Origin of the sequence: Fluviicola sp., assembly GCF_039596355.1 — a bacterium.
Classification (GTDB): domain Bacteria; phylum Bacteroidota; class Bacteroidia; order Flavobacteriales_D; family Crocinitomicaceae; genus Fluviicola.
Window position 1 is genome coordinate 1 of sequence record NZ_JBCNJW010000007.1, and the last position, 57,671, is coordinate 57,671.

Genomic DNA, 57,671 nt, shown 5'->3' on the forward strand with positions numbered 1-57,671 from the left:
ACAAAAAGTACTTGTATGATTCATAATTTCAGTTCCTGCTAGCAGGAACTCTTTGTCTTTCCCACAAATGCGCAAATATCTGATGCGCTTACCAGTCGCATCTTTACGCTGTAAACAATAACATTCATCATTTATACTATTAGAAGCGAGTGCAGCCTGTCCCGATTTCTTTCGGGAGTAGCCGAGCTAAAAATTTGCGCATTTGCGGTAGAAATGAAGCGTGGGTTCATAGTGTGATGAATTCCCTAACTTTTTTGTATCCAAACCTACCTGACTTAAGTACATAATTCCCCTTACCAGACGCCACTTGAGCGAGTGCGGTAGCCGAATAGTTAATCTGTGTATCTGTGGAAAGCATAAAGATTGCTTGCTAGCAGGCACTCTAATTATAAATCACTTGAGTATATTTTGGCATTCCTTGTTTTAATTCGCCGGCTTCAATTCATTTTCCACCAGGCGGTATTTGCTTTTCACAATGGGTCTCGGAAAGGCGTTAAAGTGCCACCATTCCGTAGGAATATTTGAAAACGATTGACTTTTTAAGGCTCTTCTGAGCAGTTTTCGATTATCGATCTGCTGCTGCGTGATTTCTCCCGTTGCCAAAAATTCCGATTCCAGTGAAGGGTAAGCAATTTTGCGGATGTCGTCATACCCTGCTCCCATGTCGAGTGGTTTTCGCTTTGCATCACAGATCGTCAGATCGACTGCTGCTCCGTAATTGTGCACGCTTCCGTTTCGCGGGTTACTCACAAATTTACCGCGTTCCAATACCGGGATCGTATCCAGTGCATTCCACATTTCCCACTGTACGCTCAAAGGTCTCACTCCATCATACACCAATAAATGGTAATTTGCATTTCTGCCCGTGAGGTATTCCTGCGATTTTGCCAGTCTGCGCGCTACGTCGATCTGAACGTATACTTTATCCAGCGTATCATAAAGCACGCGGTGCATGAAATTGTCTTTGCTTGCATATTTCAATTCCCACCAGATGTTTTTATTGAAATGATCCACGCATACCAGGGTGTCTCCTTTGTTAATCAGGTAGTTTTTTAACGGAGTCTCGCTTTTTGGTGTTTTTTTCTCTTCGGAATGAAACGCTTTCTGAAGTTCTGCTTCCTTGTGATCCGGTTGTTCCTGCCGGGAAGATTCACCGCAGGCACTAAGTAGTAAAAGGAGTGTAAAGACACTTAATGTAATTTTCATTTTGTAAAAATTGTCAATTAGATGCATATATCAACATTTCCTGTACTTTTGTTGTCCCCAAATATAAAAATAAGAAATGCCAAAAATTGCTCAGAAAGCCATTGACATGCCGGCTTCGCCGATTCGTAAATTGGTTCCTTATGCAGAAAAAGCTAAGAAAGCCGGAAAAACCGTTTATCACCTGAATATTGGTCAACCGGATATTGAAACACCTCAGGTTGCATTGGATGCGATCCGCAACTTTGATCATAAAGTCATCGAATACAGCCATTCTGCAGGTTTTGAATCCTACAGAACAAAATTAGCTGAAACATACCGCAAAGGCGGACTTCCTGTAAATACAGAAGACATCATCATCACAACCGGTGGTTCCGAAGCATTGATTTTCGGTTTCATGACAACGTGTAATCCGGGTGACGAAGTGATTATTCCGGAGCCGTTTTATGCCAACTACAATGGATTTGCCGTAACGGCAGGTTTAACAGTTGTTCCGGTAACGGCAACGATTGAAAGTGGTTTTGCACTGCCCCCTGTTTCGGAGATCGAAGCGAAAATCACTCCTAAAACGAAAGCAATTGTGATCTGTAACCCGGGTAACCCGACAGGTTATTTATACAGCCAGGCTGAGTTGGAGCAATTACGCGATATTGTAAAAAAGCACGACCTGTTCCTGTTTGCAGATGAAGTTTACCGCGAATTCTGTTACGACGGAGCGCAACCTTTCTCTGTTCTGAACCTGGAAGGCATTGAAAACAACGTGATCATGATTGATTCGGTTTCCAAGCGCTATTCCATGTGTGGAGCGCGCATCGGTGCGTTGGTTTCCAAAAACCAGGAAGTGATGAATGCCGCACTGAAATTCGGTCAGGCACGCCTTTCCCCTCCTACTGTGGATCAGGTAGCTTCTGAAGCAGCATTGAACACTCCGCAATCGTATTTCGACAACGTGGTTGCGGAATACGTAGAGCGCAGAAACATTATGGTCGACGGATTGAACAGCATCCCGGGAGTATTCTGCCCGAAACCGAGCGGAGCTTTCTACTGTGTGGCGAAATTCCCGGTTGACAATGCGGAGAAATTCTGCCAGTGGTTGCTGGAAGAATTTGAATACGAAGGACAAACTGTGATGATGGCACCTGCAAACGGGTTCTATTCCACACCGGGAGCCGGCTTACAGGAAGCACGTATCGCTTACGTTTTGAACAAAGAATCATTGAAAAAAGCGGTGATCTGCCTCGAAAAGGCCTTAGAAATCTATCCCGGAACACTACGATAAATGGAACTACTCATAATCCTCTTTCTAATCATTTTGAATGGAATCTTCTCGATGGCAGAGATCGCTACGGTATCAGCCAGGAAGTCCAAATTAGATACAGCTGCCAAAAGGGGCGACAAAAGCGCAAAACTGGTAATCGAAACGCTGAATTCTCCGAATAAGTTTCTTTCGACCGTACAAATCGGAATTACCCTGATCGGAATCCTGACGGGTATCTTCTCCGGAGAAAAAATGACGCAGGACATCCAGAATTTTTACCTGAGTTTTGCGGCACTGAAACCGTATGCTCATTTCCTGGCTGTTACTTCAGTGGTGGTGATCATTACCTTCTTCTCCCTCGTTTTGGGAGAGCTGGTTCCGAAACGAATCGGTTTGACGAACCCGGAAGCGATTGCCAAAACCATGGCTCGTCCGATGCTGATTATTTCCAAAATTACCGCACCGTTCGTCTGGTTACTGACTGTTACTTCCGACGTATTGATCAAAATTCTGCGCATCAAGCAGTCTTCTGACGGAAAAGTAACGGAAGAAGAAATCAAGGCGATCATCCAGGAAGGAACGGAAGGCGGAGAAGTGCAGGAAATCGAACAGGATATCGTGGAGCGCGTATTCCATCTGGGAGACCGTAACATCAGTTCCCTGATGACGCACCGCAACGATGTGATCTTTATCGACATCAATGATTCACGCGAAGAAGTGCGCGAACAGGTTGAAAAAGAAATGCACTCCGTTTACCCCGTTTTCGACGACGAACGTGAACACGTATTGGGTGTGGTTCTGTTGAAAGACTTATTCCGCACGATCAACAACCAGGATTTCAACCTGAGAGATTTGATGTTGAAACCTCAGTTCTTAATGGAAAATATTTCCGCTTACGAAGCGCTGGTTCACTTCAAGGACAGCAAAACGCATTACGGAATCATTACCGACGAATTCGGTCAGGTGCAGGGAATCATTACTCTGAATGACCTGCTTCAGGCTTTGGTCGGTGACTTCAACGATTTCTACGCAGAAGAGTTTGAGTTCATTCAGCGCGAAGACGGTTCCTGGCTGATTGACGGGCAGTACCCGATCGCAGAGTTTTTCCGCCAGTTTGGTTTGGAAGACAATTCTTCGGAGTTGAATTTTACCACCATCGGAGGATTGGTTCTGAATGAATCACGCAGTGTTCCGGTGACCGGTCAAAAAATTCACTGGCTGAACTTTGAAATCGAAGTAGTGGATATGGACGGTGCACGCATCGACAAGCTGATCATCCGCGAAATTCCGATTGAGGACTAAGCATCACCTTCACTTTAGGTGACCGCTAAAAAATAATCGAACAATCACTGTTACTTTTATACAACCGCGCATTTCACTGGTGTGTAAAAGGGAAAATATACACAAAACAATGTTGTAGGAATACAACTGAGCTCCCGGCGGCAACCGGGAGTTTGCTTTTTTAGGAGCAGGCTGAGCGAAGTCGAAGCCTGCATTGAACCATTTTGAGAGATAGGTGTATCACTTCTCAAAACAATCACAATGAAACCCATTTTTACATGTATTTGTACGGCTTTTGTTCTTTCAGCTCATGCCCAGACACCTTTGATCGCTCACAAAAGTCATTCCGGAAGCAGTGCTTCTTTCCTGATCGCCGCTAACAGCAATTTCGGACAAATCCGCATCGATTTTGATCAGCAGTTCAAAGGCCCCGTCACCCAGCAAAATTTTAAGCCGCTCAATGACAGCGTGATGATTCATGAAATTACCGACCTGAACCAGCAGGTAGTCAAAACAACCTTTCTTCCCAACAAGAATCGTTACTCCCCTGTCGTGTTCCGCATGAAATATGAGGATTCCATCAGCAAAGCCGAACAACAGCGAAACAATCCCCAGATTCCCCCCAAGCAACCGGAGCAACTTCAGAATGAACAACCCGCACAGCAGCAAAATCAACCCCAACAGCCTATTGACCAGCAGCCAATACCCGCAAAAAAGAAAAAGAAATCGTACCTGTTATTCCTGTTCGGAATTACCGGCGGCGGGATGCTACTCACCAAATTGTTTTCACGAAAGAATATTTCTCAACCATCCATTGCATAAGCTTATGAAACAAGTCATTCTATTAACTATTCTGTCATTCAGCGGGCTTTCGCAGGCACAAACAGCGATCATTGCCCATAAAAGTCACTCAGGAACAAGCGCTACATTTGTCATTGATCCTTCCGGCAATTTCGGAGAGCCTCCTCCACGACTGGTTCAGGTTATCCGTCTTAACGACACTGCAAGTATCACCGTTTATGACTATTACGGATTAAGGTATGATTTTGATACTGTTTACCGGGATCCCTATTATTCGAACTACCAGTTGAATATTGATTCTATGAACAGTAACCCGTACTTTAAAGTGGAGTACATCAATTTCAAACATTCTCCGGATTCCCTGAAACCGAAAATTCCGGTGAAAGTCCATATCGGTGAACCAGCTGTGAAAGATCAGAAAGTAATTCAGGAACAACCTGCACAGGAAAACACTTCCAAAAAGAAAAAGAAATCGTACTTGTTGTTCCTGTTCGGAATTACCGGCGGCGGCATGCTGCTGACCAAATTGTTTTCACGAAAAAACACTTCACATCCATCTATTGCATAAAATTATGAAACAACTTTTGCTATTATTTGTCTTATCGCTCAGTTCGCTTTCACAGGCACAAACAGCGATCATTGCGCATAAAAGTCATTCGGGCTCCGCTTCAGATTTCTTCACCGATCCGTCAAGTAATTTCGGCATCCCTGTCAAACGGCTGGTTCAGGTCATCCGACTCAATGACAGCACCAGCATCCAGGTGTATGATGACCGAACCGGTTATTTTCATTATGACACGGTCTATCGTCATCCGGTTTATTCCAATTACAACCTGAATATCGATTCTGTTAAGAAAAGACCATACAGCAATACCGAAATTGAATACATCAACTTCAAACATTCCCCGAAATCTGCCAAGCCGATCGCACCCGGTTACAACCCGAAAAAACTCGATCAAAAACACCTGGATCAGACAAAAACCGATTCGCAACAGGAAGTGACTCCTAAAAAGAAGAAAAAGTCGTATTTGCTGTTCCTGTTCGGAATCACCGGCGGCGGCATGCTGCTTTTCGGCGCCATTAACCGTTTGTTTACTCCTCAAATGGTCTCATGAGCGAACGGTTGAAGATCTCTTTCATTGGAATTGCGTGCTGGTGGATGCTCCTGCTTCCATTTGATTACACACTGTTCAACTGGTTTTTTCATTCTGTTCAGCAACCGTTTTTCGGGATGTTGAAATCGCTGGATGAAACACTGATTTTTGAAACAGACACCTATGGAACCTATCTTCTTCTTTCCCTGAGTCTCATTTTGGGACTACTCTCCCATTTTGCAGTCAAATGGATTTGCCGGAAACTGCAAATCACTCCACATGATCTGCTTAAAACCGTACTTGCGGGCATTTTGTTTCTCTTTTTATTCAAATACGGGTGGGATAAACTGGTGAAATTGCAGTTTTATATGCCCGAACCCAATATTTTATACACACCATTCGGAAAATTGTCGAAAGACATCGCTTACTGGTCGCTCACGGGAAGTTCGTATGCCTACACCGTTGCTTTGGGGATCATTGAGATTCTGACGGCGCTGCTGTTACTCTTCAAGCGCACCCAGTTTCTGGCTTCCTTGCTTTCGATCAGTGTTTTTGCACAAATCGTGCTGATCAATTTCTCCTTCGACATTTCCGTCAAATTGCTTTCGGCATCCCTGCTCATCTTCAGCCTCGTATACACTTCCTGCTTTCCCGAAAACTGGAAAGGAATCCTGGGACTGAAAAATAACCCTTCATTTACTAAAAACACCCTCAACCACCGAATTGTTAAAGGATCATTTGTTTTGGCAATGGTTCTGGAAAGCACATTGCCCAGCTTCAGGTATGGAAATTTCAATGATGATCAATTTCCCCGCCTGGAGCACCACGGGGCATACGAGGTGCTGCATTCTTCCACCATCCGCAGAATGTTCATTCACCGCGACAGCTACCTCATCTTCGAAAGCAGACAGGGAGAATTTGCCGATTTCAAACTGGATACCGGTGATACCAGCCAATACCGGGTTCCCGGAAAAGCAATCAGCTGTATCTGGTCCGCAAACAGGAACTTACTCATTATCAATCAGGACACCTTTCAAATCCGGAAGATTGCATACCGAAACCTGCCGATCCTGCAGGAAAGCGTGCATCCGTTTGCCGATGAATTCCACTGATTCCGTTTGATCGGAAAGTTTTATGAAAAGAAACGGACAAGCATATTATTTTTTGCTTACTTTTGTCTTGTTTAAAATTAATCTAAATAATGAAGCTCATTTTGGCCGACAGTAACGAGATTATACGCATTGGTTTGCGTACGCTGTTGTCTACGGAGCGCAACATCCAGATTGTGGGTGAAGCGAGAAACAACGAAGAGCTGATTGCATTGAACAAAGCGTTTGATGCAAACATCATTTTGGTTGATTACACCGCCAGAGGGTTTTCCATTGATGTCATTCCTCAAATCCTGCAGAAAAAGCCGGATTTGAGCGTAGTCGCTATTACCCCGGAGCAATCGGCTCAAACCCTGGTGAATGCACTTCGTTCGGGTGTGAAAAGCTACATCAAAAAAGATTGCGACAGCCAGGAAATCATTGATTCGATTCGTGAAACCTGGAGAGGAAATAAATTCTTCTGCGGACAAATCCTTGAAACAATCCGTGATGCGGCAATCGATGTGAACGACATTGATTTCGATTCGTTCAGCTGTGAACCGATTACCTTAAGTGAACGTGAAACGGAAATCATTACCATGATTGCTGAAGGCCTGACCAACGTGATGATCGCAGATTCCCTCTGCCTGAGTAATCACACCATCAATACTCACCGCAAAAACATCATGGCGAAACTGGGGGTGAAGAACACAGCCGGAATTGTGATCTACGCAGTAAAAACCAATCTCGTTTCTCCCAACAAATTCCTCTTTGCAGCAGATTCCAATTCGTGAATCATTTTTTTCTTTCATTTTTTGAACCTAATTTTAATCTGATTGTATGACAGATAAAAAGGGCTATATGCGTTATTTCACACTTCTTGTTTTGATGCTTTCCTATACACTGACCAGTATGGCTCAGTCGCAGGAAAATACCTTACTCAAAAACACGAATACCAACAATCAGCAAACACCTGGCGTTATTTCTACAGATTCTGTCAGATCAATGCCTGCTTTGGAAGAAATCCAGATTCAATCCAAAAGCAACAAAAGATATAAAGAGACCAGCAACAGTCCTCAGGTTAGTAGTGAAAAGATCAGTAAGGACGCGGATTTAAAGACAAACACCCAACAACTCCAAAGCGCCAAATACCAGTTCGAGACCAATTATTCCAATTCCAGACATCAATTATACCGCAGAAGTCCAAGTGCATTGGAATTTTCCAATATGCACCAAAGTGCACAGATCTATTCCAATATGCTTCCGGGAAGTTTCGAGCAGCATTTTTACAATTACCTGATCAGTAAATACGATCCGAAGCAGTTTCCGGAACTGGAAAAAGCTGCTGCTATTCATCCGAATCAAACAGAGGTACAGCAGGAACTGGCCGTTTATGGCGTTGCGACAGGTAATACTGCCTTGACAGACAGTGTTGCCCTTCAAATGATCAACCAGAATAAAATCACAGAGGGCGTTTTGAGTTATTCGGCCGATTTGGTGAATTCTATTCCGCTAAACAGTACGCTCCTGCTGCATGGCTATACGGAACTGATTCCGGCGTGCTACACCATAAGTGTGCAAAACCGCTCAGACATCCAGCTGATTTCTGTTGACCTGATGCAGAGTCCGGCGTACCAGGCAAGCCTGAGTTCAAAAGGATTCATTTTACCCGGAACAACGTATATCGACACCGCATTTGTGCAGGAATTCTGTTCCCTGAACGCGACGAAAAACATTTATTTATCCATGTCGTTCCCAAAGGAATATTTCCAGGGAATGACCCGGGATTTGAGTCCCGTAGGGTTGACTTTTGCATTCAACTCCACCATGCAAGACCGCAACGGATGGAACATGAACCTCGTTCAGAATGTCTGGAACAAGGATCAACTCGGAATAGCAAGAGATGCTCAGTCGGATGCGCTTTCGGCCAATTATCTCCCCACCCTGATCAGTGTGGAAGAATTGTACCGGGAATACAACCGGAGTGAAAACGCCAACGAGATCAGTCATCTCATTATGAGTGTCGCCATACGGGCCAAAAAAACAGGTCAACTTTCTAAAATTAAGCGTTGATGCGGGTAATCAGGAAGGAATATGACCACATGACCGATGAGCAATTGGTCATTGCAATGGCAGGCGGCGACCAGCGGGCTTTCGATAAACTTTACGGACGCTACGCTTCGGCGCTGCTGTCCTATTTTATGCGCATGCTTTGGAGAGACCGGGAAAAATCGGAGGATTTCGTGCATGATTTCTTTACGAAGCTCATTCACCGGCCGGAACTCTTCGATACAACACGTTCATTTAAAACGTGGATGTATTCCGTGGCCAGCAACATGTGCAAAAACGAATACAAAAAGCAGGAAATCCGTAAAAACACCAGCAACGGACTCGATCATACCTATGCAGTAAGCGATGCTACCAAAAATACGGAAAGCGAAGTGCACCACACCTTATTTAAAGAAGCTTACAACTATCAGGTTACACAATTAGAAGACAAACACCGGGAGGTATTTGAAATGCGCCATTTCGACGGATTATCCATCAAGGAAATAGCCGAAGCACTCGAGATCAGTGAGGGAACCATTAAGTCGCGGCTTTTCTACGCAACGAAATACCTCGCACAAGGATTAAAAGAATACCAACCGGAACATACAAAATGATATGAATACGTTCGACGAAATTATACAGACAAAAGCCTACGGAGATTTATCTCCCGCAGAGTTGGAAGTGGTCGGGGAATTGATTTCCTCCGAACAGGAATACAACGAAATGAAGGCTTTTTACACAGGGATCAGTCACTTATCGATCTCTGCAAGAGAAGAAATTGCCCCTTCCGTGAAATCCAGCCTGAATGCCGTTTTCCAGGCAAAGCATCCGGGAATTCAACAGAACTGGAGCGCCCCCGCCCATGAAGCGGAAGAAAAGAAAGTTGTTCCGCTTTACAACCGCGGCTGGTTCCGCGCTGCCGCAGTATTGGTTGTTTCTTCCGGAATTGCTACCATTTGGTTTATCGGTTCGGAAAATCAACTATCCGAAAAGAAAGAACCTGTTCAATTGGCCAAACTGGAACAAGACACCGTGGAATCAGAAGTAACTCAAAAAGCAAAAGACAGCAGTGTTTCCATCCAAACGGAACAGTCATCCCCGGTTGTGAACGGAAGCGTTTCAGCCAACGCATCTTCTTCCGCTACTTACCAGGTTCAGGCAAATGCTACACAGGGATCCACTGCAACTTATTCCTGGACGGAGTCGCTTGCCGATAGGTCTACTGAAACACACGATCAGATTACACCAGCGGCTTCCGGAACATATTACTCTTATACTCTGAGTGCAGCGAATTCGAAATCAACGACTGTTATGAGTAACGGACTCCTTTCAACAAAACCGGAGAAAGCGAAAAAAGCAGAATCCATAGGCAATAAAGGCTTCAGCGGTTCTTTTGGTGAAACGGCATTGGTGAAACAGGAAAAAGAAAATCAGACCTCTTTGTCAAAAGCGGGACTGGATGCAGACTTAAATCCTTTGGGAACCGGCTACCTGTCTTCGAACTTCGGAAGAAAAGCAGAACAGGCTGAAATGCCTAAAATCTCCACGAATGATTTGCTGAGCCTGATTGAACCGAGTTTTTGATAAGTTAAAATGGAAAAGTGATAAGGATATTGAGAGACAAGAGTCATGACCAATCCTGACTCCAAAAGTCTGGTCTCTTGTCTCAATTTTAATGACTCAATGCTAACTTTTCAATTCCTGCTGCTGAAGCGTTTCCAGTGCGGCAATTAATTCTCCCAGGCGGTTGGTTTTCCCTTTTTGCCGGATATTCAGAGCCGTAACGGTATAGAATCGGTGTATTTCTCCTAAAAAGTGAATCTGCAGCTGCATCCATTCTTCTTCAGACAAATCTTTCCCGAAGGCAATCATTTCTTCCCTCAGTTTGGAAGCAACGACATAATAATCTGCTCTTCCCAGATAATCGTGGTCTGCATCGCACAAAATTTCCTGGAGTAAACCTACCGGTTCAATATCCGGAGCAGTTGCCAGGATCATTCCGCGGATTTCGCGGATCTGGTTCTCATCGAATCCGTATTTCGGAAGCATTTGTTCCATGAGCCGCACGGCATGTAGTTCATTGTGGTCATACGTATAAATGAATCCGGTATCGTGAAACAAGGCCGCAGTGCGGAGCAGAAGCATTTCTTCTTCGTTCAGCCCTTCCAGTCTTCCGAGACGAATCGCCGCTTTTTCCACGTTGAGCGTATGCCCCAAATCGTGGTAGATAACTTCATCCGGCAGCATGGATTTTAACTTATTGAGGATGTCGCTCCGCATGTGTTCAAAGTCGACTGTGGCAATCTCGCACAATACGCGCAATTCCACTGATGGCACTTTCCCGTTGCGGTAAAGACTGTATTCCGATTTGAGAGATTCCAGTTCAAATGTTTCCATCGTTCCTCCCCGCTTCTTAATCGGCACATTCCCCAAATCTTTCATTTCAAAATATTTGGCGCTTTCGTCGTGAATGGCTTGTGTCACCGTAATTTGATCGATTCCACTAAACTGCTGTGCGCGGGCTGCGATATTTACCGTATCTCCCCAAACGTCGAATGAGTATCTTTTCGACCCGATGATCCCGGCAACCAATGGTCCGGCATGCATCCCGATCCGGATTTCCCAGTAATCTTTTTTCAAGGCGCGCGCCAGTTCTTTTTCATTACGGATAAAATTGCGCATCTCCAAAGCTGCCATGCAGGCACGAAGAATCGGTTCAGCATTGTCTTCGTTCACGCCGGCAATTGCCATATAAGCATCCCCGATGGTTTTGATCTTTTCCAGTTTGTAGCGGTCTACAATTTCATCGAATGCCGTAAAGTAATACTCCAGTCTTTTGACCAGCTTGATCGGTTTGATGGATTTTGACTTCATGGAGAAGTCCACAAAATCCGTAAACAGCACCACTCCTTTGTCGACCCGTTTCGGGGAAAACTTGCCGTACTGGTTCAAATCGTCCAGTACATTTTCCGGAAGAATGTTTCCAAGCAGCTGTGCAATCCGCAGGTCTTTATAATAAAGTGATTTGTAAACGTCCAGTTTTGCCTGGATCAACAGCGGGTTGAACGGCTTGGTAATAAAATCGACCGCACCCGAATTGAATCCTTTCAATAATTTGGATCCCGTGCGGGTATTTTCGGTAATAATAATCGAGTAATGTGTTTTGGAGGCATGTGCCTGCAGCAGTTCCTTAAAATCATCCATCGACGAGAAATGCGGACTGTCTACATTCACCAGTACAATTCCGGCTTCTCTGCGGTTCAGGATTTTATGCGCTTCACCGATCGAATCACAAAACAGCAGGATATTTCCTCCTCCGCCTAAGATTTCCCTGAGCGCCAAACGGTCAGATTCATTTTCATCAATAATCAGAATATTAATTAAGCGCTCCACACAAATCTTTTAAGGATGTTTTCAAAATTGAAAATAAACATAATCTTTCAACAAACGATTTTTTTAGCGGAGTTCCTTTGTACAGAAAACACGTCTTGTTTCGTTATCCCGGATCATTTTTAACATTTCCTGCTCGAAAAAATACACAAACGGTAAAGTAAGCGTAGAATAAAAAAGTACTTTTACGCAAGTATATTTACTCAAATTAAAAACTATGAAAAAAATTTTACTTTCTCTGGGAGTAGCATTCTCCGCTCTTTCAGTATCCGCACAAACGGTTGTGAATCCTGGATTCGAATCAACCATGGCTCCTATTTCCGGATTCCAGTATGTCTATGCAACTACCGGATGGACAGGTATTAACTTCGGGCCTGAGACAGCTTCTCCGTACCAGGGCTCTCAAGCTGCAAAATTGGTAACAACAAACGATCCGGCATTGAACACTGCTTTGAGCTGGGGAGATGATGTGATCCCGGGAATTATCCAACAACGTGTAAACGGTCCTGTTGCAAACCCTGCAGATTTGGTAGTTTCCATGGCTGTGAAATTCACTAAAATGGGTACTGATACAGCTTATATCGAAGTAGGTATTATGGATACGATGGCTGCAGGATCAAGTGATGACGTACTGTTGTATGCTGCTGCTCTTGAAATTTCAAGTTCAGTTAGTAACTGGACTCCGGCAAATTTCCAAATGACAAACCTTGGTGCAACAGGAACTCCGAACAGATTCTACATTCTGGCAGTATCTTCAACAACAGGATACTTTGATACAAACACGCCAACTGCAGGAACTACTTTGTGGATCGACGCTGTAAAAACAGGTTCTTTAGGATTGAATGATGCGGAATTGTCTTCTGCTATTTCGGTTTATCCAAACCCAGCTACAACGGTATTGAATATCCAATCTCAGGAAGCTATTTCAGCTGTTAGCATCTTGACAACAGACGGAAAAGTAGTTGCTACAGGAGATTCTTCCAGCATCAATGTTGAAGCGTTGAATGCAGGAATGTATATCTACCGCATTACAACTATTTCCGGAAAAATGGAAACAGGAAACTTCGTGAAGAACTAATATTCGGAACGACATATTGAAAAGCTCCCGGTCAAAATTGACCGGGAGCTTTTTTAGTTTATACGGGCCCCGGTAATACCTGTGTACCAGTTAAAATAGCAGGCCTGACGATTGATAAATCAAGACAAATTAAATGGTCATTTTCAAACATATAAACATCTTGGTTTTCAAAAAAAATATACCTCTTTTTATTATTCGTTAACAAAAACGAATATATTTACATCACTAAAACATTAATAAACTTATTATAGTATGAATAAATCTTTACTAAAAGAGAAGTTGAAATCTTACTCTGCTCTGGCTACTGCGGTATTTGGAACTGCTGCTGCTGCAGATGCTCAAGTCATTTATACGGATGTTAACCCGGATGAAGTATTGACAATTACTAACGGAACCATCAATGATTACGTTGTTGACTTCAACAACGATGGAAACGAAGATATGGCAATTGCTACTTACGGTTACTTATACAGCTACGGAGGTACTGATTACCAAATCAACTACGTATTCTCTTTTGTAGCTCAAAATGCTACTGCAGCAGTAGTTGGTACGATGCAGACAATTGGTACTCAGCAAGCTCCTATCACAACAAATCTAACAGCTGGAACAGTTATCGGTCCTTCATCTGCATGGTTGGATACAACAGCTGCAGGAGGAACCATGTACTTCTCTGCAGGATACGGTTTCGGTCAATCATTTGTTGGAACAGGTAACACAGGACAAGATATCTATTACGGTGCGCGTTTCCTGATCGGAACAAACACACACTACGGATGGGTACGTGTAAACATTCCTACTGATGCTTCTCAAGCAACTATCAAAGATTATGCTTACAACGCAACTCCTAACGGACCGATCAACGCTGGTCAGACAGCTGGAATCACTACAATTGATGCTGCATCATGGAGTGCATACGGAAACGGTTCTTCTATCAAGATCAAGTCTTCTATCGAAGGAAACGTTGAAGTAATTGATTTGACTGGAAAAACAATCACTTCAGGAGCAATCAAAAACGGTGAATTAACAATGAACGTTGCTAACGCAAATACAGGATTGTATATCGTTAGAATTACGAACGGATCATTAACAGATACTAAGAAAATTGTTCTGAACTAAGAATAACATTCCTATCTTAGAGCCTCCATTTGTTCATTCATTTGGAGGCTTTTTTTTAATATTTTCGCACATGAATTCTGAAGAAGAAAAAAAAATCATTGAGATTGCGCTTTCCAAAAACGGTTCTCTGGCACAACTCGCTTTGGGTGCAATTGCACTGAAACCCTGGAGAGAAAACCGTGATCCGATTCAACTATCAGAAGCATTAAACAAAACAACACCCACAAAAAATGCCCCAAAAAAGTAATCCCCAGGTTTTTGTTTTAGGCTGGGATGCAGCGGATTGGAAATTTATCAATCCACTGCTGGACAGCGGAAAAATGCCGGCTCTTCAACGTGTGATTGAAGCCGGAGTTATGGGCAATATTGCAACGATTGATCCACCGCTTTCTCCTATTTTATGGACTTCCATTGCTACCGGAAAGTACGGCGATGAACACGGTGTTCTCAATTTTGTGGAGCCGGCAGCGGAAACAGGTAAACGCATTCCGATTTCGGTTCTCTCCAGAAAAGTAAGAGCCATCTGGAATATCTTAACCCACGAAGGGTATAAAACGCATTTGATTGGTTGGTGGCCGAGTTATCCGGCTGAACCGATCAACGGGATCAATGTTTCCAATCACTTTGCAGATGTCAATTCTCAAAATAGCTTCCCGGATTGGGAATTGTCGGAAGATCACGTACATCCGAAAGAACAAATCGATGAATTGAAGGAGCTCCGTATCCACCCGATTGAATTGACCTGGAACCACATTGCTCCGTTCGTACCGACTGCGACCCGTGAGCATGTAGAAGATCCGAAAAATCACGAATTATTCAACGCGATCATTATGATGCTGGCACGTTGTTCCAGTTTTCACAATGTAGCCACACATATTTTAGCGACACAGGAATGGAATTTTATCGGGTTGTACCTCGATACGATCGATAAAGCTTCCCATTACTTCATGAAGTTTCATCCGCCGCAACAAAAGCATATTTCCGATTACGACTACGAATTGTTCAAGGACGTCATGACCGGTTTTTATGTCTACCACGACATGATGCTGGATCGTTTACTTGATCTGATGGACGAAAATGCGCACCTGATGATCTTGAGCGACCACGGTTTTTACTCCGACCACCGAAGATTGGAAACCTTGCCCAAAGATTCGATGGCGCCTGCTTTTGAGCATTCTAAATTCGGAATGTTCTGCCTCAAAGGTCCCGGAGTGAAACAGGACGAGCGCATTTACGGGGCTTCCCTGATCGATATTACTCCCACCCTGCTTCATTTGTTCGGATTGCCACCGGCAGAAGATATGCCGGGAAATATTCTGAGCCAGTCTTTCACCGATTTCAAAGAACCGGAACGCATCAAAACCTGGGAAATTCAGGATGATCAGAACTGGGGAGAGCTGGACGAATCCGTTAAAGTAGATGTTTGGGCCGCTCAGGAAGCCTTACAGCAGCTGATTGCTTTGGGATATATTGAGAGCATGGAAGAATCCGATGAGCGTCTCCTCGACCAGATTCAGACCGAAAATGCATTCCACAGCGCCCAAATTAAAATTTCCACCGGAAGACCTTTGGAAGCAATTCCAATATTGGAAGAAATCCATGCTGTAAAACCTGAAAACACCAAAGTGTTGAGTGCTTTACTAAGTACTCATCTGGCTCTTGCAAATCCTGTCGAAGCCCGGAAGTACCTGAAACTGATGCGTCAGAAATTCGGGACGGAAAACACGCCTCAACTGGATTTCCTGGAAGGCCGCGTACTGATCCAGGAAGTACAGCCAGCCAAAGCACTGGTACTTCTTAAGAAAGCGGCAAGCCACGAGGTTGCAAACTCCGGGTTCTACCAAACGTTGGGACGTGTATTCCTGGTTTGTAAGGACTGGAAAGAAGCACAAAAAGTGTTTACCAAAGCCATCAAACTGGATTCTGAAAATGCCGCTGCCTACCACGGATTATGCGTTGCATTCATGAGGCAGCAAAAATTTGACAAAGCCATTGAAGCTGGTTTGAATGCTGTGGGAATCAAACACATGTTCCCGACCGCTCATTACCACCTGGGAGAAGCGCTGTTCAATGCAGAACTATATGAACATGCTGCGAATGCCTTTGAAATGGCACTTACGCAAGAACCCGGATTTGGTTTGGCACGGAAATACCTGATCCAAATCTATTCGGAGAAAATGATCAATGAGGAACGGAAAACGCTCCACCAACAAATACTGGATAAAAATATGAGACCGCAAATGACGATCGTGTCCGGGCTACCGCGTTCCGGAACATCTATGATGATGCAGATGCTGAAAGCCGGAGGTGCAGATCTCCTGATGGATGACATCCGTCAGAATGACGACAATAATCCGAAAGGATACATGGAATACGAACCGGTTAAAAAGCTTCTGACGGATAATTCCTGGCTGAAAGATCAGAACGGGAAAACCATCAAGATCATTTTACAACTTTTGACTGCGTTGGATATGACCTGTGATTACAAGATCGTGATGATGGATCGCGACCTGGAAGAAATTCTCAAATCACAGTCAAAAATGCTCGGAAAACAGGCTGATACACTGAACCTGAAGTTGATGACTACTTTTGAACAGCAGAAGGAAAAAATCAACGGCTGGCTGGTCGGAAAACCAAATATCCAGGTATTGCATGTAAAATATACCGATGTGATTGAAAATCCGGCACACGAAGCAAATCGCATCAACCTGTTCCTTTCAGAAACACTGGACGAACAAAAAATGATCCAGGCAGTTGACGAACAGCTTTACCGAAACAAAAAAGAAGAAAAGACTATTTAATCGTTCTTTCAATAAAATCAACGAAACGCTGTGTGGATTCATGCAGCGTTTCTTTATTGGTCTCAATCGTCAGGTGACATACTGCCGGGGCCTCAAACGGATCATTCACGCCTGTCAGGTTATAAATTTTGTCCTTGTGTCCGTCCGGAAGTAATGCTTTATGATACAATCCTTTGGTATCGCGCTGCGTCAAGGTATCCAAATCACATTTCACATACACCGTATACAATTCCGGGTATTTCTCCAAGAGTTCGTTGCGGATCGCATCATAGGGGTTGATGGCACAAATAATGGCTACAATTCCCTGACGGCTGAATTTATCGGCCACAAAGGCAAGTCTTCGGATATTGTCATTCCGGTCTTCTTTCGTATACCCCAATTCTTTGAACACGTTTTGACGGTAATCATCTGCATCCAGCACTTCAACCTTAATCCCTCTTTCGGCTAAACGCTCTTTGGTAGAAACGGAAAGTGAAGTCTTTCCCGCACCGGACATTCCTGTTAACTGAATGATCATAAATAATTCGTGTTTGTCGCGAATTTAATTAATTTCGCATACTATATAATACCTTATGAACGCTGAACTGGAAGTTTTAATTCGATTCAACACAAACTATAATCAAGAAGATCCGCATTCCAAAGAATGGCGTGTTATCGTTAACGGTGTAGAAAAACTATGTAATACTGTTGATATTGAATGCTCTAGCAAAACGAGCAAAAATTTCATTGAAGGTGTCGGGTTCAAATGGCACATTCAGTGTAATGCCAGCGAATTAATTTTCGAAAAAGACGGGCATTACGACGATGAAACACATTTCAGTAAAATTACGATCTGTTAATTCAGCTGTGAGATCACTTCGTCGATCGGCAGATCACTTTTTTTCAGTTGTAACAGCTTTGCAATTACCGCATCAATAATCGAATCCGGGCAGGAAGCTCCTGAGGTAATTCCTATTTTACTTCCGGACAACCAGTTTTCAATCTGTTCCGTTTCGTGCGTATGAATATTGAAACTGCGAATCAGGTCGCTACTCAACATTTCAGATTCGTCTTTGATAAAATAAGTAGGACAACTTTGCTCCAGTAACTCTACCAGGTGAGTCGTGTTCGAGCTGTTATATCCACCCACTACAATCGCAAAATCGAGTTGTTCTTTCATCAATGCTTCCGTAGCACTTTGATTGTCGTTCGTTGCGTAGCAAAGCGTATCACGCGTGTCGGCAAAGGTTTTGTCTTTCCCGGAAGTAACAGCAAACCTTTCGGTCGTTTGCTTTAAAAATTCGGCAATTTCCTGTGTTTCGGTTGCCAGCATGGTCGTTTGGTTAATCACCCCGATCTTACTCAGGTGTATTTCCGGATCAAATCCAGGAGTGTGTTTCCCTTTGAAGTAAGCATAGAATTCCTCTTTGGAAGCTTCACCGGTAATGCATTTCGCCAAAAAAGCGGCTTCTTCCATGTTTTTAATGATCACCGCCTCCGAATTGGCTGCCGTATGGGAAAATGTAGCACGGGTTTCTTCGTGGTTGTATTTCCCGTGAATCACCAGCGTATGGTTTTCCGTTCCGAGTTTCTCCGCACGGTTCCAGACTTTTTCCACGAAAGGACAGGTCGTATTGTATTTCTCCGTAGAAACACCCCGTTCGTTCAGGATCGTTTCGATTTCAAGCGTTGTTCCGAAAGCCGGGATAATCACCACGTCATTCTCCGTCAATTCATCCCAGGAAATCAATTGTTTTCCGGAAGTGTCCTGGATAAAACGGATTCCATGCTGGGTAAGGTCTTCATTCACTGTGGGGTTGTGAATCATCTGGCTTAGCAGGAAAATGCGCTTACCCTTGTTTTCTTCCACTGCTCTGTATGCAATCTCGATCGCATTTTCCACTCCGTAGCAAAAACCGAAATGCCGTGCAATGTAGAGCTGAAGATTCCCGAAGTCCAGCATTGTAGGCGAAAAGTCCTTCTTACGCGGATCCTGGGCTTTGCGGAACGCTTTTACTTTTGAAATGATCGGCGATCGAAAGAGGGATGGAATTTCAAATTGCTTCATGGTAGTGCAAAGTTACTGAAAGTTGGTGGATTTTTAATTTCCCGGTAAATCAGTTTGAAATACTTACCCGGGTAGCTGGTGGATATTCGTGCACTTATCCACTTTACCCGTTTTCAGGGCTCAATCCGCCCTTCTTTACAACAAAAAATCCCGGCAAAAAACTTCGCCGGGATTCCAATGTATTTCTGGTTATGCTTAACGTGTAAACAACATTTCTCTGAATTTCGGCAATGGCCACAACTCATCATCTACCAACAATTCCAGTTTGTCTGCGTGGTAGCGGATCTCATCAAAATGTACTTTTACCTTGTCGCAGTATGCAACCGCTTTCTCTTCGGCATGTTCGATTTTGTTTGCATCCTTACGCGCCTGCAACATGATATCGTTGTTTGATTTCATCTTGTTCAGGTGATTGGAAATTTTAGTCAGCAACTCAATTTGTGAAGCCGCAGCCGCTTTTCCTTCTTTCTCACCCAGTGCATTCATCATTCCCTGGATGTTAGACAACAAACGGTTCTGGTATTCAACCACTGCAGGAATGATGTGCGTCTGAACCAGATCTCCCATCAAACGCGCTTCGATCTGAATTTTCAGGATATAGCTCTCGAACTCGATTTCCTGACGTGCTTCCAGCTCTCGCGGTGTCAATACGTTCATTTCATCGAACAATTCGATGAATTTCTTGTCTGCCCATGCTTTCAATGCACGCGGTGTGTCTTTGAAGTTGTTCAGTCCGCGTTTTTCAGCTTCTTTCACCCACTCATCACCGTATCCGTTTCCTTCGAAGCGGATTTTTTTCGAATCCTTGATCAGGATCTGCAATTCTTTCAGAATTGCCTCGTCTTTGGATTCACCTTTCTCAATGCGAGCGTCCACGCTCACTTTGAACAACTGCAATTGTTTTGCCATAATGGTATTCAAAACAATCATTGCAGAAGCACAGTTTGCAGAAGAACCTACTGCGCGGAATTCGAATTTATTCCCGGTAAATGCAAAGGGAGAAGTTCTGTTACGGTCTGTATTGTCCAGCATAATCTGCGGAATCTTCCCGATATTCAGTTTCAATTCTGTTTTATCCTGCGGTGTCATTTTTCCAGCTTTCACACTTTGTTCCAGTTCATCCAATGCTTCAGATAACTGGGAACCGATGAATGTTGAAATAATTGCCGGAGGAGCTTCGTTTGCCCCCAAACGGTGGTCATTGCTTGCAGAAGCGATACATGCACGCAGCAAATCTGCATTATCGTGAATGGCTTTAATCGTGTTAACGAAGAAAGTAAGGAACTGCAGGTTTGATTTCGGGTTTTTCCCCGGAGCCAGCAGGTTCACACCTGTGTTTGTTCCCAAAGACCAGTTGTTGTGTTTTCCGGAACCGTTTACTCCTGCAAATGGTTTCTCGTGCAACAATACGCGGAAATCGTGCTTGCGGGCTGTTTTCTCCAGCAAGTCCATCAACAACAGGTTGTGGTCGTTTGCCAGGTTACACTCTTCGAAGATCGGAGCACACTCAAATTGGTTTGGCGCTACCTCGTTGTGACGGGTTGTTACCGGGATTCCCAACAGGATTGCTTCGTTTTCGAATTCACGCATAAACGCTGTTACACGCTCCGGAATAGAACCGAAGTAGTGGTCATCCAGCTGCTGTCCTTTTGCAGGAGCATGACCAAACAACGCGCGTCCCGTCATCATCAAATCCGGACGGCAGTTAAACAAGGCCTGGTCTACCAGGAAATATTCCTGCTCCCAACCCAGGGTAGCATTTACTTTTGTAACGTTTTTATCAAAATATTGGCAAACTTCCGTAGCGGCATGATCAATTGCATGCAATGCTTTCAGCAAAGGCATTTTGTAATCCAGCGATTCTCCTGTGTAGGAAATAAAGATCGTAGGAATACACAAAGTTTTCCCGATTACAAATGCAGGAGACGAAGGATCCCATGCTGTATATCCGCGTGCTTCAAAAGTATTGCGGATTCCACCATTCGGGAAAGAAGAAGCGTCCGGTTCCTGCTGTACCAGCAATTCCCCGTCAAAACGCTCAATAGCACGTCCCGGTCCTACCGGTTTGAAGAATGCATCGTGTTTTTCAGCAGTTGCACCTGTCAGCGGCTGAAACCAGTGTGTGTAGTGCGTTGCTCCTTTTGTAATCGCCCAATCTTTCATTGCTGAAGCAACCTGATCAGCCATTTTACGATCCAAACGGGTACCATTCTGGATAGACTCCATCATTGATTTATAAGCATCCGACGGAAGGTACTCGCGCATCACTTCTGCGTGAAATACATTCTTCCCGAACAAATCAGATACTTTTCCATCATATTCGATGTGTTTTGGTGTACGATTGAGTACATCCTGATACGCTTTTAATCGTTTTGTTGCCATGAATTCAAAATTTTCGACAAAGGTATACTTTTTAAGGGGGTCAATTCAAATTTTTATACATTATTTTACAAACACCCCATGTTAATTTCAACTTAAAGATCAAAAACCTTTTATTTTTATCATTCTCTCATTTTATCAAAAACCCCGTCCGGACTTGGTAAAACGATTTTGTTCTGCCAATTTTCAGGTTCAAAAAAGCATTGTTTTACAGTGGATTAACATTTTGTTAAATAAGTTAATGACTCTTGAAGTTTCATTTTTTTTGGCTAACTTACTTATGAATTGAAAATCGTGCACAATGAGTTTGTTTGGTCTTTTTCAGCGAAAACACACACCTACTGACAAAACTGCAACCTCTCTCCCACCTGAAGAACACCTGGTAGTTATTCAATTCTTTTACGGAATTGAAGACTTATCCGAATTACATGAACTGGAAGAACAGCTTCATTCCAACATCACCAATTCCAACCTGGGAAGATATGAAGGTCACGATATCTCCCTGGATTTCGGAGATGGTTACCTGTATTTCAACGGGAAGAATGCAGAGCAGTTGTTTGAAGCGATCAAACCCATCCTGGAACAGCATTACTTCATGGATAAATCCATTGCAACACTGCGCTTCGGAGCTTTTGAAAACCCGGACGCCCGCGAGCGAGACTGTACCATCCGTTTCTCCAAACTGGCTGCTTCCAATTAAATCCGGATTGCTAATTCTAATTCCTGTTTGTCTATATTTACACCTAAATTCAACAGCATGAAACCTATTCTATTGATCCTGTCACTGGGTCTTTCTATTTTCTCCATGGCACAGTCCAAACTGGAATTGGTCAATATTGATCAAACCAAATTGGTAAAGGATATTATGTCTACCAAAACGGACCAGCACGAAACCAGTATCGTTTATTGGTTTCCGGATATCTATTGGGATTACTTTTCGGCAAAAGATCCGAAAACACTGACCCCGGAAATTGTGAATCAGTTCAAGGAAATCCTCGGAAACAAGAGCATCTTCGTGGTGGTTTCAGGAAAGATCAATCCGTATACCCAAAAATTTGAAGCTAAAAGCGAAGAGGAATTGCGAAAAGGATTCACAGTGAAATTCAAGGACAAAACCTACAAGCCAATTCCGGAATCCAAACTTTCCGGCGACCTGAAGGTCATCAGTTCATCGCTCGGAATCATGTTTTCCCGGATGCTGGGCGATTTTGGTTCGGGAATGATTTTCTTCTACCTGGAAATCACGGATGCGAACGGGCAGAATATCCTCGATCCATACTCCGACCAGGAATTCACGATTAATCTTAATTCGACGAAGTTCACTTCCCACCTGCCGTTACCGAGCTTGTTCACAGATTCCAAATGCCCGAATGACGGCGAATTGTTCCCGGCAAACTACGAGTTTTGCCCTTATCACGGTTCCAAACTGATCATCCAGTAAGCACCGGGGGATTTATTCCAACTTTCGAAGCTCAAATGAAAAGGAATTTTTACTTTTACGCCAAAAAGTAAATAGATGAAAAACACTGCTCTTACCCATGTGCACGAGGCTTTGGGAGCTAAAATGGTTCCTTTTGCCGGATTTAACATGCCTGTTCAGTACGAAGGCGTGATCACAGAACACGAAACTGTCCGAAATGCAGTTGGTGTATTTGATGTTTCTCATATGGGAGAGTTTTTGTTGTCCGGGCCGGATGCCCTGGATTTGATTCAGCGCGTAACCAGCAATGATGCTTCTACCCTGACAATCGGTCGTGCGCAGTACTCTTGTCTTCCAAACGGAAAAGGCGGGATTGTAGATGATTTGATCGTATACAAAATCAAGGAAGAAGAATACCTGTTGGTGGTAAACGCTTCGAACATTGAAAAAGACTGGAACTGGATTTCTTCTCACAACACGAAACATGTGACTATGAGAAATCTTTCCGACGATTACTCGTTGCTGGCCATCCAGGGACCGAAAGCTGTTGAAGCGATGCAGTCTCTGACTAGTGTCGATTTATCTGCGATCAAATACTACCATTTTGAAGTAGGTCCGTTTGCAGGAATCGATTACGTGATCATTTCCGCAACAGGATACACCGGATCGGGAGGTTTTGAGATTTACTGTAAGAATTCAGAAGTACAACAAGTTTGGGACAAAGTATTTGAAGCAGGTGCTGCATTCGGAATCAAGCCGATCGGTTTGGCTGCCCGCGATACACTACGCCTGGAAATGGGCTTCTGCCTGTACGGAAACGATATCGACGATACAACTTCTCCACTGGAAGCAGGTTTGGGTTGGATTACCAAATTCACCAAAGATTTCGTAGATGCAGAATTCCTGAAAGCGCAGAAAGAAGCAGGAGTTTCCCGCAAGTTGATCGGTTTCGAAATGGTTGACCGTGGTATTCCGCGTCACGATTACCGTGTATTGGACGCTGACGGAAACGAAATCGGGAAAGTAACTTCCGGAACTCAGGGGCCAAGCGTGAAAAAAGCAATCGGAATGGCATACGTGAAAACGGAATTTGCTGCTCCGGGAAGCGAGATTTTTATCGAAATCCGTGAGAAAGGCGTGAAAGCACAAGTAGCTAAATTGCCTTTTTATCAGAAATAACGACCCCTGTCGTTCTCGATACATTCCGTATATGTCAATTCGAGTAGTTCCGACAAATGAGTCGGAACGTATCGAGAATAAGTAGACGGAATACTCGAACTGACAGGAGAAGTGAAAGCAACATACGCAAGTGGGATTGTGCAAGCAGTTCCACTTTTTTTGTACGCTTTCTCTAGCTATTTGATAAAAGCAAGACATTGTATTACGTTGAAAAATAGTATTTTCACCTTCACACGATCAATCGTATCGCATAAGCCAAAACTACAAACATGACACGATTCTTTTTACGCCTTACTATCGGAGCGCTTCTTTCTTTATCTTCTTGCATGCAACCCGCAAAGAAAACCGACGAAGGAAAAATCAGAGGACATAACTATTCCAGTAAAGAAATCGGCTGGACGATCAAAATTCCTCAAGGTTGGGAAGTCCTCGATTTGAAAAAAGTCAGGGAAGCCGATAAAAAAGGGGTGAAAGCCATGGAAAAAGTAATCAATAGGAAAATCGATTATCACACCATCAGAAACTTAATCTCCTTTCAAAGCAATCCATATAACATATTCCGGTCCAATTCAAAACCGTTTAACATGAAATACAAAGAAGAATGGGAAGATAGTTTGGGAAAAATGAAAAGAATCATTTATGATACCTATCAGAACCTTGGAATAACAATAGATACTTCCGAAACAACTATTAAAAGAATTGATGGGTTGGATTTTTATCGTTATGATTTTATCATCTTCGACCCAAAAGGAAAAGCCACGCTAAAACAGATTAATTACTGCAGGCTCATCAACGGGTTTAGCTTTGGTGTCAGTATTTCCTATAACAATGAAAAAGACAAGAATGAAATGCTTAAAGCATTTAAGGAATCAACGTTCCACTAAAATGCACCGAATGAAAGAAACGCTCCTTACCATGATTGCTTTGTTATCGATTCCTTTTGCATATTCCCAAACGGATATAAAGGAAGTCAGTAAAAGTGATTCTATCAGGTTTGAAAAGATCATCAAAGAAAGCACAGACAGTTTAAAGCAGGTACTCACTTCGAAAGAGTATCTGAACGAAGCTGAGAAGAAGGTCAGTATTGAATTCGCAAGCGACACGCTTACAATTTCTAAACGATTCGAGTTGTATGTTGCACAGGATTATTCTGATTACGGTATGAAAACCGCCAGTCTTAAAATGCTTGAAGCGTATGAAAAATTACTGAACAAATACTATCGGATGTTACTTGTAGCACTCAACCCGGAAGACAGGGAAATCCTCAAAGTAACACAACGAAACTGGATTAAATACCGTGAATCTGAAAAGCAAATGAATGAGCTGATAAGCAAAGACAACTATTCCGGAGGAGGAAGTATTCAGGTTCTGTTCGTGCTTTCCAGGGAGATTGAGATGACGCAAAACAGGGTAATTGAATTTTACAATTACATTGAACGGCTTAACATCAATAAAGAATAAATAAAGTTTTTAATGATGTTCCGGACAAATCCAATGTCCCCCCAACAAAAAAGCCGCTGATCATCTGACCAGCGGCTTTTCGATATGTTCAAGCTTTGATTACTTTACCAGCTTCATTTCACTGATCAGGTTGGATGCTCCGTAACACTTGTCGATCAACCACAACGTATAACGAACGTCCAAAGAGATCGTACGCTGAATGTTCGGCTCGAAGTAGATGTCACCGGACATTGCTTCCCAGTTTCCGTCAAATGCCGTTCCGATCAATTCTCCGTTTGCATTGATTACCGGAGAACCGGAGTTACCTCCTGTAATGTCGTTGTTTGACAAGAAGTTCACAGGTAATTTCCCGTTTACTCCATACTGACCGTAGTCTTTTTTCTCCCACAATTCTTTGATACGCGGATCAACCACGAATTCCGGGTTGGAAGGATCTTCTTTCTGCATTACCCCATCCAATGTCGTGAAATAGTCGTAATGAACTGCATCACGCGGATCGTAAGCCAATACATTCCCGTAAGTCAAACGCATGGTAGAGTTTGCATTCGGGTAGAATTTCTTGTTTGGTTGCATTTCGCGAACACCTTTTACAAACAAACGGTTTGCAACAGCCAATTTCGTATTTGCTGTTTTCACCGCATCTTGTCCCATTGCAGCCTGGTATGCATTGTCCAAATCTTTGATCAGGATAAACAACGGATCCTGGCTCAATTTCGCTGCATCAAAGTTTTTCATGAATGCTTCGTAACGTTCTTTAGAAGCGAAAATGGAGTTTGTTTTCACACGCGCCATAAATGCTGCCACACCGTCTTCACCGATAGACTTCGTAATTCCTACCTTCTGGCTTGCCGGAACATCGCGGATGTACATTTTCAGCACTTCTTCCAATGTTTCCAATTCGATATCCATGGAACGCTCCGCGTAGATTTCTTCTGCCGTTGATTTCGCCGCATCCAAAATCATGTTGTAACGCTCTTCGTTTCCTGCATTTTTAGCATCCAATGCGACTTTATACAAGTAAACTACCGAGTTGATGTCTACCTGGCGAACGAATTCACTTTGGTATACTTTAATATAAATAATGTCGTTTGTTGCTTTGAATGCTTTTTCGATATCGGAAAGTACGTTGTTGTACTCTTCTTTACCAGTCGCATATTTCGTGAACTCATCTTCCACTTTGCGCTTTTTGTCTGCAACATGGTTTGCTTTCAGCTGTTTTGTCTGACCGATGAAGTATTTCCAGTAGTTTGCAACCTGTGCATACTTGGATGAATAATGCAAACGAACCGCTACATCTTTATCCATGTATTTTTTCATGATTTCCAGTTTCTTCGCACGGATATCAACAATTTTAGGCTGCTCCAAAGAAATCGCCTGATCCACACCGTAAGAAGTCAGGTAGCGGTTTGTACGACCCGGGAACCCCATGATCATCGCATAATCTCCCTGTTTCACACCTTTCAATGAAATCGGCAGGGAATGCTTTGGTTTCAGCGGAACGTTCGAATCACTGAAATCAGCAGGTTTGTTGTCCGATCCGGCGTATACGCGGAACATTGAGAAATCTGCCGTGTGACGAGGCCATTCCCAGTTATCCGTGTCACCACCGAATTTTCCGGCAGATTGTGGAGGAGTTCCCACCAAACGTACGTCTTTGAACGTTTCTTTTACGAACAGGTAAAATTCGTTTCCGTCGTAGAAATCACGTACGAATGCTTCGTAATGTGTTCCTGCAACAGCATCTTTCACCAAAATATCTGTTACTTCCTTGATTTTTTTTGCTCTTTCTTCCGGAGTCATTTTTGCATTCAGTTCTTTCGCAACCTGTGCAGTTACATCCTCCATACGGATCATGAATGTTGCTGTCAATCCTTTAACCGGAATTTCTTCTTTGAAATTCTTTGCCCAAAAACCGTTATCCAGGTAGTTGTGCTCCGGAGTTGAAGCTCCTGCAATCGCATCGTATCCACAGTGGTGGTTGGTCAAAATCAATCCCTGGTTGGAAATGATTTCACCGGTACAAAAACCTCCGAAAGAGATCACAGCGTCTTTCAACGAAGATTTGTTGATCGAGTAGATTTGCTCCTGAGTCAGCTTCAGTCCATGCTTTTTCATGTCCTCATAGTTTCTCCCGATCAAAAACGGAAGCCACATTCCTTCATCTGCACGAGCAATGTTCCCCAATGAAAGGGTCGCCAAAACTAATGCGAATACTATTTTTTTCATTCTTAGAGTTTATTTAAAGAGCGCTAAAGGTAACAACTTTTTAATGCGAATGATTGACCGTTTATGTAAATGTTAATTCAAAATGCAAAATTCAAAAAGGTCTAAGTTTTACATTTTGCATTTTGAATTACTTAACGATGATTTCATCCAGGAACAACCAGGTCGGGTTTCCTTTCCCCAAATGCCAATCCGGACACGGACCGTAGTTCTCAATCGTGAAGCGGATAAATTTGCAGGTTGTCGGAGCAATTTCAAGTGCAATCGTTCCTGTTTTCGGAGTATCTCCCGGTTTCACGGAAACACCCACGGCTTTGCCTGCTTTCTTAAAATTCACACCGTCTTCAGATACTTCAATGGAAATGCTTTTCGGAGGAAAAATCCAGGATTTCTGATCCTGCAGGTAAGACACCCGGATCGTTGAAACTTCTTTCTTTTCGTTCAATTCGATTACTCCTTCTACGTTTTTTCCATTGAACCCCTGCCATTCCGTTCCGCGGTATTCGTCCGTTCCCTGCTGCCCATCGACCAAAGCCTGCGAACCGCCTCCGGCATATTGATTCGCATATTCGGTAGACAAGGTGATTTTCTTATCGCGTACGTATTTTACGAACTCCGATTTGATGACTTTACTTTCTGCTCCGTCTTCGCGCACCACTTTTGCATAAACCGTTGCCGTTTCGTTCAGAAGAATATTCTTTCCTCCCTGCTTGTAGAACGGCTGGAATTTCTGTCCATCCAGGCTGTAATAGATTTTTCCTTTTTCGAAGAACAGTACATCGATTCCCACTTCCATCTGGGATTCAAACATCGTTTGACCGGTTGTAAAGAACGGAACAGGAACAAATCCCGGGTTGATCTCATTGCGGAGATCCAGTTCGTAATTTGCCAGTTCTTTATTCGGTTTCGGCCCCATCTGAATACGAAGTGTACCGCCGCTCAGAATCATTTCATGCGTAAGAAACAATTTCTGGTAAGGAACCGCTTTTCCCTCTTGTTCCCAAACCATCGACTGAATATACTTGTTCTGCGGTGAGTTGTCCGCAGCAATAATACGAAAGTCTCTGTCTCCCGTTTCGATCCACACCGCATCCATCAAAGGTCTGCCGATAGCGTATGTCGGGCTACCGGGAGCAACCGGGTAGAATCCCATTGCGCTCAAAACATACCACGCACTCATTTGTCCGCAATCTTCGTTCCCGGAAAGTCCGTCCGGTTCATTGGTGTAGAACGATTTCAGGATTGAATCGACAAAAAATTGTGTTTTTTCCGGAGCTCCGCAATAGTTATAGGTATATGCCATGTGATGTGAAGGCTCGTTTCCGTGTGCATACTGTCCGATCAATCCGGTGATATCTGCTTGTTCACGCCCCGACATGGAAGACGACCCCAGGAACATGCTGTCCAGGAAATTGACCATCCCTTCGTTTCCGCCGTGCATATCAATCAAAGGCTGAATGTGCTGAGGAGCAGCCAGCGAATACTGCCAGCCATTGGCTTCCGTAAAGTGGTGATTCACTTCATTCGGTCTGAAAAACGGCAGGAAAATGCCCTCTTTTCTTGGCTGGAAGAAACGTGTTTCCGGGTGCATCAGGTTCATCCAGTTGGCAGAACGGATGTGGTATTTTTTCGCAATCTCTGTTTTGCCCAATTTTTCGGCAAACTTGGCAATACACCAGTCGTCGTAAGCATATTCCAGGGTTTTGGAAACGGATTCTGCCTGTGAATTGGCAGAAATGAACCCGATTTCCGCATACTGCTTTTTCCCCAGCTGATCTGCCGTACTTGATGCAATCATTGCTTCCAGTAAGCCTTCCGGATCTTTCAGCGGAATTCCTTTGAAATAGGCATCGGCGATCACGGAAACCGAATGGTAACCGATCATACAGTTCGTTTCGTTATTGGAAAGTGTCCAAACCGGAAGCAAGCCCGTATTTTTAGATTGCTGGTAAAATGATTCTACGAAATGAGGAACGCGGTCCGCTTGTGTAATGGTGTACAACGGATTCGCCCCACGGTAAGTATCCCACAAAGAAAAAACGGAATACATCGGTGTGGAAGACTGCTGAATCTGGTCGTTGAAATCGCGGAATTTTCCGTCCACATCCGACCAAAGTGACGGGTGAACGTAACTGTGATACAAGGCTGTGTAGAAATTGGTCAAGATCTTATTATCTTTCGACTCTACCCGGATTTTAGACAACTCTTTGTTCCAGGCATCTTTTGCTCTTGATCGTACGATGTCAAAATCCGTCGTGCTCAGCTCCGATTTCAGATTGGCAATTGCCCCTTCCACGCCGGTTCCTGAAATTCCCACCCGAACGGAAATCTCTTTCACTCCTTCAGGGAATTCCATGACAAACAAATAATTGCCGTTTTTCGGATCCTGGATCCACTTAGTCTTTTTGATTGCAACAGATGTTTCAAGGCTGAAGTACACGTGCTGGTGCGTTGCCCACGCATCGGATATGCGTTTCCCGGTCACGGAATTCGTTCCTGTTTTTGTAACTGCCACATCTAACACCTTGTCCCGGTATCCCATATCGATAATGATGTAGCGTTTGCCTTTTACATCTGAAAATTGGTACCGGTGTAATGCACAACGAAGCGTTGCCGTCAGATCTGCTGTAATTCCGTTTTCCAATTCCACGTGGTAATATCCAGGCAGTGCTCTTTCCTTCGAATGGCTGAATTTCGACCCGAAACCTCCGGCTTTTTTATAGCCCGGAACCACGTTCAATTTTCCTTGCTGTGGTACTAATAAGATGTCGGCGTAATCCGGAACACCTGTTCCGCTTAAGTGCGTGTGGCTGAATCCGTAAATCACCGAATCCGAATAATGGTAACCACCGCAGCCGTCCCAACCTTCGTAACGTGTGTCCGGGCCAACCTGCATCATCCCGAACGGAAGAACCGGCCCGGGAAAAGTGTGTCCGTGACCACCTGTTCCGACAAACGTGTTGACATATTGCGTCGGTTCTGAAATGCCGGCTGAAGTTCTCAGCTTCTCTATTTTGTCACGTGCGACATCCGAGTTTTGTTTAAGTTCCTTCACCTGGGAAAAAACCACCGAAGAACAAAGAAGTGTGAATACTATGATTCCATTTTTCATAGGACAATTTTTAATCAATCTACTGAGCAACTATTTTTTGATCGCATTCCAGAACATCGAAGCAGCGGTTCCCAAAACAGCTGCATTCATATCGTGCAGCGCGGAATTACGGACTTCAATGTGCCCCTGGTAAATCTTTAACAGGTTGTCTTCCATGTGTTTTTTCACTTTCTCCGAAAAGTAAGCGCCGCTTTGCGCCAATCCTCCGAACAACACGTATGCTTTCGGGTTGGAGAATGCTGCAAAATCGGCCAGGGCAATTCCAAGCATTTCTGCTGTATAATCCACAATCTCGCAGGCAAACCGATCTCCGGCACTCGCTGCTTCGAACACTTTTTTCGCAGAAATATTCGGAAGGTCATTCAAAGACGAAGCTGCTTTGTATTCGCTTTCCAGTTCTTTCACGCTGCGAACAACTCCCGTGCTGGAAACATAGGTTTCCAAACAGCCCTTTCTTCCGCAACCACAGGAACGCCCGTTATGTACCACGCGGATATGCCCGTATTCTCCGGCAAATCCCTGGGAACCGACAATCAGTTCACCGTTTATAAAAATTCCGGAACCCAATCCTGTACCTAATGTGACGAGTACAAAATCGTTCAGATCTTTTGCATTTCCAAATAAATGTTCTCCGAGTGCAGCCGCATTTGCGTCATTGGCAAGCAAGGTTGGCCGGTGAAACTTCTGTTCAAACAATTCTGCGATCGGAATGACTCCTTTCCATTTCAGGTTCGGAGCAAATTCGATATTCCCGGTAAAGGCATTCCCGTTTGGCGCACCTACTCCCAAACCAAGCAGGTTATCCATAAAACCGTTATTCTGAACGTCCTGGTAAATTTTCTCCACTAAATCTTCCGGCTCCGCATAATCAGACGTAGCAATCGATTCCTCAAAAAGAACTTCTCCCTTTCGGTTCACCAAACCATAAGCTGTATTGGTTCCACCAATATCTATTCCAAGCGCAACGTGTTCAATCATGCCGTAAAATTGCTATTTTTTTTTCGGACAATTAAACTTTAGTAAACAGATTTAGTAATTTATCTTCATTTTACGTTTACATTCCATTCTTCCAGGAAGGAATCCACGAAATGCTGCATCAATTCATGGCGTTCAGAACCGATCTTTCGAGCAGTCGGAGTGACAAGCCGATCCTTGAGTAAGAGGAGTTTTTCATAAAAATGGTTCAGGGTATGCGACTTGTCGGAAGAGTACGCTTCGAAGCTTGTATGGAGTGCGGGAGGCAAATCCGGTTCATACAGTGAGCGGTCCCTTTTTCCGCCGAAATGAAAAGCCCGCGCAATGCCGATCGCACCGATAGCATCCAACCGGTCCGCATCGCGTACAATTGCCAGTTCAAGACTTCCGGCCTCATCTTCCACTCCGGCTCCTTTAAAAGAAACGTGATCCACTATATCACAGACTTTTTCAATCAGTTCCGGATCGGCATCCAGGGACGTCAGGATTTCGCGGGAAACGCGTCCGCAGTCATTTTTAATCCCGCCGTTTAGTTTGTGGTCGGAAATATCATGTAATAACGCAGCCGCCTGAACCACCTCCAAATCTCCCCCTTCTTTTCCTTGTATAAACTCGGCCAGTTTCAAAACCCGCTCGATGTGATACCAGTCATGATCAGCACTTTCGCTCCTGAATTTCTCCTCTACAATTTCCTTCAACTGGTCGATCAACATCTTTTTTTGCATGATTTCAATATTATGTTTGCATAATTAATTCCTAACTTCTAAATTGCGAAAAATCTTAAATATCTATTTAGCTTATGAAAAAATTAATTTTACCCGTACTTGCTGTCTTTTCCCTTGGTACAGCTTCTGCTCAGTTTAACCTTGGTGTTTCCGTTGGATATGGTCTGGGATCTCCAGGACACGTATTAGGAACGAACACTACTTCAACAAGTTCTTCTTATAGTGAGAAAAACATTTATGGAACACTTGGAAGCGGACTTCAGGCAAACCTGACTCCGGGTTATATGTTCGGAGAACACTTCGGGGTTGAATTGGGATTGAACGGTTTCTTCGGATCTAAAACAACAATCGGTGAAGCTACATTTCCTGGAGGAAGCTACAAACACACTCAGTCTTCTTCCCAGTTCCGTGTTTCTCCTGCTTTGGTAGTGAAATCCGGAGGAGAAAAATTGTCGGTTTATGCACGTGGAGGTCTGGTATTACCATTATTGGGTTCTGTTAAATCGGAAATCAACGATAACGGTGCGTCAACTCCAGGAGTAAACACAATGGCAGAATTGAAAACAAGCGGTAAGGTATCTTTGGGATACACCGGAGCTGTTGGTTTGAATGTCCATTTCGGACAAAAAATGGCATTCTTTGCTGAATTGGGTGCAAACAGTTTGCGTGTGAAGTCAAAACAAACAGATTTGACAAAATACACGGTAAACGGTACAGACCAGTTAGGAAATGTTTCTACTTACGGTAAGCAAACAAAGTATGTAGATGAACTGACGAATTCTTCTAACAATGCATCTGTAAACCCTTCCGGAACAAATACTGCAAATGCAAAAGAAGATCTGCGCCAGGTGGCAAACTTCAGTAACTTCTTTATCCAGGTTGGAATCAAATTCTCATTCGGGAAGTAATCCGTATTGAATCAAATTGTTATTGGTTGAGGCAAGGTAGAAATATCTTGCCTCTTTTTATTTCCATTATTTGCAGATTCTGAAGGATTTCCTATCTTTGCACCCTGTTTATTCGCTAAACAGAAGTTAATATTCATTTTTAATCGAGGTTTCGTACCTCAAACAATTAACATTATGGCAACACGTATTCGTTTGCAAAGACACGGTAAAAAAGGGAAAGCTATTTTCCACGTAGTAGTAGCTGATTCCCGCGCTAAGCGTGATGGTAAATTCATCGAGAAATTGGGAGTTTACAATCCAAACACAAACCCGGCAACTATCGACATCAATTTCGAATCTACTTTGAAATGGGTTGGAACAGGTGCTGAAATGACTGACACAGCTCGCGCAATTCTTTCTTACAAAGGAGTTTTGTACAAAAACCACTTGTTGAAAGGAATCGCTAAAGGAGCTTTGACTGCTGAGCAGGTGGAAGCTAAATTTGCTGCCTGGGAAGCTGACAAAGCGTCTAAAATCCAGGGTAAAATTGAAGGTCTTGGGAAAAATGCTGCTGCTGACAAAGCTGCACGTTTGAAAGCTGAAGTTGAGACTAACGAAGCTAAAGCAAAAGCAATTGAAGCTAAAAACACACCTGCTGTTGAAGAAGCTCCTGCAGAGGAAGTTGAAGCAACAACAGATGCTACTGAAGAAACTCCGGCTGAGGATGCTCCTGCAGCTGAAGGAGAAGCTGAGGCTTAATTCATTTAAAGTTGATCCATGCAACATACTGATTGCTTTCAACTTGGTTATATTGCGAAACTTCACGGATACAAAGGTGAAGTTTCGCTTTTTTTAGACGTAACCAATCCGGAAGATTACCGCACACTTGATGCTTTTTTCATCGACATTAACGGACAACTGACTCCGTTCTTCGTGCAGTCTTTTCAATTAAAAAACAAAGGGTTTGCTGCTGTCAAACTGGAAGGCGTTGACTCTGAAAACGACGCGAAAGTGATTCTGCGTAAAAGCTGCTACCTACCACTTTCTGTTTTGCCCGAACTGGATGATATGCATTTCTACGACCACGAGATCATCGGATTTCAGCTAGTAGACAAATCCTACGGCGAAGTCGGAATCATCGAACAAGTGATGGACAACAACGTCAATCCACTGATCCAGGTGATGAAAGATGAAAAAGAAGTACTGATTCCTTTTGTTCCGGGACTGATTCAAAAAGTGGATCGCCCGGCGAAAACTCTCCATGTAGCTGCTCCCGAAGGACTGATTGAAATGTACCTGGGAGAATAATGAGTGTTTTCCAATTCAAACACTTTCAAATCCAACAACAACACGCCGCACTGAAAGTCGGAACCGATGCCATGATTCTCGGTGCATTCTGCCATTGGGATGCTCCCGGCAAATTGCTTGATATCGGTACAGGAACCGGAGTTCTCACCCTGATGTGCGCGCAGCGCTTTCCGTTCAGGGAAATCACGGGGCTTGAAATTTCGGAAGAAGCTGTCCGCGATGCACAAATCAACGCGCAAAACAATCCTTTCGACTCCCCGATTTCAATCGTTCATCAGGCTGTTCAGGATTTCCAACCGGATCACTTATTCGATGCCATTATCAGCAATCCGCCGTTTTTCGAAAACAGCCTTCCCAACGAAGACGCTCAAAAATCACTGGCCAGACACACGGCAAGTCTTCCTTTCCCGGAACTGATCCGTCACATTGACCGCCTGCTTACACCGGAAGGTTCAGCCTGGATTATCGTTCCCGATACTGCAGAAATTCAACTTGAAACCCTCGCTTCGAAAAACGGGCTGTTTATCAAAAAGAAAATTCACGTAGAAGGCAAACCCGGAAAACATGTCCGGACAATTTATTGTTTCTCCCGGATTGATTCTCCTGCAGAAATCAGCGAATTTACTATCCGGACAGATTCAGGAACTTATTCCGACGCGTATAAAGTGCTCACGAAGGAGTTTCACAACAAAGCGCTTCCCTGAATTTTTCTATCGCTGCACCTGCACGAAACCGCTTCGCTTTAATTTCGATTCCTCGCAGAGGTATTCCAGGATGTAATAATAGACGCCGTCGTTGACCACTTCACCGTTTACCGTACCATTCCAGTACACACCCGGATGATCCGAAACAAAAACCGTATTTCCCCATCTGTTCACGATTTCCAGGTGATATCCGGTCAGATTTTCCGATTCAATGACAAATTCATCGTTAATCAGGTCGTGATTCGGAGTGAAAATATTGGGAACATTTCCCAAATGCATGCTTCCAAAATCCACTTTCACGGAATCGGTATTGGTGCAAAATCCGTCATAAGCCATCACATAATAAACACCCTGTGTGTCTACTTCAATAAACGAAGCAATCTCCCCGGTATTCCAGGTCAGTGTTGCACTTGAATTTGCCAGGTTATAGAGTTTCAAAGGTTCTCCGGGACATATTTTCTTCGCGTCTCCCAGTTCCAGGGCAGGAATTTCCCGAACGGTGAATGTTTTGGTGATGGAATCCGAACAACCGCTCTCATTGGTCACCGAATAGGTGATCGTATACTCATCCACTTCATCCAGGGGAAGGTGTTCGGTGAAATTCGAACCAACATGCACACCGTTGATCACCCAGCTTTGATCCTGGATTGGGTTGATGGTAGTTGTTTGCCCGAAAAGAGTTGCCGTGTCTCCCAAACAAACGGAGGACAGGGAGAAATTGGCTTCCGGAAGATCCGGAACTTCGTTCAGAGTCACATTGATTTCAAGATGAATGGAATCGCACCCGAAACTCGGATTCGGAATATCGACTGTATACAATCCCGGCTGATTCACTTCGACCAGGTTGGTTCCCAAACCGCCTACAATTCCAGGGCCGCTCCACACGTACTCTTCAAAACCATCAATGCAGCGGATGTAGTATTTCTGGTTCGTACAACTGGAAAAGGTATTGATCAACTGGGAAGTGCAATATGCGTCGATATAGGAATAACCAAAATGTACGTCGTAAACACACCATTTATTCACGAGTTCTATGTTCAGTGTCTGCCCGATATAAGGTGACAAATCAATCGCGTTGGTAGCCCATGGCCTGTAAAACACCGGAAGGTTCCAATACATCGAATCACTTTCCTGGTAACCATCGCTGATTTGCGGTTTGGCAATTGCCACAAAATGCGTACAGGGAATTACCTGTCCTGATGAATCCGTTACGTGTACTTCTACCCTTGCCGCTTCGGATTCGCTATGATCCACACCAAGTAAAACTACCGCGTAGGAGTATATAAAGTATTTGGTTGAACTGTCAATGTAAATCGACCGTTTGATCGTTGAAAGATTCGACTCTTCACGGCTTCCTAGTTTTACGGCAAAAAAACCGGATGAAGCCAGCGGGAAATTCCCGTAAAAATCCGTTTGTCCCTTGTTCACAATTTCCACATTTCCCTGTGAAATCCATCCGCTGGAATCGCCATCTTCAAAATCAATGTTCTGACAATGCGACTGTGCAGACAAGTTGAAAACAGAACATAGAAAAAGCAGGTGATACAGGACAATTTTGTTCTTCATTCAAGATTGATTTTCTTAAGCTATGACGTAATATTCAACATAAGGTTGGATTTTGGCGGTTGATTTAATCATTTGATGATATTCAGTAAATCTATTTGGAGATCAAAACCGGATCGCTTACTTTTGTATCGACATGAAGTTTTTGAACAGCATCTTACGCCTTCCGTTTTTCAGCACATATTATTACCGAGTAATATCTGCTCGGAAAGGCTATGCATATACTTCAAGATGAATCTCTAAGTAAGAAAACAAACAGTTTATCATAACCAGAAAGCCCGGGCAAGTTGTCCGGGCTTTTTTATTATTCAAAAAAATGGAAACACGCAACAAATTAAAAGAACACGTCGAAATCATTCTTCCGGAAAATGGACTGGAAGCGAAATGGAAACAAGCGAAAGCAGAAAACCGGAAGCTGGTCATCAAACTCGGATTCGATCCCACTGCCCCCGACCTGCATCTTGGACACGCTGTCGTACTCAAAAAACTGAAGCAATTCCAGGATGCAGGACACCAAATTGTGATCCTGGTTGGCAGCTTCACCGCACGAATTGGCGACCCGACAGGTAAAAACAAAAGCAGAAAACCACTAAGCACCGAAGAAGTTCAGCGGAATGCGGAAACATACCTCCATCAACTGGATAAAATTATCGACGTCTCCAAAGCGAACGTGGTCTTTAATTCCGACTGGCTGGAAGCGCTTTCTTTTTCTGAAATCATCCAACTATTGTCACGGGTTACGGTAGCACAACTCCTGCAACGAAATGATTTCAATACACGCTTTTCGAACAATACTCCGATTGCGATGCACGAACTCGTATACCCGATTCTACAGGGATTTGACTCGGTGAAAATCAATGCGGATATCGAGATGGGCGGAACGGATCAATTATTCAATTGCACAATGGGAAGACAGCTCCAGGAAAGTTTTGGAATGAATCCGCAGATTGTGCTATGCATGCCGTTATTGAAAGGCTTGGACGGGAAAGAGAAGATGAGTAAATCACTTAATAATTTCATTGGACTGACGGAAGCTCCCAACGAAATGTTCGGAAAAACGATGTCTATTCCAGATAGCCTGATCTTAGAGTTCCTGGAACTGACAACGGATTTCTCCTCAGGTGAAAAAGAATCGCTGAAAAAACGCCTGGAACAAGGTGAAAACCCGATGAATCTCAAAAAGATCATCGCAAAGAACATCATTCAGCAATACCATGATGAACGAGCTGCCGAGGAAGCAGCCCTTTTCTTCGCCAGCCAGTTTCAGAACCGGAATTTTGACGAGAAAGTATTCCAACCTATTTCCATTCACTCCATCCAGTCGTTCAACGGGAAATTGCCATTGATCGACTTGTGTATCCAGTTGAAAAGCGGTTCGACCAAATCGGCTGTTAAACGACTGATTGAGAGTGGTGCAGTCCAGGTAAACAATGAGAAAATCTTCGATCCGCAGGTGATTGTTGAATTACGGAAAGCGATTAGGATCAAATTGGGGAAACGGGACTTTTTCGAAATCAAAAATTAAAAATGCCGGGCAGATTTGCCCGGCATTCTGTTTATTTCGTATTGTGTTTTCAAAGCAAAGCAATAATTTCTTCCTGGATTTCCACACCATTGTGTTCGTTGTACCAGTTCTGCAAACGAGTTTTCACTTCTTCAAACGGCGCTTGTTTTTGTTGCATTTCGTGAAATAATTCCTGGCATCCTACAGGTCTTGGGCCCCATACAGCCAGGTCTTCTCCTGCCGCATTTTGAACAACCAGTTTCGGGATTGCTTTTCCGCCATTCGTCAGATAATGCTGAATCCGGTTCGGTTCTGCATCGCGCAGTTCCAAATCCAGGTGAATCAACGGATTCAATTCGGCCATCATTTGGATAAACGGAACACTATGTGCCGCATCTCCACACCATGGTTCGGTGATCAAAATCCAGTTTTGCGGTTCACTGATTTGTTTGATTTTCTCCTCAACAGCAGGAAGAAGTTGTCCTTTCTTCAACCAGCGGTTCATCCGCGACCAGTTCAGTTTGACATAATCGAAGTAATCTTTGTTATCATAAGGTACCTGGGGATTCGAATCATGTAAAATCTGTTCGAACAATGCTGTATAAGTCTGAAATGTCATAAAAAGTTATTTGAATGCTGCAAAGATAAGGAGAAACAAGCCTTCTCAGCGTTTGCGGAACACCAAAAATCCGATGATCAGAGCAATCCCAAGCAACAGAAACCAAATGGCTTTGTTTTCGATAAAAGCAAAGGAAACAATCAGCGCCGGAACTAAAAAAATGACCAGCAAATGAAATTTTCCCTGGTGTTTGTTGCTCATGGAGAATGAATCAATAAATGAGGTATAAAGATAGGATTTGTATGTGTAATTCCGCATTCATTGCTACGAGTTACAAAACTGTAAACGTAATTCCGCAATATTACGTCCCCGATTTCACGTCATAAATCAGCTCCGACAAATGCTCTTCTTTGAAGTAAAGCTGTGCAATCTCCTGCAATTCCTCACTCGTCAAACGATCAATACTCGCATACATTTCCTGAATCGTGTCAATCTGATTGAACAACAGCAACGATTTTCCCAATCCCTGCATCAATCCCACATTGGAATCCAGGGACAGTGCGATGTGCCCTTTCAATTGTTCTTTTGCCTGCTGCAACTGTTTTGAAGTCAGCGGAATCTCACGCAGTTTTTTCAATTCTGCATAAATAATCTTCATCGTTTTAGCGACGTATTTTTGATCCGTTCCGAAATAAATGGACCAATAACCCAAATCCGGGTAAGGCGAATACTGCGCTTCGATGTTATAGGTATAACCGTATTTTTCACGGACAGACAAAATGAGTCGGGAATTCATTGCCGGACCACCCAATACATTCGTCAGCATGGTCATTCCGCGGCGGTGATCACTGTTGTAGCCCGGAGCAAGTCCTCCGATAATGGCATGTGCCTGGTAATTTCCTTCTTCTACCCGTTTTTTCACCGGCATGTAGGTGTCAAATGTTTTGGGAACGGCTTTGATTTTTCCACCCGGCATCGAGTGGAAGTGCTTTTCGAGACATTTCACCAGCGTGTTTAGCGGGATATCTCCCACAAAAGAAAGCACCGTGTTTTCGGTAAAGAAAAACTTGTCGACATACCTTTTCAGCGATTCTCTTCCGAAGGACTGAACAGATTCCGGGGTTCCGAGGATATTGTTTCCCAGCGGGTGGTTCGGGAAGATCAGCGCTTCATAATCATCAAAAATCTTATCGCTTGGATTATCGAGGTACGAGTTCAGCTCGTCCAATACGATTTCCTTTTCTTTCTGAATTTCCTTTTCGGGAAAGTTGCTGTTGATGGCAATATCCGAAAGGAGTTCGGCCGCACGATTCAAATGAGATTTTACAAAAGAAGCATACAAACAGATTTCTTCTTTCGTGGTATAGGCATTCAATTCTCCTCCAACCGAATCGAGCCGGGAAAGAATGTGAAATGCCTTGCGTTTTTCCGTTCCTTTGAAAATACTGTGTTCCAGGAAGTGTGCAAGTCCAACCTCATGTTCCTCTTCAAACCGGGAACCGGCCAAAACAGTTACTCCCAGATGCGCAACCGGTGAATTCGCGTGCAAATAAACCAATCTCAGCCCATTGGAAAGGGTATGGATATGAGGTAATAATTCAATCATTTGTTAAGGATTCTTGCGGTACAATTCCCAGGAATGGTCGGGTTTCAGGTTAAAAACAATGCGGTCGTGCAAGCGGGAAGCTCTCCCCTGCCAGAATTCCACATTGACCGGTTTGATGATGTAACCGCCCCAATGTTCCGGACGAGGCACACTCTCGGGAAATTGCTCCGAAAATGCCGCAACCCGTGCTTCCAGTTCTTCCCGGGAAACGAGCAATTCACTTTGATGAGAAGCCCATGCCCCCAGTTTACTGCCGCGTGGACGCGATTCAAAATAGGCATCGCTCATCTCGGTTGGCACTTTTTCTGCGAATCCGGAAATACTGATCTGGCGCTCCATTTCGGGCCAATACAATAACGCATGGACTTTTGGGTTTGCTTCGATCGCTTTTCCTTTGTCGCTTAAATAATTGGTGTAAAAAACGATTCCTTCTTCGAGCAATTCTTTCCAGTAAACCACACGGGATCGCGGAAATCCATCCAAACCGATTGTCGAAACAATCATGGCATTGGGTTCCGTTGCCGGTTTTTCAATCGCTTCTCTCAACCAACGGGATAATAACTTAAACGGTTCGTCTCCGAAGTGTTCTTCCAGCTTTCCCTGGTCGAACTGGTGATGATCGTTGCGGATTGCTTTTAAAATGTCGTCCATCCAGGCTTATTCTTCTTCTCCAAACTGATCGTCGATAATACTGTCTTCGTCATCTTCCAATTCGTCGGAATCAGATCCCGGAGCTGAGAATACCGTTTTGGTTCCCATCACGTGTTCTGCAACTTCTGCTTTCACCTGGCGTTCAAATTCAACGGCTACGCGGTCTTCAGACTCATCTCCGAAAGGGAACACATCAATAATCGGTGAAATGGTAATGGAAGGAATGACGTAATCGATCATCATACCACCCAAACTTTCTTTCAAACGTTCGAATGCATCTTTTACGGAATGAGCCGTTACCAGGAAGTTCTGAGAAACTTTCTTCGCTTTTGCTCCTTCCTCTCCTCCGTCACCTCCGGCTTCGTATGTAATTTTACATTTGTACCAGATTTCTGCATCTTCGTAATGGAAAATATCGTGGAAATCCGTGCGGGAAATTCCCGTCACGACAAACTCTCCACGAATCAGGCTTCCCAATTCTTCATAGATTCGTGCTTCAGCATCCGTGAAAGTCATCGCTGCCACCAAATACGGTTCAGAAACGCGTTTGAAAGTTCCGTCTTCCAACTGCTTTGTATATTTAACCTTAACGGTAAACCAACTGTTCATTTAATCCAAATTTTTAGAGATACAAAGATACGACTAATTGAAAATTGAAAAGGTAAAATTGAAAAGTAATCCGTTAAAAAAGAAAAGTCTCGTGATGACTTGAATCAAAGTACTTTGACAAATCTTTTCAATTCTCCATGCTCACTTTTGAAAAAAGATGACTTCGACTCCGCTCAGTCTTCTTTTTTACATGTTGAATGTTGAATTCACTTAATCCCGGTAAATCTGCCCATTATACAACACCATCACGGCACGATTCGGCAAAGTGACCATCACACCGTGGCCGTTGATCAGGAATTCGGTATCGTTGATCGTGGTAATTTCCTTATATGTCCCTCCAATAGAAGCTCCTACCCCGCCCATCAGTGTGCGGAATGCAACCACGTCGTTTTTCAGCTGCCATTCTTTTACCACAAAATTCGCTACATCTTTCTTTTCGCCTTTGAAGTACTGGTATGTTCGGTTGGCATCCCCCCAAACAATCAAGTCGTCTTTCGCATCCCAGAATTGAGCAAAAGAACTCAGCGTTTCGTATTTTCCTTTCCCGTAAAATTTCAGGTTTCCCTGCAGGTCTTCGTAAGCCAGGAACCCGCGTCCCGCTTTCACTTTCGGTACGCGGAATTCTTCTACGTCCAAAAACTCACCGTCCTGGAAAACCGCAAACGTACGTGTTTGAGGATCGTTGAAACCCAGAATGTCTGTTCCTGCAAAGAACTCATAGTCTGTTCCGTTGTATGTACCCAGATCAAAAATCTGACCGCGGTAGAATACTTTATAAATGTCTCCGTTGTCTTTAAACACCAGGAGGTTGTCTCCCTGCACAACCGGTGCAGGAAGATCTGTTGTGCTTTGAACGAGTGTCGAGATTTTTCCCTGGTAAACGACATTCAATGAATTGTAACGCGTATCCTGGAATGTGATCAATGAATCCGAAACCCAGTAATCACCACCGAAAGAAGTCATATTGTGCGGTTTCCCGTTTTCGTAGTAGAACAACAACTGACCGATGTTCCATGCCGCCATGTGATCCGAAATTTTGAACGTTGCCGGCTGGTTGGTCATTACACGGGAGAACGTTCCATCGTAGATTTTAAAGTCGCGCTGATTGTTGTAGTAAGCAATCACCTCGTCTCCGTGAAGCAGGCCTGTTACAGCCTGGTGGTCAACCTGGTTGAAATATCCGTCTTTAAACGACCGGAAAAAATTGTTGTAATCCATATAGGCGAAAACCGTCTGTTTCTGGGCAAAAAGACCGGTTGAAAAAAGCAAGAAGCCAAAAGTCAGTAATTTCATAGTTCCGAAAATAACAAAAACCGTGCAATTAATTACGAATTGTGAATATTGAATGATGAATGAACCTACACCAGTCAGTTCGAGTACCGAAGTGTAACGGAGGTGTATCGAGAACAACTGGGCCCGAAAAATCTCCTTTCGCCGTTCTCGATACGCTACGCACTCGAACTGACGAAAGTCTTAATTCAGTACTCGAACAGACTCAAAACACCATCAAATCGTCATTCGTAATTACACTTTTCCCTTTTCAATTGTCAATTCTCAATTGATAAAAGCCGTTCGTCCGGAATTTGCTCCGAAATTCAACTAAATGACTCTAAAAGAGATTTTGTTTTTATTTTCGTATCAAACTAGTCGAAAAATTCAACATGAAAAAAAGTCTTTTTACAGCATTGTTGCTTTCGTCTTCGATTTACGGCTTCTCGCAGGAGAAAGTGAAGTATGTCGAATATGATCTGGCAAACGGAATGCATGTTATTTTGCATGAAGAGCACGCTACCCCGATAGTAGCTGTTTCGGTCATGTATCACGTAGGTTCCAAAAACGAAAATCCTTCCAGAACAGGATTTGCGCATTTCTTCGAGCACTTGTTGTTTGAAGGTTCTACCAACATCAAGCGCGGAGAATACTCCGAACTGGTGGAGAAAAACGGTGGTGCATTGAACGCAAATACCAGCCAGGACAGAACGTACTACTACGAAATCCTTCCTTCCAACCAGTTGGAATTGGGATTGTGGCTGGAAAGTGAGCGTTTGCTGCATGCAAAAGTGGATCAGACAGGTGTTGAAACACAGCGCGAAGTGGTTAAAGAAGAGAAAAGACAGCGTGTAGACAACCAGCCGTATGCAACGTTTATGGAAAACCTCTTCAAACTGGCGTATAAAAACCACCCTTACCGTTGGGTTCCGATCGGAAGCATGGAAGATTTGAATGCTGCGCAGGAAGTGGATTACGTTAATTTTTACCACACATTCTATGTTCCTTCCAACGCAGTTCTTTCGATTGCAGGAGATATCAATATCGAGCAGACCAAGAAATGGATTGACAAGTATTTTGCTTCCGTTCCGAAAGGACAGGCCATTAATTTGTTCCGCGATTTCGAAAACCTGTCCGATGCAGATTTCAAAACAAAATACGGCGTTGAGAAGAAAGCATTCGATGCGAAAAACTTCAACAACCCGACGGATGCAAAAGCAAAAGAATTGTTGAAAAAATACAGCGCAATGGCGTGCGAGATTCCTCGTCCAAACCCGGCATTCGAACCAATCTCCGGAGTGGTGAGAGAAACGGTTTACGACAATATCCAGCTTCCGGCTGTATTCATGGGATACAAATTCCCGAAAGAAACGGATAAGGATTTCGCTGCTATCGAATTTTTGAACGCGGTTCTTTCCGGAAGTAACTCTTCCCGTATGAACAAAGACATTGTTGAGAAAAAACAGCAGGCTGTAGCAGCATTCTCGTTTGCCTTCAACATGGAAGATCCGGGAATGGGAATTGTAGCTGCAATTGCTTCAAACGGAACGTCTGTACAGGATTTGGAAAAATCACTGGATGAAGAGATCAAATCGATCCAGGACAACCTGATTTCCGAAGAAGAATTCCAGGCGGTAAGAAACCAGTTTGAGAACCAAATCGTAAGTTCGAACTCTACTGTTGCCGGAATTGCTGAAAACCTGGCTCAGAACAGAATGTATTTCGGAAATACGGAGCTGATCAACAAACAGATGGAGCTTTACATGAGCGTTACCCGCGAGGACATTCAGCGCGTTGCGAAAAAGTACCTGACGCAGGATAACCGCATCATTTTATATTATTTACCAAAGGCAAACTAACAGAATAATCAGATCATGAAAAAGTTAATTACACTTGTTGCTTTATGTGCATTTACAGGGGTTTACGGACAAATTGATCGTTCTGTAAGACCTGCGGCAGCGGCGGCGCCAACGATCAACATCAAAAACTCGGAAGTTTTCAAACTGAGCAACGGAATCACCGTGATTCTTTCTGAAAACCACAAACTTCCACGCGTTTCTTTCTCTCTGACGATGGGAGCTTCCCCGATGATCGAAGGTTCCAAAGCGGGAACCAACAGATTGATGGGACAATTGCTTACTTCCGGAACAACCAAACGTTCGAAAGACGTATTGGATAAGGAAGTAGACAACATGGGAGCATCTTTGGATGCTGACGGAGGTTCTGTTTACTTCTCTTGTTTGACCAAACACATGGAAACAGGTTTGGACATCATGCAGGATGTGGTGATGAACCCGGCTTTCCCTCAAAGTGAATTCGATCGTATCAAAAAACAAAACGAATCCGGGTTGTTGTCTGCGAAATCAGATCCGAACACCATGGCTTCGAATGCAGAAAAGAAAATCGACTTCCCGAACCACCCGCTGGGTGAAGTCATGGACGAGGCTTCTCTGGCTGCTATTACGATGGACGATGTGAAAAACGATTACAAAAAAGTATTCACTCCAAACGGAGCGTACCTGGTCATTGTGGGTGATATCAACAAGGAAAACGCGATGAAACTGGCTGAAAAGTATTTCGGAACGTGGAAAGGCGGTGCAGTTTACAAAGAAGATTTCGGAAGCGGATTGAAAGCAAAAGGAAACCGCGTGATTTTCGTAAACAAACCGGGAGCAGTTCAGTCTGTGATCGACATTACGTTCCCGATCGATATGAAACCGGGGGCTAATGACCAGATTGCATTGAATGTCATGAACAGCATTTTGGGTGGTGGTTCTTTCGGAGCACGCCTGATGCAGAACCTGCGGGAGGACAAAGCGTACACGTATGGATGTTATTCTGACTTCGAAGTAACCCGAAACGGTAGCTGGTTCGGAACTTCCGGAAGCTTCAGAAACGACGTAACGGATTCCGCAATCACACAAATCCTGAACGAGATCAACCGCATCAGCGACAGCTATGTAACTGATGACGAATTGAACCTGGCAAAATCAGCTATGGCCGGAGGATTTGCACGTTCATTGGAAAGACCGCAGACAATCGCACGTTTTGCACTGAACATCATCCGTGAAAACCTTCCTGCTGATTACTACCAAACTTACCTGAAACGCCTGGAAGCAATTTCCAAGGACGATGTATTGATGGTAGCTCAGAAGTTCTTCAAAAACGGATTCAACATCGTAGTGGTAGGAAACGAAGAAATCCTTCCGAAGCTGAAAGCGTTTGACAGCGACGGGATCATCGAAAAACTGGATCCGTTCGGAAATCCTGTGAAAGAAATGAAGAAAGCGGACATCACTGCTGACCAATTGATCGAACGTTACATCAACACCGTAACGAAAACAGCTTCTGCAAAGGATTTGGCGAAGAAAATGAAGAAAGTGAAATCGGTTGTGAAAAAAATCGAATTGTCTTCTCCTCAAATTCCGGTTACCATCAACATGACAGATGTTTTCGTAGCTCCGAATAAGGAAGCAATGAAAATTGAAGCTCAGGGAATGGTATTCCAAAGTTCATTCTACGACGGAACAAAAGGTTCTGAAATGAACATGCAGACCGGTAAAAAAGCGTTGACTGCTGAAGAACTTGCTGCGAAGAAAAAAGGTGAAGGTTTGTTCCCTGAAGCAACTTACAAGACTTCCGGAATGAAATACGAAATCAAAGGAATCGAAACCATCAACGGAAAAGATTACTACGTATTGGTAAGCAACGACGGGGAAAAAGAATCTTTCGACTACTTCGACGTAACGACTAACCTGAAGTTTAAAACGATTTCCATCGTAAAACAAGGGGAAGAAGTGATCGAATCGACTGTAACATTTGACGATTACAAAGATGTAAACGGATTCCTATTTGCTCACAAACTGACTCAGACAGCTGGTGAAATGAGCCTTTCAGGTGTTGTAAAATCCGTTGAATTCAACGGAGAAGTTGATAAAACCATGTTTGAATAAATCAGACTTATTCATCATTCGAAAAGGGTTTGGCTTCGGTCAGACCCTTTTTTGTTTCCGGTACGCATCAACCTGTTTCTGAATACATTCCCAACCTCAAACGGTTTTCGAACGTTCTGTTTCTTTATAACGCTAAACGAAAACACGATGAGAACTACTATTTCTTTTTTTACACTCCTCTGCTGCTTACCTGTCTTTTCTCAAAACATCATCCTTGATCCGGATTTCGGAACTGACGGGATCGCAACCGTTGAAAACACATCCGAAATCAACAAGAGCATTCTGAATCCTGACGGAACGATTATCAGCGCCGGTTTCACAATCAATACCAACACCGGAGGTTATTACGCAACCATCACCAAACACCGGGCAGACGGAACACTTGAAACCAGTTTCGGTACCGGTGGAATTACCTATACTCCAGTGGGAAACTCTGACTTGGTTCTGGATCTCGAAATTCAACCCGACGGGAAAATCCTGCTTGCCGGAACCACTTACCAGGGACAAAGTTCGGGCGGACAGGATCTCTTCACGGCTTTCGTGATTCGTTACCATTCAAACGGACTGATCGACTACGGTTTCGCATCGAACGGGATTTTTAGGGAAACACATTACACCGACAGTCAATATACTTCCATCATCTTACAAAGTGACGGCTCGCTGCTACTCATCGGGAATGCTGACAACCTGACCCGTCTCACCAGGCTGACTTCCGGCGGAGTACGTGATATCAATTACGGAATCAACGGTGTCAAAACCATCAGCGATCTCACGAATTACTTTTTCATCAATAGCGGTGGAATCCGGTTGAACGACGGCTACCTCTTGTGTTACGGGATGAACGCCACCACTATTTCCAACAGTAGTGTGACCTGCGCAAAAATCGATTCACTGGGCAATTTTGTTTCGTCATTCGGACAAAACGGAAAAGCTTCCTTTAACCTGGATGCGGGGCAAAACGTATCGGAGATGCTTTCAAAAGCCCGGGAATTACCCGATGGAACCATCATTCTTGCCGGAAGCGCATCAGACAAGATCATTTTAAAAATCCTCGCTGACGGAATACCAGACAGCACTTTCGGAACAAACGGCGTATTGCATCACACGCTTCCCTTTAACGACATGCTTGTACTCCAAAACGGAAAAATCCTGATCGGAGGCAGTGTCATCATTTCCACCAACAATTACGGCATGTCTGTTTCCCGCTTCAACAGCGATGGAACAATTGATCCCGGATTCAACGGAACAGGTACATTTGAAGCTGATCTCTCCACCAGATCGGATCTACTCAAGTCTATGATTTTGGTCGACCAGGATCACCTGCTGGCTACCGGAGTGGGGCGCCTTTTGAGTTTCAGTCCCAATTTTGCACTGGCGAAAATCGATATGAGCCATACGCTTCACCTGGACGAAAACAAGGCAGGAGATATCTCGGTTTATCCCAACCCTTTTTCAAGCGAATTAAGCATTACCTCAGAAAAACAGTCAGTTACAAGTATTCAGTTAATCGATGCTTCGGGAAGAATAGTCAATCATTTCCAGGTAAACGATCCCAATACCAAACTCTTTCTGGATCATCTTGCGCCCGGAATTTACCAGGCTGTTTTCCTGCTGGATCAGAATGAACGGATCAGTAAAAAATTGATGAAACAATCAAATTAATTAACTACACAGGTACATAGAACCACATAAATCATCCGACTTGAATGAACCGCAAAGGAACAAAGGACGCTAAGAATTATTGTTTAAAAACAGATGATATACACATGTTTATCTGCGTGCCTCTGTGGGAAAAAAAGTGATTGATTTTTCAAAGTAAACCGGTGGTTCTATGTACCTATGTGATCCAACGAACAAATATCTCCTTCTTTTTGCTCCCCGGACAACCTTTCTATTTTATGTTTTGTATTGATTCAAAATAAAATCAATGCACATGAAAACCTTCTTTACATGCTTTTTCATCTTCCCTATTCTGAGTGCGGGTGCTCAAACTGTTTCACTGGACAATACCTTCGGGAATTCCGGAGTGGTAATTACTCCCAATACCTCTGAGATTAATGTCGTAACAACTGCCTCTGACGGTTCGGTCTTCAGCGCCGGTTATACCATTCAGAACGGAGGAATCGGTATTTACCACCTAACCGTTTCCAAACACAACAGCAACGGAAGCATTGCTTCCGGTTTCGGGACAAACGGCGTCGTAACTACTGCTGTCAACTATTCCGAAATGCCTTACGATATTGTTCTTCAACCCGACGGAAAAATCCTGGTGGGCGGTTCTGCCTACCTTGGGCCAACACAATCCGGTCCGGGTGATTACCGTACATTTGTGGTTCGCTACCTTCCGAACGGAACACTCGATTCCGGTTTCGGGACAAACGGTATTTTCCTTTTCGACCATTACGACAGTCATCTGAACTCTATTTTGCTTCAAAGCAACGGCTCTATCCTGTTGGCCGGAAATGCGGGTTATCAGTGTTGTATTACCAAATTGACTTCCAGCGGTGTTCTCGACACAAGCTATGGTTCGGGAACCGGGGTGAAATACATCGGTGATGCCAACTATCAGCTCATCTGCTGGGGAGGAATCATGCTCAGCGACGGCAATACCTTGGTTTACGGTTACGAAAACAGCGACTGGTCAAACACCAAGATTACCTGTGCTAAAGTCAATTCCCAGGGAAATTTTGTAACTGCTTTCGGTCAGGGAGGAAAAGCCATTTTCGATACCTTCGACAGCGATACGGTCATCGATCCGGTTGTAGAGCTTGTTTCCAAAGCTGTCGAATTACCTGGCGGAAAAATCATCCTGAATGCTCAATCATTGACGGGAACCATTCTCAAACTTCAGGCAAACGGGACATTGGATCCCGCATTTGCTACAAACGGAATCCTCACCCACACACACCGCTCACAGGACATGCGGATTCAACCCGATGGAAAAATCCTCCTGGGCGGAAGCAAGCTAATCTCGGATTACAATTACGGATTTGTCATTACACGCCTGAATACCGACGGAACATTGGATCAAAACTTCAACGGGAACGGAATCTTTACGGCAGATATTTCTCCCTACAGTGAATACTTTCAAAGTATGACACTTGCAACTCCCACCAAACTAATCGTAGGCGGCTCTTCGCGATTTACCGGAGACGATGCTTCTTTCATGCTTGTCGGGATCGATATGAGCCAAACGGTCGGTATCTCGGAGCACACGTTGGAAACGATTTCCGTTTATCCGAATCCGTTCAATGATCAGCTGACGTTTTCGGTTCCCGCTTCGGAACTTTCCGGGATTACACTCTTTGACGCTTCAGGACGCGAAGTGAAACGCTTTGAAGCGGTTGAGAATAATTCATTGCAGTTGGGGGATCTCGCAAACGGGATGTATCACCTGGTTTTTTACGTAAAATCGGGAGAACAACAGCGTGTTGCTGTAGTCAAGCACTAATTTAATTTTAAATCAAACCGTATTTGACTTACCAATTGACCGGAAAATCCGTTCTTTTGGTTTATGGTAAAATACATCCTGGCATTTTTCGTATTCATCAGCAACCTGTGCCTGGCAAATATGGCTTCCCCTATCCAGGAGGGAACGCATGCTATTACTGCAATTTCCAGTAAAGACATCGCCATTTTGAATGAAAATATCCGGATCAGCATTGATAAATACTTCAACAAGGCCTTTTACCAGGTTGAATATACGATTCGAACTGAAAGCGGAGGAGTACAAATTCCTCTGCTTTTTCATGCGCGGGATTATCTGGGAAAATTCAAAGTATGGCTTGATGGAAAAGCAGTTGAATTAAAAGAAGTTCCCCTTTCTCCCCAGGACACCTTGAAGCGGTTCGATGGTTTTTCGGATGCTTTTAGAAAAACGGACAGCCCTTTTCCAACAGAATTGTTGGTACGCTATGACGTTCATTCCGGGAGGTATTTTCCACTTTCAGATTTTGTTTACTTTGAAGTGGACTTATCCAAAGGCGTGCATCAGATTTCCGTTGAGTACGTCGGCGGCGTGTGGGCTGATCGTTCGGGTTGGCTCAAGAAATACAGTTTTCGCTATTTCCTCTCTCCCGCCCGCGAATGGAAATCGTTTCACGAACTGTATGTTTCGATCGATGCTTCTGCTTTTAAGGAAACCATTCATTCAAACCTTGGGAAACCGGATTCCGGAAGCTTGAAGCAAACCGCCCACTGGACGTTCAAAGGCATCCCTTCTGATTATATTGAGTTGAGCTACCAACCAAAACCCAGCAATTTTGCCGGATTATTGATCGGGATTTCCCCGCTCGGACTAACGCTTATTTTCGGACTGGTCTTAATCTTGCTGCACATTGGGGTCATCCGGTTCCTGATCAAACGTAGTAAAATGATTCTTTCGTCTTTTGTAGTTGTTGCGGGAAGTATTCTCATTCCTTTTGTCATCCTTGCCGGTTATACGTTCAGCTATGATGTCATCGATTCGGCGATCGGGATGCATGCCGGCAGGTATCACGGCTACACCTTCCTGGTTGTTTTTCTCTACGTCATTGTGATGCCTGTTTACTGGCTGGGTATTCACCAAATCACCACGTCTTTCAAACGATCTTTTGCACGAAAACTGTAACTTTGATTCATGCAGTTGAAATCATACCTGGAACGCTTTGGCATTTTTTCAGAAGAGGAGATTGACCAGGTTCTGAAATTATATACGCCCCGGAAGGTTCAAAAATCCGATTATTTCATCCGGGAAGGTGAATCCTGTTCGGAAGTGGCATTTATTGTTTCCGGTACATTCCGCTCTTTTTATATCTCGGAAACGGGAGAAGAAGTGACCTATTGTTTCCGCTTCCGGCAGGAGTTTATGACGGCTTATTCGGCTTTCATTACCGGAAGTCCGAGTATGGAAAACCTGCAGGCACTTTCGGACGGAGAACTGCTCGTGATCCGGCGCACCGAAATTGAAAAACTCGAAGCACAAAACCCGAAATGGACACTTTTCCTGAAAATCGTTGCCGAACAACAATACCTGGAACTGGAAGGCCGGGTGTTTCAATTACAGCGGGATTCTGCACAAAAACGTTACCGGGATCTGATTGAGAACCAGCCGGAGTACATTCAACAAATTCCACTTCAACACCTTGCTTCCTATCTTGGAATTACACAACGACATTTGAGCCGGATCCGGAAACAGGTCGTTTTGTGACATATGTCCTTTTTTAAGGAATCAGGTCCCCGTAACTTTGCTCAAATTCAAAGTATATGAGTAAACGAATCCTGATCATTAACGGACACCCCAACCCAGATTCATTCAACTTCGGCATTGCAGAAGCTTACCGGAAAGGTGCAGCGGCATCCGGAGCGGCAATCAAAGAAATTGTTATTGCCGACCTTGATTTCGATCCCAACCTGAAATTCGGTTATCAAAAACGAACAGAACTCGAACCGGATTTGCTGGAAGCCTGGGAAAAAATCCAGTGGGCCGAACACCTGGTTTGGATTCACCCGGTTTGGTGGGGAGGTTTGCCGGCAATCACCAAAGGATTCATCGACCGCTTGTTTCTTCCTGGTTTCACGTTTCAGTATCGCGAAAATTCCAGTTTGTGGGATAAACTACTGAAAGGAAAAACGGGACATATCATCACAACCCTGGATCAACCCGGCTGGTTTTACCGTTTCTATTTCAGAAGACCCAGCGTGAACCAGTTGAAACGCTCTACCCTACAATTTTGCGGAGTGAGTCCGGTGAAGGTGAATTATATCGGGATTATTAAAAATTCCAAGCCTGAAATGCGGGCTAAATGGTTGGAAAAGGTCGAACATTGGGGACGGAAGTTAAAATAGGGAATTTTTCTTTCTGGTTTCATCCGTTTGCCAACCCGCCCGTGTGAAGAAAAACAACGGTTTGCGGAGTTTGGAACTGCTGAAGTTTGAGCCATTCTATTAACGCGAAAAAGGCCTTACCGGTATACACTTTGTCGAGCGGTAAATCGTATGTCTGTTCACAGAAACGAATGAAATCCAGTAATTCTTCGTTCCATTTTCCATAGCCGCCGAAATGAAAATCCGGGTGCACCTCCACCCGGCTCAGGCTTTCTTCGATCGCATCCGGATCGACCAAAAACGGGAACAGGAGTTTGCGCATTTCACGCAATGCATCAAATCCTTTGAGAGCCGGAACCACATGCATGCAGGTGTGTTCTTTTCTGCCAGCTGCCAATCCACAGCTGGTAGCGGTTGTTCCCTGGGCAACAAACAAGTGGTCTACCTCATCCGGAAGTTCTTTCCACAATTCCTGGCATCCGGCCATTCCGTAAAAGTTACTTCCCCCTTCCGGAACCAGCAGGTAAAACGGATATTCTTCTTTCCAGGCTTCCTGGGCAATTTTGTCGTTGCGGTCATCGTACTCTGCCCGGGATATAAATTTCAATTCCATTCCCAGTTCGGAACACCTTTTGAGGTTCTCATTACTGGAGGTATTCAATTCTTCTCCCCGCACCAAACCGATGGATTTCAACCCCGCCCGGTTACATGCCGAAGCCGTTGCCAGCAAGTGATTGGAATATGCTCCGCCGAAGGTCAGAATTCCATCTTTTTTCTGAAACTGAGCCAGTTCGATGTTGTACTTCAGCTTTCGCCATTTATTGCCCGAAACTTCCGGGTGAATCAAATCATCGCGCTTGACAAGCAGCTTCACCTTACCGAAGGTAGCTTCATCCAGTTTGATTTCCTGTAAAATGGATTTGGAAGTATCGAAGAGCTCCATGAAATGCTTAATTTTGTTGTATGATTGATGATGATTTTCGTCCGCTTCCCAAAAATAACGGTTTAGACCCGGATGATTTCTATTACACTCCGGAAGGATACATTGTTTTTACCGAAAAGTATCATTTGAAACGCGGTCACTGCTGTAAAAGCGGCTGCAGACACTGCCCTTATGGGTATGATAAGAAAACCGACTCGTTTAAGAAGTGAACTCAAATTGAAAATGGATCATTGACAATTGATAAGAAAGTTTTACCGATTTAAAATAATTCCTCTTTTCAATTTTACCTTTTCAATTCTCAATTCAAGACACGTATTCCTCGAACAAGCGCTCCACTTCTTTCTGCAGATCGGATGTTTTTCCCGGGTGTGGCCGTGACGTTTGAATAATGGAACTGCGTACTGCTGTGAGCCAGCGGAATCGTTCCGGTAATTCTTCACACGCAATCGGACCACCTTCTTTTGCCCCTGCACTGATCAGTTCAAAAGCCCGCAGGTTCGATTTGACCTGTTCAATATCCAATTCGCACTTGAATAAACGCAAACGTTCTTCCGGAAGCTCAATCTTCGTTTGAATGAATCGTTGCTTCTTGGAGAACAAAATAATCCCCACGTTGATGAATTCTTCCCGTTCTACCTGAGGCACCAGACGGATTACAGCGTACTCATATAAGAACATTGCGTGCATTTTTAGCTTCGTTTACAAAATTGTCGGAATGTGCCAGGCGGAGATTCAAAAACTGTTTATAGACCGCTCTGATCTCATCCGGTGACGCATCCAAATCGTCCCAATGAAGCCATGACTCAGGAATCGCATCGACCAAACGGTTCAGGTTTTCCTCGTTTAGTTTCGATTTACAAAAGGTATTCGCTTCGTCCATTTTTGATGCCTGGGGAAGCAGAACATGATCCTTTACATATACAAAATTGCTGATTGCCGTTTTCTCCCAGTTTTCCCAGGTATGGTGAAAATAAAATGCCGCGCCGTGATCAATCAGCCACAATTCCCGTTTCCAGATCAGCATATTGGTATTCCGGAACGTGCGGTCGATATTCGTAATAAACGCATCCAGCCAAACAATACGGGAAGCTGTGTCTTCGTCTACTTTTGTCACAACCGGATCAAATGTAATAGCTCCCGACAGAAAGTGCAGTCCCAAATTCAACCCGTGACTTCCGCGCAACAAATCCTGGATTTCTTCGTCGGCCTCTGACCTTCCGAAATCCTCATCCAGGTTCACAAAAACCAGTTCCGGGACTTTGAATCCCAGAATCCGTGCAATCTCTCCACCGAGGAATTCCGAGATCAGGGCTTTGACTCCATGACCTGCACCACGAAATTTGAGTACGTACTTAAAATCATCGTCCGCATCGACCAAAGCCGGAAGCGAACCTCCTTCACGCAAAGGCGAAATATACCGCGTGACGTTGACTGTTCTTAAAAAATCAGACATCCTTTTATATCATCTCTATTTTTACCCTCGTAATCTTCGCGCCAATCCCGGGCATCCGGGATCATTACTCGTCTTCGATTTTTCGAATACCGTTTTCAGGAACTTTTCCCGTGTATTCCGCTAAAATGTTCTTGATGTATTTGATATCCGCTTCTGCATCACCGGTTGGAACAAACAGGGAGTGAAATCCACCGATTTTCCGTTTGTAATCAATGTAGGCAATGTAGATCGGAACACCTGCATTCTGTGCAATGAAATAAAATCCTTTTTTCCAGTGAGGCTGGTAGCTCCGGGTTCCTTCGGGTGTAAAAACCAGGAAACACTTTTCGTTGTCTTTGAAATAATTGACCGCCTGCTCGGTAATGTTTTTGTTTTTCTTCTTTCGGTCAACCGGAATTCCTCCCAGGGCTTTCAGGATGATTCCCAGCGGGAAAAAAAACAAGTCTTTCTTGATCAGAAACTTGGCATTCACCTTGTAGTGTGCAAATGCCATTTTACCGATCACAAAGTCCCAATTTGAAGTATGCGGGCCCACAACTACTACGGCTTTATCTACTCCAACCGGAGTATGACTGTCTATTTTCCAACCGAATACCTTCAGTACCCAGAAAAAGAATTTTCCCATGAAACAAAGGTACAATTTCAAGTAAAAAATTACCTTTATATCATGCAAATAAAAAAACGCATTTATGCTGCTTTCCTCGTCGTGCTGCTCACAGCATCCAGTTTATTGATTTTTATTTGCATCAACCTGCTTTCGAATAATCACAGCAATCCGTTCGTGCCAATTCCGAAAGACAGCCGCTGGGTTGTGAGAATGGATGCCGAATCGTTTGTGAAGACAGAGATTTATCACACGCTCTTCACGGAAAAAGACGATGCTTTTATTCAGCAGGTCAGAGACCTGATCGAACGCGCCAGCAATTCGAATTCGGATAAAAAGCCGTTGTTTATTGACTTCCAGGAGGATATTGTGCTCTACAACATCGAACGAAACAACAAAGGGTTCCTGGTCATCGCGGTTCAAACTCTGAATGGCCCGGCTTTCAGCAGAAATATTGCAGACTATTGCAGAATCAATCAAACCGGTGGGGCAAAAGACCGTTGCGGGATTTATGTGCACCAGGTTAAAGGTGAGAAAGCCAGTACATCCGAACTGAAAACAGTATTGAATGATGTACTGAACGCTCCGTTCCGGGAATTGCACAAAGCTGTTCCGGAAAAGAATGAGTTCATCGCCGTAAACTGGAAGAATACCCCGGGAGAAAGTGGTTTTTCCGCAGCAGATGTATCGATCCAGTACCAAAACAGTGAAATCAACCTGGAAGGAACGCTGACCTACCCGAAAAAGCCGGCTCCGGCTCTCCGATTTGGTTTGAATCCGAAAGGTGTTTACATCTATTCGCGTTTGCAGGTGGGTTCTCTCCCTGACACTTTACTCCAGTTCTTCCCGAAAGACCTGCCTCATTTCACCGACATCGAAGCGTATGCAGTTGATCTGAATGGAACGGCTCTGGAAGATTCAAAAGACAGTTTGCCAAACTTTTACGGTTACCTTCCTGTTCCCGTTATGAACCTGGTCGTTCAAACCAAAAGTGACTGTAAGGTGGAAGAACTCTGGAAAGCATTCCCTGCTTCCGCCCGAAGAGAAAACCTGCGTTTGAGTTTCGGGGAAATCTCTTTCCAACTCAAGCAACTTGCACCAAACTGCTATTTCATCGGGGTTGATCCGAAAGCAGTTGTTCCCTACTCCGGCAACGATATTTTCTTTGTGAAAGGAAAACTGGAAAAAGCAACCCAGATTTACGGCGGTACGTTTGTGACTGCTATCATTGAAAATTCAGGGCCTGTAAAAGCCATCAATGATTTCCTGAAAAGCACGCGTTCTATCCGGATCGATCTCAAGCCAGGAAAGGGAAATCAGTATGTGGTAAATGGTAACATTCAATTCCGGGAAAAGAGACAGCCGCTCCACGAGCTTTCTAAAATGGTTTTCGGATTGGGGGTCTTTGAGCTTTAATCGTTTTTTATTTTAATGCAAAGACGCAGAGAGTTTGTCTGTTTTAAACCAAAACCACATAAGTAACCAGACTTGAATAAACCACAAAGAGTTATCATTTGAAAACATCACCAAGTCTAATTGATCTGCGTTATCAACGAGATCGTTCGGCTGAGCT

At 43.9% G+C, this 57,671-nt stretch carries 54 protein-coding genes; 34 read left to right on the forward strand and 20 right to left on the reverse strand.

Annotation, left to right across the window (positions count from 1 at the left end; genetic code table 11):
* Positions 1-423: 423 nt before the first annotated feature.
* Entirely contained in the window at positions 424-1,206 is a 783-nt protein-coding gene (locus ABDV94_RS13305; protein ID WP_343747685.1) for a M15 family metallopeptidase, read from the reverse strand.
* A gap of 76 nt (positions 1,207-1,282) precedes the next feature.
* Between ABDV94_RS13305 and ABDV94_RS13310 the strand changes: the two genes are divergently transcribed.
* The 10 genes from ABDV94_RS13310 to ABDV94_RS13355 all read left to right on the forward strand — a co-directional run bounded on the left by ABDV94_RS13310 (position 1,283) and on the right by ABDV94_RS13355 (position 10,358).
* Complete coding sequence (locus ABDV94_RS13310; RefSeq protein WP_343747686.1) at positions 1,283-2,482, forward strand: pyridoxal phosphate-dependent aminotransferase; 1,200 nt, start codon at positions 1,283-1,285, stop codon at positions 2,480-2,482.
* Positions 2,483-3,763 (forward strand): hemolysin family protein, encoded by a 1,281-nt coding sequence (locus ABDV94_RS13315; RefSeq protein WP_343747687.1) that lies wholly within the window; start codon positions 2,483-2,485, stop codon positions 3,761-3,763.
* A gap of 240 nt (positions 3,764-4,003) precedes the next feature.
* A complete protein-coding gene (locus tag ABDV94_RS13320; protein WP_343747688.1) occupies positions 4,004-4,564 on the forward strand; it encodes a hypothetical protein in 561 nt (186 codons plus the stop codon).
* A 4-nt stretch (positions 4,565-4,568) separates the two neighbouring features.
* Positions 4,569-5,111, forward strand: a complete 543-nt coding sequence (locus tag ABDV94_RS13325; RefSeq protein ID WP_343747689.1) for a hypothetical protein — start codon at positions 4,569-4,571, stop codon at positions 5,109-5,111.
* Positions 5,112-5,115: 4 nt separating this feature from the next.
* On the forward strand, positions 5,116-5,658 hold the full coding sequence (locus tag ABDV94_RS13330; RefSeq protein WP_343747690.1) for a hypothetical protein: 543 nt from the start codon (positions 5,116-5,118) through the stop codon (positions 5,656-5,658).
* Positions 5,655-6,749, forward strand: a complete 1,095-nt coding sequence (locus ABDV94_RS13335; protein WP_343747691.1) for a hypothetical protein — start codon at positions 5,655-5,657, stop codon at positions 6,747-6,749. Before ABDV94_RS13330 ends, ABDV94_RS13335 begins: the two co-directional genes overlap by 4 nt.
* Before the next feature lie 89 nt (positions 6,750-6,838).
* Complete coding sequence (locus ABDV94_RS13340; protein WP_343747692.1) at positions 6,839-7,519, forward strand: response regulator transcription factor; 681 nt, start codon at positions 6,839-6,841, stop codon at positions 7,517-7,519.
* A gap of 46 nt (positions 7,520-7,565) precedes the next feature.
* Positions 7,566-8,798, forward strand: a complete 1,233-nt coding sequence (locus tag ABDV94_RS13345; RefSeq protein WP_343747693.1) for a hypothetical protein — start codon at positions 7,566-7,568, stop codon at positions 8,796-8,798.
* Positions 8,798-9,388 (forward strand): RNA polymerase sigma factor, encoded by a 591-nt coding sequence (locus ABDV94_RS13350; RefSeq protein ID WP_343747694.1) that lies wholly within the window; start codon positions 8,798-8,800, stop codon positions 9,386-9,388. The genes ABDV94_RS13345 and ABDV94_RS13350 overlap by 1 nt, the downstream gene beginning before the upstream one ends.
* Position 9,389: 1 nt before the next feature.
* Positions 9,390-10,358, forward strand: coding sequence for a hypothetical protein (locus tag ABDV94_RS13355; protein ID WP_343747695.1), 969 nt, complete (start codon positions 9,390-9,392; stop codon positions 10,356-10,358).
* A 102-nt stretch (positions 10,359-10,460) separates the two neighbouring features.
* Here ABDV94_RS13355 and ABDV94_RS13360 read toward each other — a convergent pair whose 3' ends face one another.
* On the reverse strand, positions 10,461-12,167 hold the full coding sequence (locus ABDV94_RS13360; protein WP_343747696.1) for an adenylate/guanylate cyclase domain-containing protein: 1,707 nt from the start codon (positions 12,165-12,167) through the stop codon (positions 10,461-10,463).
* 214 nt (positions 12,168-12,381) lie between these two features.
* Here ABDV94_RS13360 and ABDV94_RS13365 point away from each other — a divergent pair, with 214 nt between their 5' ends.
* The 4 genes from ABDV94_RS13365 to ABDV94_RS13380 all read left to right on the forward strand — a co-directional run bounded on the left by ABDV94_RS13365 (position 12,382) and on the right by ABDV94_RS13380 (position 17,159).
* Positions 12,382-13,242, forward strand: a complete 861-nt coding sequence (locus ABDV94_RS13365) for a T9SS type A sorting domain-containing protein (RefSeq protein WP_343747697.1) — start codon at positions 12,382-12,384, stop codon at positions 13,240-13,242.
* A gap of 252 nt (positions 13,243-13,494) precedes the next feature.
* Complete coding sequence (locus ABDV94_RS13370) at positions 13,495-14,358, forward strand: T9SS type A sorting domain-containing protein (protein WP_343747698.1); 864 nt, start codon at positions 13,495-13,497, stop codon at positions 14,356-14,358.
* Positions 14,359-14,428: 70 nt separating this feature from the next.
* A complete protein-coding gene (locus tag ABDV94_RS13375; protein WP_343747699.1) occupies positions 14,429-14,605 on the forward strand; it encodes a hypothetical protein in 177 nt (58 codons plus the stop codon).
* Complete coding sequence (locus tag ABDV94_RS13380) at positions 14,589-17,159, forward strand: alkaline phosphatase family protein (protein ID WP_343747700.1); 2,571 nt, start codon at positions 14,589-14,591, stop codon at positions 17,157-17,159. Before ABDV94_RS13375 ends, ABDV94_RS13380 begins: the two co-directional genes overlap by 17 nt.
* Here ABDV94_RS13380 and cysC read toward each other — a convergent pair.
* Entirely contained in the window at positions 17,152-17,676 is a 525-nt protein-coding gene (gene cysC, locus ABDV94_RS13385) for an adenylyl-sulfate kinase (RefSeq protein WP_343747701.1), read from the reverse strand. The genes ABDV94_RS13380 and cysC overlap by 8 nt on opposite strands.
* A gap of 55 nt (positions 17,677-17,731) precedes the next feature.
* On the opposite strand from cysC, the gene ABDV94_RS13390 reads away from it, so the two are divergent.
* Positions 17,732-17,998 (forward strand): hypothetical protein, encoded by a 267-nt coding sequence (locus tag ABDV94_RS13390; protein WP_343747702.1) that lies wholly within the window; start codon positions 17,732-17,734, stop codon positions 17,996-17,998.
* On the opposite strand, the gene ABDV94_RS13395 is transcribed toward ABDV94_RS13390, so the two are convergent.
* Both ABDV94_RS13395 and ABDV94_RS13400 read right to left on the reverse strand, forming a co-directional pair.
* Positions 17,995-19,206, reverse strand: a complete 1,212-nt coding sequence (locus ABDV94_RS13395) for a 4-hydroxy-3-methylbut-2-enyl diphosphate reductase (protein ID WP_343747703.1) — start codon at positions 19,204-19,206, stop codon at positions 17,995-17,997. The two genes, ABDV94_RS13390 and ABDV94_RS13395, sit on opposite strands and share 4 nt — an antisense overlap.
* A 195-nt stretch (positions 19,207-19,401) precedes the next feature.
* Complete coding sequence (locus ABDV94_RS13400; RefSeq protein WP_343747704.1) at positions 19,402-21,588, reverse strand: glutamine synthetase III; 2,187 nt, start codon at positions 21,586-21,588, stop codon at positions 19,402-19,404.
* Between the two features lie 298 nt (positions 21,589-21,886).
* On the opposite strand from ABDV94_RS13400, the gene ABDV94_RS13405 reads away from it, so the two are divergent.
* The 5 genes from ABDV94_RS13405 (at position 21,887) to ABDV94_RS13425 (ending at position 25,645) form a co-directional block, all read left to right on the forward strand.
* Positions 21,887-22,285, forward strand: a complete 399-nt coding sequence (locus tag ABDV94_RS13405) for a hypothetical protein (RefSeq protein ID WP_343747705.1) — start codon at positions 21,887-21,889, stop codon at positions 22,283-22,285.
* A 57-nt stretch (positions 22,286-22,342) separates the two neighbouring features.
* On the forward strand, positions 22,343-23,026 hold the full coding sequence (locus ABDV94_RS13410) for a hypothetical protein (RefSeq protein WP_343747706.1): 684 nt from the start codon (positions 22,343-22,345) through the stop codon (positions 23,024-23,026).
* A gap of 75 nt (positions 23,027-23,101) precedes the next feature.
* Positions 23,102-24,184 (forward strand): glycine cleavage system aminomethyltransferase GcvT, encoded by a 1,083-nt coding sequence (gene gcvT, locus ABDV94_RS13415; RefSeq protein ID WP_343747707.1) that lies wholly within the window; start codon positions 23,102-23,104, stop codon positions 24,182-24,184.
* A 269-nt stretch (positions 24,185-24,453) separates the two neighbouring features.
* Positions 24,454-25,068, forward strand: a complete 615-nt coding sequence (locus ABDV94_RS13420; RefSeq protein WP_343747708.1) for a hypothetical protein — start codon at positions 24,454-24,456, stop codon at positions 25,066-25,068.
* A gap of 10 nt (positions 25,069-25,078) precedes the next feature.
* Positions 25,079-25,645, forward strand: coding sequence for a lysozyme inhibitor LprI family protein (locus tag ABDV94_RS13425; RefSeq protein ID WP_343747709.1), 567 nt, complete (start codon positions 25,079-25,081; stop codon positions 25,643-25,645).
* A 99-nt stretch (positions 25,646-25,744) separates the two neighbouring features.
* On the opposite strand, the gene ABDV94_RS13430 is transcribed toward ABDV94_RS13425, so the two are convergent.
* From ABDV94_RS13430 to ABDV94_RS13445, 4 genes are all read right to left on the reverse strand, one after another.
* The gene (locus ABDV94_RS13430) at positions 25,745-27,871 is read right to left on the reverse strand and encodes a S46 family peptidase (protein WP_343747710.1); all 2,127 of its coding nucleotides are present in this window, start codon (positions 27,869-27,871) and stop codon (positions 25,745-25,747) included.
* A 127-nt stretch (positions 27,872-27,998) separates the two neighbouring features.
* Positions 27,999-30,980 carry a GH92 family glycosyl hydrolase gene (locus tag ABDV94_RS13435; RefSeq protein WP_343747711.1) on the reverse strand — a complete coding sequence of 994 codons (2,982 nt, stop codon included), beginning with the start codon at positions 30,978-30,980 and terminating at the stop codon, positions 27,999-28,001.
* A gap of 30 nt (positions 30,981-31,010) precedes the next feature.
* Positions 31,011-31,958 (reverse strand): ROK family protein, encoded by a 948-nt coding sequence (locus ABDV94_RS13440; RefSeq protein ID WP_343747712.1) that lies wholly within the window; start codon positions 31,956-31,958, stop codon positions 31,011-31,013.
* Between the two features lie 65 nt (positions 31,959-32,023).
* Positions 32,024-32,680, reverse strand: a complete 657-nt coding sequence (locus tag ABDV94_RS13445; RefSeq protein ID WP_343747713.1) for an HD domain-containing protein — start codon at positions 32,678-32,680, stop codon at positions 32,024-32,026.
* 74 nt (positions 32,681-32,754) lie between these two features.
* Between ABDV94_RS13445 and ABDV94_RS13450 the strand changes: the two genes are divergently transcribed.
* The 4 genes from ABDV94_RS13450 (at position 32,755) to ABDV94_RS13465 (ending at position 35,579) form a co-directional block, all read left to right on the forward strand.
* Positions 32,755-33,588 (forward strand): outer membrane beta-barrel protein, encoded by an 834-nt coding sequence (locus ABDV94_RS13450; RefSeq protein WP_343747714.1) that lies wholly within the window; start codon positions 32,755-32,757, stop codon positions 33,586-33,588.
* Between the two features lie 174 nt (positions 33,589-33,762).
* Positions 33,763-34,326 (forward strand): 30S ribosomal protein S16, encoded by a 564-nt coding sequence (locus ABDV94_RS13455; protein ID WP_343747715.1) that lies wholly within the window; start codon positions 33,763-33,765, stop codon positions 34,324-34,326.
* Positions 34,327-34,344: 18 nt separating this feature from the next.
* On the forward strand, positions 34,345-34,875 hold the full coding sequence (rimM, locus tag ABDV94_RS13460; RefSeq protein WP_343747716.1) for a ribosome maturation factor RimM: 531 nt from the start codon (positions 34,345-34,347) through the stop codon (positions 34,873-34,875).
* Positions 34,875-35,579 (forward strand): methyltransferase, encoded by a 705-nt coding sequence (locus tag ABDV94_RS13465; protein ID WP_343747717.1) that lies wholly within the window; start codon positions 34,875-34,877, stop codon positions 35,577-35,579. Before rimM ends, ABDV94_RS13465 begins: the two co-directional genes overlap by 1 nt.
* 6 nt (positions 35,580-35,585) lie before the next feature.
* On the opposite strand, the gene ABDV94_RS13470 is transcribed toward ABDV94_RS13465, so the two are convergent.
* Positions 35,586-37,145, reverse strand: a complete 1,560-nt coding sequence (locus ABDV94_RS13470) for a gliding motility-associated C-terminal domain-containing protein (RefSeq protein ID WP_343747718.1) — start codon at positions 37,143-37,145, stop codon at positions 35,586-35,588.
* Positions 37,146-37,458: 313 nt separating this feature from the next.
* Between ABDV94_RS13470 and tyrS the strand changes: the two genes are divergently transcribed.
* Positions 37,459-38,667 (forward strand): tyrosine--tRNA ligase, encoded by a 1,209-nt coding sequence (tyrS, locus tag ABDV94_RS13475; RefSeq protein WP_343747719.1) that lies wholly within the window; start codon positions 37,459-37,461, stop codon positions 38,665-38,667.
* Between the two features lie 49 nt (positions 38,668-38,716).
* On the opposite strand, the gene ABDV94_RS13480 is transcribed toward tyrS, so the two are convergent.
* From ABDV94_RS13480 to ABDV94_RS13505, 6 genes are all read right to left on the reverse strand, one after another.
* On the reverse strand, positions 38,717-39,265 hold the full coding sequence (locus ABDV94_RS13480; RefSeq protein WP_343747720.1) for a thioredoxin family protein: 549 nt from the start codon (positions 39,263-39,265) through the stop codon (positions 38,717-38,719).
* Between the two features lie 45 nt (positions 39,266-39,310).
* Positions 39,311-39,523: an LPXTG cell wall anchor domain-containing protein gene (locus ABDV94_RS13485; protein WP_343747721.1), complete on the reverse strand. Its 213-nt coding sequence runs from the start codon at positions 39,521-39,523 to the stop codon at positions 39,311-39,313.
* Between the two features lie 43 nt (positions 39,524-39,566).
* Positions 39,567-40,811 (reverse strand): pitrilysin family protein, encoded by a 1,245-nt coding sequence (locus ABDV94_RS13490; RefSeq protein WP_343747722.1) that lies wholly within the window; start codon positions 40,809-40,811, stop codon positions 39,567-39,569.
* A gap of 3 nt (positions 40,812-40,814) precedes the next feature.
* Complete coding sequence (gene pdxH, locus ABDV94_RS13495; protein ID WP_343747723.1) at positions 40,815-41,462, reverse strand: pyridoxamine 5'-phosphate oxidase; 648 nt, start codon at positions 41,460-41,462, stop codon at positions 40,815-40,817.
* 6 nt (positions 41,463-41,468) lie between these two features.
* Positions 41,469-42,071, reverse strand: coding sequence for a DUF4494 domain-containing protein (locus ABDV94_RS13500; protein ID WP_343747724.1), 603 nt, complete (start codon positions 42,069-42,071; stop codon positions 41,469-41,471).
* Between the two features lie 210 nt (positions 42,072-42,281).
* On the reverse strand, positions 42,282-43,364 hold the full coding sequence (locus ABDV94_RS13505) for a hypothetical protein (RefSeq protein WP_343747725.1): 1,083 nt from the start codon (positions 43,362-43,364) through the stop codon (positions 42,282-42,284).
* 368 nt (positions 43,365-43,732) lie between these two features.
* On the opposite strand from ABDV94_RS13505, the gene ABDV94_RS13510 reads away from it, so the two are divergent.
* The 7 genes from ABDV94_RS13510 (at position 43,733) to ABDV94_RS13540 (ending at position 53,119) form a co-directional block, all read left to right on the forward strand.
* Positions 43,733-45,199: a pitrilysin family protein gene (locus ABDV94_RS13510; RefSeq protein WP_343747726.1), complete on the forward strand. Its 1,467-nt coding sequence runs from the start codon at positions 43,733-43,735 to the stop codon at positions 45,197-45,199.
* 15 nt (positions 45,200-45,214) lie between these two features.
* Positions 45,215-47,293, forward strand: coding sequence for an insulinase family protein (locus ABDV94_RS13515; RefSeq protein WP_343747727.1), 2,079 nt, complete (start codon positions 45,215-45,217; stop codon positions 47,291-47,293).
* Positions 47,294-47,440: 147 nt separating this feature from the next.
* Entirely contained in the window at positions 47,441-48,955 is a 1,515-nt protein-coding gene (locus ABDV94_RS13520; protein WP_343747728.1) for a T9SS type A sorting domain-containing protein, read from the forward strand.
* 271 nt (positions 48,956-49,226) lie between these two features.
* On the forward strand, positions 49,227-50,744 hold the full coding sequence (locus ABDV94_RS13525; RefSeq protein ID WP_343747729.1) for a T9SS type A sorting domain-containing protein: 1,518 nt from the start codon (positions 49,227-49,229) through the stop codon (positions 50,742-50,744).
* Between the two features lie 63 nt (positions 50,745-50,807).
* A complete protein-coding gene (locus tag ABDV94_RS13530; protein ID WP_343747730.1) occupies positions 50,808-51,902 on the forward strand; it encodes a hypothetical protein in 1,095 nt (364 codons plus the stop codon).
* Between the two features lie 9 nt (positions 51,903-51,911).
* Positions 51,912-52,481, forward strand: coding sequence for a Crp/Fnr family transcriptional regulator (locus tag ABDV94_RS13535; protein WP_343747731.1), 570 nt, complete (start codon positions 51,912-51,914; stop codon positions 52,479-52,481).
* A gap of 56 nt (positions 52,482-52,537) precedes the next feature.
* Positions 52,538-53,119 carry an NAD(P)H-dependent oxidoreductase gene (locus tag ABDV94_RS13540; RefSeq protein ID WP_343747732.1) on the forward strand — a complete coding sequence of 194 codons (582 nt, stop codon included), beginning with the start codon at positions 52,538-52,540 and terminating at the stop codon, positions 53,117-53,119.
* A 19-nt stretch (positions 53,120-53,138) separates the two neighbouring features.
* Here ABDV94_RS13540 and ABDV94_RS13545 read toward each other — a convergent pair whose 3' ends face one another.
* Complete coding sequence (locus ABDV94_RS13545) at positions 53,139-54,041, reverse strand: pyridoxal-phosphate dependent enzyme (protein WP_343747733.1); 903 nt, start codon at positions 54,039-54,041, stop codon at positions 53,139-53,141.
* 20 nt (positions 54,042-54,061) lie between these two features.
* Between ABDV94_RS13545 and ABDV94_RS13550 the strand changes: the two genes are divergently transcribed.
* Positions 54,062-54,250, forward strand: a complete 189-nt coding sequence (locus ABDV94_RS13550; protein WP_343747734.1) for a DUF5522 domain-containing protein — start codon at positions 54,062-54,064, stop codon at positions 54,248-54,250.
* Positions 54,251-54,344: 94 nt separating this feature from the next.
* Here ABDV94_RS13550 and ABDV94_RS13555 read toward each other — a convergent pair whose 3' ends face one another.
* The 3 genes from ABDV94_RS13555 to ABDV94_RS13565 form a co-directional block, all read right to left on the reverse strand.
* The gene (locus tag ABDV94_RS13555) at positions 54,345-54,719 is read right to left on the reverse strand and encodes a DUF3037 domain-containing protein (RefSeq protein ID WP_343747735.1); all 375 of its coding nucleotides are present in this window, start codon (positions 54,717-54,719) and stop codon (positions 54,345-54,347) included.
* Positions 54,706-55,494: a HipA family kinase gene (locus ABDV94_RS13560; RefSeq protein ID WP_343747736.1), complete on the reverse strand. Its 789-nt coding sequence runs from the start codon at positions 55,492-55,494 to the stop codon at positions 54,706-54,708. The genes ABDV94_RS13555 and ABDV94_RS13560 overlap by 14 nt, the downstream gene beginning before the upstream one ends.
* Positions 55,495-55,558: 64 nt before the next feature.
* Positions 55,559-56,119, reverse strand: coding sequence for a 1-acyl-sn-glycerol-3-phosphate acyltransferase (locus tag ABDV94_RS13565; RefSeq protein ID WP_343747737.1), 561 nt, complete (start codon positions 56,117-56,119; stop codon positions 55,559-55,561).
* A 42-nt stretch (positions 56,120-56,161) separates the two neighbouring features.
* On the opposite strand from ABDV94_RS13565, the gene ABDV94_RS13570 reads away from it, so the two are divergent.
* Entirely contained in the window at positions 56,162-57,514 is a 1,353-nt protein-coding gene (locus ABDV94_RS13570; protein ID WP_343747738.1) for a hypothetical protein, read from the forward strand.
* Positions 57,515-57,671: the final 157 nt, after the last annotated feature.

Bases quoted from the DNA above. Each gene is read 5' to 3' on its own strand.
- ABDV94_RS13305 (WP_343747685.1), bottom strand. From the start codon at position 1,206: ATGAAAATTACATTAAGTGTCTTTACACTCCTTTTACTACTTAGTGCC.
- ABDV94_RS13310 (WP_343747686.1), top strand. From the start codon at position 1,283: ATGCCAAAAATTGCTCAGAAAGCCATTGACATGCCGGCTTCGCCGATT.
- ABDV94_RS13315 (WP_343747687.1), top strand. From the start codon at position 2,483: ATGGAACTACTCATAATCCTCTTTCTAATCATTTTGAATGGAATCTTC.
- ABDV94_RS13320 (WP_343747688.1), top strand. From the start codon at position 4,004: ATGAAACCCATTTTTACATGTATTTGTACGGCTTTTGTTCTTTCAGCT.
- ABDV94_RS13325 (WP_343747689.1), top strand. From the start codon at position 4,569: ATGAAACAAGTCATTCTATTAACTATTCTGTCATTCAGCGGGCTTTCG.
- ABDV94_RS13330 (WP_343747690.1), top strand. From the start codon at position 5,116: ATGAAACAACTTTTGCTATTATTTGTCTTATCGCTCAGTTCGCTTTCA.
- ABDV94_RS13335 (WP_343747691.1), top strand. From the start codon at position 5,655: ATGAGCGAACGGTTGAAGATCTCTTTCATTGGAATTGCGTGCTGGTGG.
- ABDV94_RS13340 (WP_343747692.1), top strand. From the start codon at position 6,839: ATGAAGCTCATTTTGGCCGACAGTAACGAGATTATACGCATTGGTTTG.
- ABDV94_RS13345 (WP_343747693.1), top strand. From the start codon at position 7,566: ATGACAGATAAAAAGGGCTATATGCGTTATTTCACACTTCTTGTTTTG.
- ABDV94_RS13350 (WP_343747694.1), top strand. From the start codon at position 8,798: ATGCGGGTAATCAGGAAGGAATATGACCACATGACCGATGAGCAATTG.
- ABDV94_RS13355 (WP_343747695.1), top strand. From the start codon at position 9,390: ATGAATACGTTCGACGAAATTATACAGACAAAAGCCTACGGAGATTTA.
- ABDV94_RS13365 (WP_343747697.1), top strand. From the start codon at position 12,382: ATGAAAAAAATTTTACTTTCTCTGGGAGTAGCATTCTCCGCTCTTTCA.
- ABDV94_RS13370 (WP_343747698.1), top strand. From the start codon at position 13,495: ATGAATAAATCTTTACTAAAAGAGAAGTTGAAATCTTACTCTGCTCTG.
- ABDV94_RS13375 (WP_343747699.1), top strand. From the start codon at position 14,429: ATGAATTCTGAAGAAGAAAAAAAAATCATTGAGATTGCGCTTTCCAAA.
- ABDV94_RS13380 (WP_343747700.1), top strand. From the start codon at position 14,589: ATGCCCCAAAAAAGTAATCCCCAGGTTTTTGTTTTAGGCTGGGATGCA.
- cysC (WP_343747701.1), bottom strand. From the start codon at position 17,676: ATGATCATTCAGTTAACAGGAATGTCCGGTGCGGGAAAGACTTCACTT.
- ABDV94_RS13390 (WP_343747702.1), top strand. From the start codon at position 17,732: ATGAACGCTGAACTGGAAGTTTTAATTCGATTCAACACAAACTATAAT.
- ABDV94_RS13395 (WP_343747703.1), bottom strand. From the start codon at position 19,206: ATGAAGCAATTTGAAATTCCATCCCTCTTTCGATCGCCGATCATTTCA.
- ABDV94_RS13400 (WP_343747704.1), bottom strand. From the start codon at position 21,588: ATGGCAACAAAACGATTAAAAGCGTATCAGGATGTACTCAATCGTACA.
- ABDV94_RS13405 (WP_343747705.1), top strand. From the start codon at position 21,887: ATGAGTTTGTTTGGTCTTTTTCAGCGAAAACACACACCTACTGACAAA.
- ABDV94_RS13410 (WP_343747706.1), top strand. From the start codon at position 22,343: ATGAAACCTATTCTATTGATCCTGTCACTGGGTCTTTCTATTTTCTCC.
- gcvT (WP_343747707.1), top strand. From the start codon at position 23,102: ATGAAAAACACTGCTCTTACCCATGTGCACGAGGCTTTGGGAGCTAAA.
- ABDV94_RS13420 (WP_343747708.1), top strand. From the start codon at position 24,454: ATGACACGATTCTTTTTACGCCTTACTATCGGAGCGCTTCTTTCTTTA.
- ABDV94_RS13425 (WP_343747709.1), top strand. From the start codon at position 25,079: ATGAAAGAAACGCTCCTTACCATGATTGCTTTGTTATCGATTCCTTTT.
- ABDV94_RS13430 (WP_343747710.1), bottom strand. From the start codon at position 27,871: ATGAAAAAAATAGTATTCGCATTAGTTTTGGCGACCCTTTCATTGGGG.
- ABDV94_RS13435 (WP_343747711.1), bottom strand. From the start codon at position 30,980: ATGAAAAATGGAATCATAGTATTCACACTTCTTTGTTCTTCGGTGGTT.
- ABDV94_RS13440 (WP_343747712.1), bottom strand. From the start codon at position 31,958: ATGATTGAACACGTTGCGCTTGGAATAGATATTGGTGGAACCAATACA.
- ABDV94_RS13445 (WP_343747713.1), bottom strand. From the start codon at position 32,680: ATGCAAAAAAAGATGTTGATCGACCAGTTGAAGGAAATTGTAGAGGAG.
- ABDV94_RS13450 (WP_343747714.1), top strand. From the start codon at position 32,755: ATGAAAAAATTAATTTTACCCGTACTTGCTGTCTTTTCCCTTGGTACA.
- ABDV94_RS13455 (WP_343747715.1), top strand. From the start codon at position 33,763: ATGGCAACACGTATTCGTTTGCAAAGACACGGTAAAAAAGGGAAAGCT.
- rimM (WP_343747716.1), top strand. From the start codon at position 34,345: ATGCAACATACTGATTGCTTTCAACTTGGTTATATTGCGAAACTTCAC.
- ABDV94_RS13465 (WP_343747717.1), top strand. From the start codon at position 34,875: ATGAGTGTTTTCCAATTCAAACACTTTCAAATCCAACAACAACACGCC.
- ABDV94_RS13470 (WP_343747718.1), bottom strand. From the start codon at position 37,145: ATGAAGAACAAAATTGTCCTGTATCACCTGCTTTTTCTATGTTCTGTT.
- tyrS (WP_343747719.1), top strand. From the start codon at position 37,459: ATGGAAACACGCAACAAATTAAAAGAACACGTCGAAATCATTCTTCCG.
- ABDV94_RS13480 (WP_343747720.1), bottom strand. From the start codon at position 39,265: ATGACATTTCAGACTTATACAGCATTGTTCGAACAGATTTTACATGAT.
- ABDV94_RS13485 (WP_343747721.1), bottom strand. From the start codon at position 39,523: ATGCGGAATTACACATACAAATCCTATCTTTATACCTCATTTATTGAT.
- ABDV94_RS13490 (WP_343747722.1), bottom strand. From the start codon at position 40,811: ATGATTGAATTATTACCTCATATCCATACCCTTTCCAATGGGCTGAGA.
- pdxH (WP_343747723.1), bottom strand. From the start codon at position 41,462: ATGGACGACATTTTAAAAGCAATCCGCAACGATCATCACCAGTTCGAC.
- ABDV94_RS13500 (WP_343747724.1), bottom strand. From the start codon at position 42,071: ATGAACAGTTGGTTTACCGTTAAGGTTAAATATACAAAGCAGTTGGAA.
- ABDV94_RS13505 (WP_343747725.1), bottom strand. From the start codon at position 43,364: ATGAAATTACTGACTTTTGGCTTCTTGCTTTTTTCAACCGGTCTTTTT.
- ABDV94_RS13510 (WP_343747726.1), top strand. From the start codon at position 43,733: ATGAAAAAAAGTCTTTTTACAGCATTGTTGCTTTCGTCTTCGATTTAC.
- ABDV94_RS13515 (WP_343747727.1), top strand. From the start codon at position 45,215: ATGAAAAAGTTAATTACACTTGTTGCTTTATGTGCATTTACAGGGGTT.
- ABDV94_RS13520 (WP_343747728.1), top strand. From the start codon at position 47,441: ATGAGAACTACTATTTCTTTTTTTACACTCCTCTGCTGCTTACCTGTC.
- ABDV94_RS13525 (WP_343747729.1), top strand. From the start codon at position 49,227: ATGAAAACCTTCTTTACATGCTTTTTCATCTTCCCTATTCTGAGTGCG.
- ABDV94_RS13530 (WP_343747730.1), top strand. From the start codon at position 50,808: ATGGTAAAATACATCCTGGCATTTTTCGTATTCATCAGCAACCTGTGC.
- ABDV94_RS13535 (WP_343747731.1), top strand. From the start codon at position 51,912: ATGCAGTTGAAATCATACCTGGAACGCTTTGGCATTTTTTCAGAAGAG.
- ABDV94_RS13540 (WP_343747732.1), top strand. From the start codon at position 52,538: ATGAGTAAACGAATCCTGATCATTAACGGACACCCCAACCCAGATTCA.
- ABDV94_RS13545 (WP_343747733.1), bottom strand. From the start codon at position 54,041: ATGGAGCTCTTCGATACTTCCAAATCCATTTTACAGGAAATCAAACTG.
- ABDV94_RS13550 (WP_343747734.1), top strand. From the start codon at position 54,062: ATGATTGATGATGATTTTCGTCCGCTTCCCAAAAATAACGGTTTAGAC.
- ABDV94_RS13555 (WP_343747735.1), bottom strand. From the start codon at position 54,719: ATGTTCTTATATGAGTACGCTGTAATCCGTCTGGTGCCTCAGGTAGAA.
- ABDV94_RS13560 (WP_343747736.1), bottom strand. From the start codon at position 55,494: ATGTCTGATTTTTTAAGAACAGTCAACGTCACGCGGTATATTTCGCCT.
- ABDV94_RS13565 (WP_343747737.1), bottom strand. From the start codon at position 56,119: ATGGGAAAATTCTTTTTCTGGGTACTGAAGGTATTCGGTTGGAAAATA.
- ABDV94_RS13570 (WP_343747738.1), top strand. From the start codon at position 56,162: ATGCAAATAAAAAAACGCATTTATGCTGCTTTCCTCGTCGTGCTGCTC.